The sequence below is a fragment of the Rothia sp. 27098_8_29 genome (assembly GCF_041432785.1).
GTDB lineage: Bacteria > Actinomycetota > Actinomycetes > Actinomycetales > Micrococcaceae > Rothia > Rothia mucilaginosa.
In genome coordinates, this window is record NZ_JAPWAI010000005.1 from 1 (window position 1) to 57,671 (window position 57,671).

At 57.3% G+C, this 57,671-nt stretch carries 54 protein-coding genes, 3 tRNA genes and 2 rRNA genes (1 of these 59 running past the window's edge); 30 read left to right on the plus strand and 29 right to left on the minus strand.

Features of this window, described 5'->3' with window-relative positions; all coding sequences use genetic code 11:
* Window positions 1-301: 301 nt before the first annotated feature.
* The 9 genes from dnaB to O3649_RS07255 all read right to left on the minus strand — a co-directional run bounded on the left by dnaB (window position 302) and on the right by O3649_RS07255 (window position 8,555).
* On the minus strand, window positions 302-1,657 hold the full coding sequence (gene dnaB / locus O3649_RS07215; RefSeq protein WP_049326737.1) for a replicative DNA helicase: 1,356 nt from the start codon (window positions 1,655-1,657) through the stop codon (window positions 302-304).
* A gap of 105 nt (window positions 1,658-1,762) precedes the next feature.
* On the minus strand, window positions 1,763-2,779 hold the full coding sequence (locus O3649_RS07220) for a nucleotide disphospho-sugar-binding domain-containing protein (protein ID WP_314608625.1): 1,017 nt from the start codon (window positions 2,777-2,779) through the stop codon (window positions 1,763-1,765).
* A gap of 336 nt (window positions 2,780-3,115) precedes the next feature.
* On the minus strand, window positions 3,116-3,922 hold the full coding sequence (locus O3649_RS07225) for a class I SAM-dependent methyltransferase (RefSeq protein ID WP_294603504.1): 807 nt from the start codon (window positions 3,920-3,922) through the stop codon (window positions 3,116-3,118).
* Window positions 3,923-4,566: 644 nt separating this feature from the next.
* A complete protein-coding gene (locus O3649_RS07230; RefSeq protein ID WP_044142258.1) occupies window positions 4,567-4,872 on the minus strand; it encodes a hypothetical protein in 306 nt (101 codons plus the stop codon).
* Window positions 4,873-5,113: 241 nt separating this feature from the next.
* Window positions 5,114-5,566, minus strand: coding sequence for a 50S ribosomal protein L9 (gene rplI, locus O3649_RS07235; protein ID WP_005504050.1), 453 nt, complete (start codon window positions 5,564-5,566; stop codon window positions 5,114-5,116).
* Window positions 5,567-5,586: 20 nt separating this feature from the next.
* Entirely contained in the window at window positions 5,587-5,823 is a 237-nt protein-coding gene (gene rpsR / locus O3649_RS07240; RefSeq protein WP_004005948.1) for a 30S ribosomal protein S18, read from the minus strand.
* Window positions 5,824-5,906: 83 nt separating this feature from the next.
* Complete coding sequence (locus O3649_RS07245) at window positions 5,907-6,539, minus strand: single-stranded DNA-binding protein (RefSeq protein ID WP_371573528.1); 633 nt, start codon at window positions 6,537-6,539, stop codon at window positions 5,907-5,909.
* A gap of 95 nt (window positions 6,540-6,634) precedes the next feature.
* Window positions 6,635-6,940: a 30S ribosomal protein S6 gene (gene rpsF / locus O3649_RS07250; RefSeq protein ID WP_005504056.1), complete on the minus strand. Its 306-nt coding sequence runs from the start codon at window positions 6,938-6,940 to the stop codon at window positions 6,635-6,637.
* A gap of 190 nt (window positions 6,941-7,130) precedes the next feature.
* Complete coding sequence (locus tag O3649_RS07255) at window positions 7,131-8,555, minus strand: CCA tRNA nucleotidyltransferase (protein WP_070507509.1); 1,425 nt, start codon at window positions 8,553-8,555, stop codon at window positions 7,131-7,133.
* A gap of 126 nt (window positions 8,556-8,681) precedes the next feature.
* On the opposite strand from O3649_RS07255, the gene O3649_RS07260 reads away from it, so the two are divergent.
* The 5 genes from O3649_RS07260 to trxA all read left to right on the plus strand — a co-directional run bounded on the left by O3649_RS07260 (window position 8,682) and on the right by trxA (window position 13,962).
* On the plus strand, window positions 8,682-9,185 hold the full coding sequence (locus tag O3649_RS07260; RefSeq protein ID WP_070615706.1) for an NUDIX hydrolase: 504 nt from the start codon (window positions 8,682-8,684) through the stop codon (window positions 9,183-9,185).
* Between the two features lie 66 nt (window positions 9,186-9,251).
* Window positions 9,252-10,916, plus strand: coding sequence for a murein biosynthesis integral membrane protein MurJ (gene murJ / locus O3649_RS07265; protein WP_371573531.1), 1,665 nt, complete (start codon window positions 9,252-9,254; stop codon window positions 10,914-10,916).
* Between the two features lie 195 nt (window positions 10,917-11,111).
* Complete coding sequence (locus O3649_RS07270) at window positions 11,112-12,302, plus strand: serine/threonine protein kinase (RefSeq protein WP_371573533.1); 1,191 nt, start codon at window positions 11,112-11,114, stop codon at window positions 12,300-12,302.
* A 245-nt stretch (window positions 12,303-12,547) separates the two neighbouring features.
* Complete coding sequence (gene trxB, locus O3649_RS07275) at window positions 12,548-13,582, plus strand: thioredoxin-disulfide reductase (protein ID WP_049341938.1); 1,035 nt, start codon at window positions 12,548-12,550, stop codon at window positions 13,580-13,582.
* A 53-nt stretch (window positions 13,583-13,635) separates the two neighbouring features.
* Complete coding sequence (gene trxA, locus O3649_RS07280; protein WP_303958444.1) at window positions 13,636-13,962, plus strand: thioredoxin; 327 nt, start codon at window positions 13,636-13,638, stop codon at window positions 13,960-13,962.
* Between the two features lie 112 nt (window positions 13,963-14,074).
* On the opposite strand, the gene O3649_RS07285 is transcribed toward trxA, so the two are convergent.
* The 8 genes from O3649_RS07285 to rpmH all read right to left on the minus strand — a co-directional run bounded on the left by O3649_RS07285 (window position 14,075) and on the right by rpmH (window position 20,371).
* Window positions 14,075-15,373: a ParB/RepB/Spo0J family partition protein gene (locus tag O3649_RS07285; RefSeq protein WP_371573535.1), complete on the minus strand. Its 1,299-nt coding sequence runs from the start codon at window positions 15,371-15,373 to the stop codon at window positions 14,075-14,077.
* A gap of 236 nt (window positions 15,374-15,609) precedes the next feature.
* Window positions 15,610-16,452, minus strand: a complete 843-nt coding sequence (locus O3649_RS07290; RefSeq protein ID WP_371573537.1) for a ParA family protein — start codon at window positions 16,450-16,452, stop codon at window positions 15,610-15,612.
* A gap of 457 nt (window positions 16,453-16,909) precedes the next feature.
* On the minus strand, window positions 16,910-17,551 hold the full coding sequence (gene rsmG, locus O3649_RS07295) for a 16S rRNA (guanine(527)-N(7))-methyltransferase RsmG (protein WP_371573539.1): 642 nt from the start codon (window positions 17,549-17,551) through the stop codon (window positions 16,910-16,912).
* Between the two features lies 1 nt (window position 17,552).
* A complete protein-coding gene (locus O3649_RS07300; protein WP_314849805.1) occupies window positions 17,553-18,119 on the minus strand; it encodes a R3H domain-containing nucleic acid-binding protein in 567 nt (188 codons plus the stop codon).
* A 111-nt stretch (window positions 18,120-18,230) separates the two neighbouring features.
* Window positions 18,231-19,220 carry a membrane protein insertase YidC gene (gene yidC / locus O3649_RS07305; RefSeq protein WP_005504085.1) on the minus strand — a complete coding sequence of 330 codons (990 nt, stop codon included), beginning with the start codon at window positions 19,218-19,220 and terminating at the stop codon, window positions 18,231-18,233.
* A 51-nt stretch (window positions 19,221-19,271) separates the two neighbouring features.
* Window positions 19,272-19,745 (minus strand): membrane protein insertion efficiency factor YidD, encoded by a 474-nt coding sequence (yidD, locus tag O3649_RS07310; RefSeq protein WP_070687879.1) that lies wholly within the window; start codon window positions 19,743-19,745, stop codon window positions 19,272-19,274.
* Entirely contained in the window at window positions 19,742-20,107 is a 366-nt protein-coding gene (rnpA, locus tag O3649_RS07315) for a ribonuclease P protein component (protein ID WP_049341943.1), read from the minus strand. Before rnpA ends, yidD begins: the two co-directional genes overlap by 4 nt.
* 126 nt (window positions 20,108-20,233) lie before the next feature.
* Window positions 20,234-20,371, minus strand: a complete 138-nt coding sequence (gene rpmH, locus O3649_RS07320) for a 50S ribosomal protein L34 (protein ID WP_049332235.1) — start codon at window positions 20,369-20,371, stop codon at window positions 20,234-20,236.
* Window positions 20,372-20,941: 570 nt separating this feature from the next.
* On the opposite strand from rpmH, the gene dnaA reads away from it, so the two are divergent.
* The 16 genes from dnaA to rrf (O3649_RS07400) all read left to right on the plus strand — a co-directional run bounded on the left by dnaA (window position 20,942) and on the right by rrf (O3649_RS07400) (window position 37,407).
* Window positions 20,942-22,645, plus strand: a complete 1,704-nt coding sequence (gene dnaA, locus O3649_RS07325; RefSeq protein WP_070615724.1) for a chromosomal replication initiator protein DnaA — start codon at window positions 20,942-20,944, stop codon at window positions 22,643-22,645.
* Window positions 22,646-23,445: 800 nt separating this feature from the next.
* Window positions 23,446-24,570: a DNA polymerase III subunit beta gene (gene dnaN / locus O3649_RS07330; RefSeq protein ID WP_049341945.1), complete on the plus strand. Its 1,125-nt coding sequence runs from the start codon at window positions 23,446-23,448 to the stop codon at window positions 24,568-24,570.
* Between the two features lie 189 nt (window positions 24,571-24,759).
* Window positions 24,760-26,013, plus strand: a complete 1,254-nt coding sequence (recF, locus tag O3649_RS07335) for a DNA replication/repair protein RecF (protein WP_314849808.1) — start codon at window positions 24,760-24,762, stop codon at window positions 26,011-26,013.
* Window positions 26,006-26,701, plus strand: coding sequence for a DUF721 domain-containing protein (locus O3649_RS07340; protein WP_102033646.1), 696 nt, complete (start codon window positions 26,006-26,008; stop codon window positions 26,699-26,701). Before recF ends, O3649_RS07340 begins: the two co-directional genes overlap by 8 nt.
* 446 nt (window positions 26,702-27,147) lie before the next feature.
* Entirely contained in the window at window positions 27,148-29,184 is a 2,037-nt protein-coding gene (gyrB, locus tag O3649_RS07345) for a DNA topoisomerase (ATP-hydrolyzing) subunit B (protein ID WP_005508013.1), read from the plus strand.
* 79 nt (window positions 29,185-29,263) lie between these two features.
* On the plus strand, window positions 29,264-31,894 hold the full coding sequence (gene gyrA, locus O3649_RS07350; RefSeq protein WP_314738047.1) for a DNA gyrase subunit A: 2,631 nt from the start codon (window positions 29,264-29,266) through the stop codon (window positions 31,892-31,894).
* Window positions 31,894-32,490: a DUF3566 domain-containing protein gene (locus tag O3649_RS07355; RefSeq protein ID WP_005504108.1), complete on the plus strand. Its 597-nt coding sequence runs from the start codon at window positions 31,894-31,896 to the stop codon at window positions 32,488-32,490. The genes gyrA and O3649_RS07355 overlap by 1 nt, the downstream gene beginning before the upstream one ends.
* A gap of 185 nt (window positions 32,491-32,675) precedes the next feature.
* Window positions 32,676-32,749, plus strand: a tRNA-Ile gene (locus tag O3649_RS07360).
* 144 nt (window positions 32,750-32,893) lie between these two features.
* A tRNA-Ala gene (locus tag O3649_RS07365) sits at window positions 32,894-32,966 on the plus strand.
* 3 nt (window positions 32,967-32,969) lie between these two features.
* Window positions 32,970-33,086: ribosomal RNA gene (gene rrf / locus O3649_RS07370) — 5S ribosomal RNA — on the plus strand.
* Window positions 33,087-33,676: 590 nt separating this feature from the next.
* Window positions 33,677-34,906, plus strand: coding sequence for an inorganic phosphate transporter (locus O3649_RS07375; protein ID WP_005504110.1), 1,230 nt, complete (start codon window positions 33,677-33,679; stop codon window positions 34,904-34,906).
* Between the two features lie 2 nt (window positions 34,907-34,908).
* Window positions 34,909-35,214: a hypothetical protein gene (locus O3649_RS07380; RefSeq protein ID WP_005504112.1), complete on the plus strand. Its 306-nt coding sequence runs from the start codon at window positions 34,909-34,911 to the stop codon at window positions 35,212-35,214.
* Between the two features lie 50 nt (window positions 35,215-35,264).
* Complete coding sequence (locus O3649_RS07385) at window positions 35,265-35,717, plus strand: DUF3349 domain-containing protein (protein ID WP_049337595.1); 453 nt, start codon at window positions 35,265-35,267, stop codon at window positions 35,715-35,717.
* Window positions 35,718-35,923: 206 nt separating this feature from the next.
* Window positions 35,924-37,123 (plus strand): acetamidase, encoded by a 1,200-nt coding sequence (locus O3649_RS07390; protein ID WP_371573544.1) that lies wholly within the window; start codon window positions 35,924-35,926, stop codon window positions 37,121-37,123.
* 91 nt (window positions 37,124-37,214) lie between these two features.
* A tRNA-Ala gene (locus O3649_RS07395) sits at window positions 37,215-37,287 on the plus strand.
* Window positions 37,288-37,290: 3 nt separating this feature from the next.
* Window positions 37,291-37,407: ribosomal RNA gene (gene rrf, locus O3649_RS07400) — 5S ribosomal RNA — on the plus strand.
* 290 nt (window positions 37,408-37,697) lie between these two features.
* Here rrf (O3649_RS07400) and O3649_RS07405 read toward each other — a convergent pair.
* The gene (locus O3649_RS07405; RefSeq protein WP_049345994.1) at window positions 37,698-38,033 is read right to left on the minus strand and encodes a hypothetical protein; all 336 of its coding nucleotides are present in this window, start codon (window positions 38,031-38,033) and stop codon (window positions 37,698-37,700) included.
* A 173-nt stretch (window positions 38,034-38,206) separates the two neighbouring features.
* On the opposite strand from O3649_RS07405, the gene O3649_RS07410 reads away from it, so the two are divergent.
* The 3 genes from O3649_RS07410 (at window position 38,207) to O3649_RS07420 (ending at window position 40,599) form a co-directional block, all read left to right on the plus strand.
* Window positions 38,207-38,734 carry a peptidylprolyl isomerase gene (locus O3649_RS07410; RefSeq protein ID WP_219100311.1) on the plus strand — a complete coding sequence of 176 codons (528 nt, stop codon included), beginning with the start codon at window positions 38,207-38,209 and terminating at the stop codon, window positions 38,732-38,734.
* A 172-nt stretch (window positions 38,735-38,906) separates the two neighbouring features.
* The gene (locus tag O3649_RS07415) at window positions 38,907-39,728 is read left to right on the plus strand and encodes a rhomboid family intramembrane serine protease (protein ID WP_371573546.1); all 822 of its coding nucleotides are present in this window, start codon (window positions 38,907-38,909) and stop codon (window positions 39,726-39,728) included.
* A 58-nt stretch (window positions 39,729-39,786) separates the two neighbouring features.
* Window positions 39,787-40,599, plus strand: a complete 813-nt coding sequence (locus O3649_RS07420) for a rhomboid family intramembrane serine protease (protein WP_371573549.1) — start codon at window positions 39,787-39,789, stop codon at window positions 40,597-40,599.
* A gap of 343 nt (window positions 40,600-40,942) precedes the next feature.
* Here O3649_RS07420 and O3649_RS07425 read toward each other — a convergent pair whose 3' ends face one another.
* The 5 genes from O3649_RS07425 to O3649_RS07445 form a co-directional block, all read right to left on the minus strand.
* Window positions 40,943-41,761 carry a shikimate 5-dehydrogenase gene (locus tag O3649_RS07425; protein ID WP_005504124.1) on the minus strand — a complete coding sequence of 273 codons (819 nt, stop codon included), beginning with the start codon at window positions 41,759-41,761 and terminating at the stop codon, window positions 40,943-40,945.
* Between the two features lies 1 nt (window position 41,762).
* Complete coding sequence (locus tag O3649_RS07430; protein WP_060824126.1) at window positions 41,763-42,083, minus strand: glutaredoxin domain-containing protein; 321 nt, start codon at window positions 42,081-42,083, stop codon at window positions 41,763-41,765.
* Window positions 42,084-42,594: 511 nt separating this feature from the next.
* Entirely contained in the window at window positions 42,595-42,759 is a 165-nt protein-coding gene (locus tag O3649_RS07435; RefSeq protein WP_005504128.1) for a hypothetical protein, read from the minus strand.
* A 435-nt stretch (window positions 42,760-43,194) separates the two neighbouring features.
* Window positions 43,195-44,592: a galactokinase gene (locus tag O3649_RS07440; RefSeq protein WP_371573553.1), complete on the minus strand. Its 1,398-nt coding sequence runs from the start codon at window positions 44,590-44,592 to the stop codon at window positions 43,195-43,197.
* A 257-nt stretch (window positions 44,593-44,849) separates the two neighbouring features.
* Window positions 44,850-45,452, minus strand: a complete 603-nt coding sequence (locus O3649_RS07445; RefSeq protein ID WP_070633559.1) for a TetR/AcrR family transcriptional regulator — start codon at window positions 45,450-45,452, stop codon at window positions 44,850-44,852.
* Window positions 45,453-45,743: 291 nt separating this feature from the next.
* On the opposite strand from O3649_RS07445, the gene O3649_RS07450 reads away from it, so the two are divergent.
* From O3649_RS07450 to O3649_RS07465, 4 genes are all read left to right on the plus strand, one after another.
* Window positions 45,744-46,694: a biotin synthase gene (locus tag O3649_RS07450; protein WP_070633562.1), complete on the plus strand. Its 951-nt coding sequence runs from the start codon at window positions 45,744-45,746 to the stop codon at window positions 46,692-46,694.
* 249 nt (window positions 46,695-46,943) lie between these two features.
* Entirely contained in the window at window positions 46,944-48,686 is a 1,743-nt protein-coding gene (locus O3649_RS07455) for a cation:proton antiporter (protein ID WP_371573556.1), read from the plus strand.
* Between the two features lie 198 nt (window positions 48,687-48,884).
* Window positions 48,885-49,397, plus strand: coding sequence for a hypothetical protein (locus O3649_RS07460; protein ID WP_070737406.1), 513 nt, complete (start codon window positions 48,885-48,887; stop codon window positions 49,395-49,397).
* Window positions 49,398-49,408: 11 nt separating this feature from the next.
* Entirely contained in the window at window positions 49,409-49,756 is a 348-nt protein-coding gene (locus O3649_RS07465) for an ATPase (protein ID WP_371573559.1), read from the plus strand.
* 156 nt (window positions 49,757-49,912) lie between these two features.
* Here O3649_RS07465 and O3649_RS07470 read toward each other — a convergent pair whose 3' ends face one another.
* From O3649_RS07470 to O3649_RS07495, 6 genes are all read right to left on the minus strand, one after another.
* On the minus strand, window positions 49,913-50,407 hold the full coding sequence (locus O3649_RS07470) for a hypothetical protein (RefSeq protein WP_371573561.1): 495 nt from the start codon (window positions 50,405-50,407) through the stop codon (window positions 49,913-49,915).
* A gap of 169 nt (window positions 50,408-50,576) precedes the next feature.
* Window positions 50,577-51,350 carry an HAD hydrolase family protein gene (locus O3649_RS07475; RefSeq protein WP_371573563.1) on the minus strand — a complete coding sequence of 258 codons (774 nt, stop codon included), beginning with the start codon at window positions 51,348-51,350 and terminating at the stop codon, window positions 50,577-50,579.
* Between the two features lie 184 nt (window positions 51,351-51,534).
* Window positions 51,535-52,389, minus strand: coding sequence for a PTS system mannose/fructose/sorbose family transporter subunit IID (locus O3649_RS07480; protein WP_049344527.1), 855 nt, complete (start codon window positions 52,387-52,389; stop codon window positions 51,535-51,537).
* A gap of 11 nt (window positions 52,390-52,400) precedes the next feature.
* Entirely contained in the window at window positions 52,401-53,270 is an 870-nt protein-coding gene (locus O3649_RS07485; RefSeq protein WP_049326833.1) for a PTS mannose/fructose/sorbose transporter subunit IIC, read from the minus strand.
* Entirely contained in the window at window positions 53,267-54,247 is a 981-nt protein-coding gene (locus O3649_RS07490) for a mannose/fructose/sorbose PTS transporter subunit IIA (RefSeq protein ID WP_049326832.1), read from the minus strand. Before O3649_RS07490 ends, O3649_RS07485 begins: the two co-directional genes overlap by 4 nt.
* Window positions 54,248-54,967: 720 nt before the next feature.
* A complete protein-coding gene (locus O3649_RS07495; RefSeq protein WP_371573565.1) occupies window positions 54,968-55,837 on the minus strand; it encodes a PRD domain-containing protein in 870 nt (289 codons plus the stop codon).
* A 259-nt stretch (window positions 55,838-56,096) separates the two neighbouring features.
* Between O3649_RS07495 and O3649_RS07500 the strand changes: the two genes are divergently transcribed.
* Together O3649_RS07500 and O3649_RS07505 are read left to right on the plus strand one after the other, a co-directional pair.
* Window positions 56,097-56,840 carry a response regulator transcription factor gene (locus O3649_RS07500; RefSeq protein WP_049345979.1) on the plus strand — a complete coding sequence of 248 codons (744 nt, stop codon included), beginning with the start codon at window positions 56,097-56,099 and terminating at the stop codon, window positions 56,838-56,840.
* A gap of 93 nt (window positions 56,841-56,933) precedes the next feature.
* Window positions 56,934-57,671 carry the beginning of a cell wall metabolism sensor histidine kinase WalK gene (locus O3649_RS07505; protein WP_303970027.1) on the plus strand. It continues 927 nt past the right edge of the window, so 738 of the gene's 1,665 nt are visible here — the first part of the coding sequence; it begins with the start codon at window positions 56,934-56,936; its stop codon lies beyond the right edge, outside the window.

Sequence of the window (57,671 nt, forward strand, 5' to 3'; positions counted from 1 at the left end):
GGACACAAACAGGGCCTCGAAAGGGTCTCAAACACCCTCACAAACACTAAACTACCTAGTCAGCGCGTTTTGCGGGTGCTAAAAAATCTTTAAAAAACTTCCAAAAAACCTTATAAACGCAGAAGAAACCACTCAAACCCTCACAGAATGCCCTCTAGAGCCTCCTCCGCAGCCCCTATTCCCATGCCCTACGCCTGGGCGCCCATACCTATAGGTACAAAAAGCCCCTCCCCTTCCGTTCGGCAAGGAATAGAAGAAGAGGGGCACAGCTACAGAGTGCTGAAGCTTAGTACTGAGCTGGTTAGTACTGGGGAGGCGCCTCATTCGCCATATTGTTGAAGCGCGAGTACTTACCGCTAAACGCCAACGGGATAGTACGAGTCGGACCGCCACGGTGCTTAGCAATAATCATGTCCGCCTCACCCACGCGCTCACTATCCGGGTTATACATATCCTCACGATGCAGCAGAATCACCATATCCGCATCTTGCTCAATAGAACCCGACTCACGCAGATCCGAAACCATCGGACGCTTATCAGTACGCTGCTCCGAACCACGATTCAACTGAGACAGCGCAATCACCGGAACATCCAGCTCCTTAGCCAACAGCTTCAGGCTACGAGAGAACTCCGAAACCTCCTGCTGACGCGACTCAACCTTCTTACCCGAACTCATCAGCTGCAGGTAGTCCAGCACCACAAGCTTCAAATCATTACGCTGCTTGAGGCGACGGCACTTCGCGCGAATCTCCATCAGAGTCATATTCGGCGAATCATCAATAAAGAGAGGCGCAGAATCAATACGACCCTGCAGAGTCGCCAGGTTCGTCCAGCCCTCAGTATCCAGGTCGCCCTTCTTCAAACGACCCATCGAAATCTTGCCCTCCGCAGAGAGAATACGCATCGCCAACTCAGTACGACTCATCTCCAGCGAGAAAAACACAGTCGTCATCTGATGATGAATAGACGCAGAACGAGCAATATCAAGAGCCAGAGTCGACTTACCCACACCCGGACGAGCCGCAATAACAATCATCTGGCCACCGTGCAGACCACCAGTCAGCTCATCAAACTCAATAAAGTCAGTCGGCACACCGTACACGCCATCGGGGCGGTTCGAGTTCGCATCAATCTCATTGATGGTCTCCTCCAACGCCTCAGAGAAAGACACATAATCTTCCTTCGCGTTACCATCAGTCACCGCATAAATCTCAGCCTGCGCCTGATCGACCAAAGTATCGACCTCAGTCTCATTGGCGTAACCCAGCTGAGCAATCTTCGTACCCGCCTCAATCAGGCGGCGCATAATCGCGTGCTCCTTAACAATCTCAGCGTAATACTGAGCGTTAGCAGCAGTCGGAACCGACGCAATCAGCGTATGAATATAGGCCGCGCCGCCCACACGAGTCAGCTCGCCGCGCTTCTTCAGCTCATCAGCAACCGTAATCGCATCCGCAGGGCTACCGTGACCGTAAAGAGAAAGAATCGCCTCATAAATCGTCTCGTGCGCAGGCTTATAGAAATCAGACGCACGCAGGCTCTCAACCACATCCGCAATAGCGTCCTTTGACAGGAGCATGCCACCGAGCACCGACTGCTCAGCCACATCATCATGAGGCATAGTGCGGGAACCATAATCAATGGCAGTTTCAGACATGCTTATCCTCGCGTTTCAATCCGATATCTACGACGTTCCAGAAACAATTTCTGCAGAACTCCTATGCTAGTTTCTCACGAAGGCACACGCGAAACACATACACGCCTAACGGGGAGCGCGCAGATAATCCTCAATCTTCTCAACGGCGAGCGCCGCGCCATCCATAGTGCGCATTGCTTCACCCAGCTGCCGCGCCCTAGCACGCAGACCCTCATCGCTGAGCAGACGGTCCAGAATATCGCGCACATTGCCGCGGCGCACATCATTTTTCGTAAAGCGCAGGGCGTTACCGTAGCGCACGCACTCCTCAATATTCCAGCTCTGCTCCGCCTGCATCGCAATACCGGCAAACGGCACACCCGCCAGGCACGCCGTCTGTACCGTCCCCTCACCGCCATGGGTTATCGAGGCATCAATATGGCCGGCGAGCAGATGCGCCGGAACAGTCCCGGCGAAATGGATATTGCTGCCCAGCAGTCTGGTATCCGAGAGCTGCACCCCGCCGCCGACCAGCACATCCACCGGAGCGGCTGACAACTGTTGCAGCACCTGCGCCAAAATATCTGCAGAGCCAGATGAGCCCATTCCCACGTAAATCAGGGGTCGTTCTCTGGGCTCGCGAACAATCTGCGGCAACTCACCGGGCGCACGGTAATAAATAGGACCCACACCAACATCAGGCTCTACCAAAGAATCCCCGCGCAGCTGCGTAAACAGAGAACAGATAAGATTCACATCGGCGCTGAGCATATCCACGGTACGGCGAGGAAGCCTCAGCCCATACTCACGTGCCACACGGGTAAAAGAAGCCGGCTTATACGACAACACCCGCGCCACCGCCCGCAACCACCCCGGTGCCGCGAGCTCGCCGCCTACAGGCTTCTTCGAAAAGTACGTCGACGAGTAAGCGTACGGGCGCGCATAGAAAATAGGGACACCCGCAATACGCGCAGACAGCAGCATCGTCAGGTTAGAACCAATCACCACAGCGTCCGCGCTAAAGTCACGAATAGCCGCGAGCTCAGCATTGACCCGCCGACGCACCATATCGGTCGTGAAAGGATGCCGGACTCCCCTGCCCTGATCCAGCGCCATAATCTGCTCCGCCTCAGCATCGCTCATGATTGGCTCGCGAAGATGCACAGGAAGCCCCGCATTTTCCAGCAGTCCCAAGTACTTAGGGGAATACACATGGAACAAGACCGTATGACCTCGCTCCCGAGCCACACGCGCTATCTCAATACAGCGCGTGGTTTCACCCATATTGAAGCTTTCGGGAGAGAAAAGAATACGGCTCATAACAAACTCCGGCAGGCGCACACGTGACTGAGCCGGTTCTGCGGCTCATACACCGCGGCTCATACACCGCGGCTCATACACCTCAGTGTAAAACGGAGCCCCAGTATTCCCTCGGATAGAGAGGAATACTGGGGCTCTGTTTCGCTGTATAAGCTTCTTCTACTTCTTACGCAGAATCATGCCGATAGCGCCAATATGGTCCGCGTGACGGCGGAACACACCGCGCATACCCAGCACACGCTCACGAATCTGCGGCTTACGAGCCAGGTTGAACGCAATCTTCGCAACGCCAGCGGGGCCCTCATCAGCCAGCAGACGCTTCGGCTCCAGCAGAGCCATATCGGTCTGGTACACATCCAGCACCTCAAAGCCAGCCTCTTCCGCCAGAGCAGTCCACTCGGCAACAGTCAGCGGGCGAGCATTCACACGGATAGTACGCGCCAAATCCTTCTGAATCTCTTCCTTCAGCTCGGGGCGCAGGTAATCGGGAACCAGCGACATCTCGTGAATAGCGTAGTAGCCGCCCGGACGCAGCAGACGAGCCGCCTCACGCATAATCTCCAGCTTGTGCTTATCGGTCTGCATGGTCAGCATCGCCTCGCCCACCACGGCGTCGTAGTTTTCCGAGGGCAGACCGGTCTCCTGAGCGCTAGCGTTCACCACACGGTAGTTCGGCTTAGTCGATGCGCCGATACGCTCGGTCACGATTTCAGCAGCCTTGGGGTCAAGATCCACACCGGTGTAGCTCTTGGGGGAACGCTTCACAATCTCCAGGGCGGTAATACCCAGGCCCGGCGCAAACTCCACGACATCAATGTCGCCGCCCAGGGCACGAGCCAGCAGCCAGTTAGTGGTCTCTCGGCCGCCGGGGCGCAGAACCTTCTTGCCCAGCTGAGCCAGCAGCCAGTGACCCGCCGCCTTGTCGGCGGGGCGGTCGGTACCGGGAACGGAAGGGGTCTTAGACACGGAAGACAACTCCTCAATACTTGTATTTAATATGCAAAATTTATCTTTCCCAATTCTAGACCCGCCACCCCAAGAAAGGAAATATGACGTTATATAGAAGTATGGTTGCCCTTTATTACAGAATGCCGCAACACCACTACAGCCGCCCTTACGGCACACCCTAGAGATTAAACAGAAACTGGAGCTGAACCTCTCGGTCCAACCCCAGTCTCATCACACACACATACATACGAAAATCAGAGCCACTTCCGCAAGGAAAGTCCAACTTTCTGATGGCCCTTTCGAACCATCTATATAAAGTATTACGCGTAAACCTTTATTCCCTGTAGGTTAAAGCTGTAAGAAAGCTGGGAATAGATTTTTCTTCAAAATCGGGGTGCAGTACCCCGGATTTCACGCGGAAACTACACGTCGCGTTAAAAGAAGAAAGGCAAGGCGCTTTTGCCTTGCCATCCTTCTTTCGCTAGCGGGCGACCCCGCTACACGAAACACACACATTCACATCGCAGTCCTCTCGAACCAACACTTATAGTAAACACCCCCAACCTTATGGGAGGATTGAATTTCGCTGGAAACAAGCTGGGAGAAAACCAACAGAACCCTGAGAGCTTTGATATTGTGCAGTTTGCGGACTCTAAACCGGGCTAATAAGCCGCCATATACAGCCCCAGCAGCACCAACGGGTTAGCCACTACAGAAATAACCGCCAAGCAAATATTAGCCACGCGGTACTGACGGAACTTCACCAGACCCACCAGCGCGCACACCAGCGCAACACTGGATGCAAGGCCGCCAACCACCAGCAAAAGAAGCAGAAGAGCAGTAGCGACATTAGCGTCCGCAAATGGGATAACCGCTAGAGCGCACAGCAGCAAATTGACGCACTCCAACACCACACCCGTGGACAGAAGCTGCGCGCTAGAAGACAAACGTGAAAAAGATCGAGCCATGTCTACCAGTCTACGGGGTCAATTGGCGTACTTCGCAGTCGCAACCGCTCTAGCCACCAATCCTTCTACTGCCCTACCCCTATTCTCAACCTCTCAAAAACAATGTTTCACGTGAAACATGCACCGGAGCGGGCACAGCTATGGATACAACAAACGGGGTGCCCCTCACGAAGAGGGACACCCCGTCCGACACTCAACGCCGCAGCATCAAAGCACCAGCGTCGAATATCTAAAAATCTACTTACGCAGCAGCAACGACGTCCAGGACAACGTTAGCAACAACGTCAGCGTGCAGGCGGACAGTCACCTTGTACTCACCGGTGCGCTTGATAGCGGAACCCAGGTGGATGGTGCGCTTGTCAACGGAGCCAATGCCAGCAGCCTCAATAGCCTCAGCAATAGCCTCAGCCTTGACGGTACCGAACAGGCGGCCGTCAGCGCCAGCCTTGTGTGCAACGACAACCGGCTTAGCAGCCAGGGACGCAGCAATTGCCTGAGCCTCTTCCAGAGAAGCCTTAGCACGAGCCGCACGAGCGGCGCGGATGGACTCAACCTGCTTCTCGCCACCCTGGGTCCAGGTCACGGCGAAGCCGCGGGGCAGCAGGTAGTTACGTGCGTAACCGTCCTTAACGGTGACAACATCGCCAGCTGCACCGAGGCCGGAAACTTCCTGAGTCAGAATGATCTTAGCCATGTTACTGTCTCTCCTTCTCTTTAGCGGCCAGCGCCGGAGTAGGGCAGCAGTGCAACTTCGCGGGCGTTCTTAATAGCCTGAGCGATCTTGCGCTGCTCCTGAACGGTCACGCCAGTCACGCGGCGAGCGCGGATCTTGCCGCGGTCGGAGATGAACTTGCGCAGAAGTGCGACGTCCTTGTAGTCGATAACGGTGACGTCAGCAGCCTTGAGGGGGTTCTGCTTGGGTTTGGGCTTACGGATTTCAGCCTTAGCCATCGTGGTGCTCCTTAGAGTTGGGAGCCCGCGGCGGATAACCGCGGGATGGATTGATAAATTACTATTCGGAAAACGAAACCGGCTTAGAACGGAGGTTCGTCGTCGGCGCCGCTACCCCAGTCATAGTTACCACCAGACTGAGAACTCCACGGATCAGCAGCAGGAGCTGCGGGGACCGCCGGAGCAGCCGGAGCGGAGTAGCCAGACTGGCCAGAGTAACCATTACCCTGAGCAGCAGCAAAATTGTTCTGCTGAGGAGCGGAGAAACCGCCCTGAGCAGCAGCGTTGTACCCAGCGCCACCGCCAAAGCCACCCTGCGCACCGCCACCGAAGTTATTACCTCCGGCAGAACGCTGTGCGCGAGTCACCTGAGCAGTAGCAAAACGCAGAGTCGGGCCGATCTCCTCGACCTCAAGCTCAAACGAAGTACGACGCTCGCCTTCCTTGGTCTCGTACGAGCGAGACTTCAGACGGCCCTGCGCGATAACCTGAGTACCCTTCTTCAGAGTCTCTGCAACATTCTCAGCGTAACCACGCCACACCGACGCACGCAGGAACAGGGTCTCCCCATCCTCCCACTGGTTAGTCTGGCGGTTAAAAGTACGCGGAGTCGATGCGATCGTGAAATTAGCAACCGCCGCACCCGCAGGGGTGTAACGAAGCTCCGGATCGCCAGTCAGATTACCAATAACGGTAATAACGGTATCGCCTGCCATTTGATGCCTCCTCGATAAGAGTTACAAGTATGTTGAATCCAGTACAGCGCAACCCCCTGACATTTTTAGGGGGTCAGCCGACCGGAAAGAAACAACTACTTGCTGGAGATCTTCTGATCCTCCGGGCGGATGATCTTGGTACGCATGACGGACTCGTTCAGGTTCAGAACACGATCGAGCTCAGCTGCGGTCTCGGGGGTAGAGGTGAAGTTCACCACTGCGTAGATACCCTCAGACTTCTTCTGGATCTCGTATGCCAGGCGACGACGGCCCCAGATGTCGACGTTGTCGACGGAACCACCCTCGTTGGTCACGATCTCGAGGAACTTGGACAGCGACGGCTCAACCGCACGGTCCTCAACCTCGGGGCTGAGGATAACCATCAGTTCATATGCACGCATGATTAAACCCCTCCTTTGGGCTAAACGGCTATGGGATTTCCATAGCAGGAGATTCATTGTGCTCTACACGTGAAGCACACCGGGTGGGGAACACGCATAGATTTCTTAACAATACACGAGAAAAAGCAGATAGAACAGTACCGCACCGCGTGACCTCAACCATGCGATGCGGTACCGAAAACCGCAGAAGCTACGCTTTCTGACGCTGCTCCCACCACTGCACCAGACGAGCCTTCGCCTCCTCCTCAGGAAGCGAACCCTCATCCAGACGCAAATTCAACAAGAACTTATACGCCTCACCCACCACCGGGCCCGGCGCAATACCAAGAATCTGCATAATCTGACCGCCATCCAGATCCGGACGGATCGAATCCAGCTCCTCCTGAGCAGCCAACTCAGCAATACGACGCTCCAAATCGTCATACGCCTCAGCCAGCGAGCGCGACAGACGACGATTACGAGTCGTCACATCAGAACGCGACACACGATGCAGACGCTCCAACTGATCGCCCGCATCACGCACATAACGGCGCACCGCAGAATCAGTCCAACCCGACTCACGGTAACCATAGAACCGCATATGCAGCTCCACCAGACGAGCCACAGCCTTAATCGTGTCATTATCAAAACGCAGCGCACGCATACGCTTCTTCACCATCTTCGCGCCCACCACCTCATGGTGCAGGAACGAGACGGAGCCGTCCTTCTCAAACTTACGAGTCTTCGGCTTACCAATATCGTGCATCAACGCCGCAAAACGCAGAATAAAATCAGGAGCCGGGCACGGGCCGTCCTCGTCCGTCTCCTTCTCCATCGCCTGCTCCATCACCTTCAACGAATGCGCATACACATCCTTATGGTGATGCGCCGGATCCATCTCCATACGCAACGCAGGAAGCTCCGGCAACACATAATCCGCCAGACCCGTATCCACCAGCAGGTTCAAACCCACCCGCGGATAATCCGACTCAATCAGCTTCACCAGCTCATCACGCACACGCTCAGCCGAAATAATCTCAATACGGCCAGCCATCTCACGCATCGCCTCGAAAACCTCCGGGGCAACCTCAAGATTAAAACGCGCAGCAAAACGAGCCGCACGCATCATACGCAGCGGATCCTCAGAAAAAGACTCCTCCGGCGAGCGCGGAGTACGCAAAACACCCGCACGCAAATCCTCAACGCCACCAAACAAGTCAACAACCTCACCACTGGGCAAAGCCGCCGCCATCGCATTAATCGTGAAATCACGACGCACCAAATCGGCGCTCAAATCCGTGCCAAACTCAACCGTCGGCTTACGCGAATCCGAAACATACACCTCAGCACGGTACGTGGTCACCTCATACACCACGCCATTCTTCCGCGCACTAATCGTGCCGTACTCCTTGCCGATATCCCACGTGTGTTCACCCCACGCACGCAGAATCTGCTCACTCTGCTCCGGAGTAGCATCCGTCGTCAAATCAAAATCAGTGAAATGGCCGCCATCATCCAGCAGATTGTCGCGGACAATACCGCCCACCAAGTACAGCTCAAAACCCGCCGCACGGTACAGTTCTCCCAGCTCGGCGGCATCCGGGTACTTCGACACAACATCAATAATCAGCGACATAATCCTTTAATCGTGCCAGAAAAACCACCCACGCGCCCACCCCACACCCACAACACCCCACCAAAGACAGCTATCTCACCCCAAACCGAGGCACCAAAACCTCAGCCTATCGGTTAAGGTAGAACCATGAGCATTCCCGTACCCCGCGCCCCCAAAACGCGCTTCACCGCGCCCGCGCGAGCGGTACCCGCCCCCGAAGAAGTCTCCGCAGGCGGGCTCATCATCGACTTCGACCGACCCGAACAGCTACCCGTAGCCATCATCGCCCGCATCAACCGCAACGGACAACGCGAATGGTGCCTGCCCAAAGGCCACATCGAACACGGCGAAACCACCGTCGAAGCCGCACAACGCGAAATCGGCGAAGAAACCGGAATCACCGGCTACCCCGTAGCCTCCCTCGGCACCATCGCCTACTGGTTCACCTCCAACGGCACGCGCATCCACAAAACCGTGCATCACTACCTCTTCGCAGCAACCGGCGGCGAACTCAGCATCGACAACGACCCCGACCACGAAGCAATCGACGTCGCATGGGTCCCCCTCGAAGAGCTCCCCACCCGCCTCTCATTCGCCAACGAACAACACATAGCCCGCAGTGCGCGCGAATACATCACCACCCAGCTCTAAACACCCGTTAAATAGAGCCCCAAAAACTAAAAGAAGCAATCACCCGCCGAAACAGGAGAGACATACGTGGCACGTAACGACGCCCGCTCAAGCGCAATCATGGCAGCAGGCACCCTCGTCTCGCGCATCCTCGGATTCGTCAAGACCATCCTGCTCACCGTAGCCATCGGCTCACTCTCAACCGTCGGCGACGTCTTCGAAACCGCCAACACCCTACCCAACCTCATCTACGTCCTCGTAGCAGGCGGCGTGTTCAACGCAGTCCTCGTACCGCAAATCATCAAGGCAGCCAAAGCACAAGACGGCGGCGCACGATACATCTCCAAACTCGTCACCCTTACCGTCACCGCAATCGGCCTCATCACCATCATCACCGTCGCCTGCGCCTGGCCCATCATCAGCATCATGGGCTCAGGATGGAGCCCCGAACAACGACAGCTCGGCTTCATCTTCTCCCTCTGGTGCCTACCTCAAATCTTCTTCTACGGCCTCTACACCGTCATCGGACAGGTCCTCAACGCCAAAGACGCATTCGGTGCCTACATGTGGTCGCCCGTACTCAACAACGTCATCACCATCCTGTCGCTGATCCTGTTCATCTTCCTCTTCGGCGCACAAACCCCCAACCCCAACCCGATTCACACCGTAGACAGCTGGACCAACGCACAGACCCTCGTGCTCGCCGGCTCCTCCACCTTCGGCGTCATCATGCAGGCACTCGTCCTGTTCATCCCCCTACGCAAGCTCGGCCTGCGCCTCAAGCCCGACTTCGCGTGGCGAGGCATCGGCCTGCGCGCAGCCTCCAAGCTCGCCGCCTGGACCCTCGCCTCCGGCATCATCTCCAACCTCGCGTTCCTCTACATGACCAAGGTCGCCGCAGGCATCGTCGGCCAGCGCGAACACTACGCCGCCCTCGGCATCCAAATCCCCGGCCTGCAGGCACTCAACTACGCCTCCATGCTGTACATGCTCCCGCACGGCGTCATCGGCATCTCCATCGCCACCGTGCTCTTCAACCGCATGAGCGCCTCCGCCATCGCCGACGACAGCGACAGCGTCATCTACGCACTCTCCCACGGCCTGCGCAACGCGGCCGTAGCCACCGTCTTCTGCATGGTCGCGCTCATGGTACTCGCAGGCCCCGTCGCCGTACTCTTCAGCGGCGGCGACCCCATCGCAGCAACCATCATCGCCAAGCTCATCGTCATCACCGCGCTCGGCACCCCCACCCTCACCATCAACTACCTCTACAGCCGCGTGCTCTACGCCCGCGAAGACGCACGCACCCCCTTCCGAATCCAGGTGTACTCCGCCATCATCATGGTCATCATGAGCTTCGCAGCATCCCTGCTCGACGCCCAGTACACCGTGTACATGCTCGCCTTCATCTACCCGGTGCACAACATCCTGATCATGTTCATCAGCCACCACATGGTCCGCCGCCGCCTCGGCTACTACGGCCAGCGCGGCATCGTCAGCACCTACGCCCGCACCACCCTCGCGTCCCTCTTCGCCGGCGGAATCGCAGCCATCGCACTCTGGCTGCTCGGCGGCTACCAGCTCGACGGATTCGCCTGGGCATCCAAGCTCACCGCAATCATCACCCTCGCCGTATGCGGCACCGTCATGGGCCTGGCATACCTCGCCGGCATACAGATCTTCCGCGTCAAGGAAGCCAACGCACTACTGGCGCCCCTCACCTCCAAACTTGAGCGTTTTGCCCGCCGCTAAAGCAGCACACAACGCCCAAACCGGGTAGCTGCCGTGCCCCCATCGCACCCCACACCGGGGCCCGCAGAAGGCACAGGCAACCACCCGGACGCCACAAACTATCACTCAACCCCAGCATCCTTCAATGCCGGGTAGAATCTAATAGTCAGGGCCCGCCACACGGCAGGCACTATGAAACCACCTCGGGAGAACACGTTGTCGCAACAGATTCCGGTCGGATCGGTCCTCGGAGGCCGCTACGAGATCACCGCACACATCATCATTACGGCAGAATCCGACATGGTGCTTGAAGGCACCGACCAGATTCTCAACCGTAAGGTCTCGGTCGTCGTCGCATCGCCCAGCCGCAGCGCACTGCTGGAAGCAAACTCCCGCGCGCTCGCAACCAACGCACGCGGCAACATCCAAATCCTCGACCTGGGCATCACCCCCGAAGGTAGCCGCTACCTCGTCACCTCCCACACCCGCCCCGACACCCTGCTGGACACCCTGCTGGTCGAAAACCACGCACTCTCCAACGCAGAAGACGCGCTGGGCACCGAAATCTTCGGCGACTCCGAAAGCGGCAGCTCCCCCAACACCTACGAGAAGGTCTCCACCTCCACCGCCAACCAGGAGAGCATCACCGCCGCCAAGAACTGGAACGCATCCGACGGCACCGCCGTCACCGCGTACTCCGAACCCACCAGCATCTACGAAGATGACGAAGACGAAGAAGACGGCAGCCGCGGCACCTGGGCCGTCGCCCTGGCAGCAGTCCTGCTGCTCGTCATCGTCGCAGGCGGTATCCTCACCTCCCTGGGCGCAATCGGCTCCAACCAGGCAGCCGCACCGCACACCCCCAAGTCCTCTATGTCCGCCTCCGAATCGGCTGCGGCAAACGCCAGCGCATCGGCATCCCCGACCGCTAAGGCATCGAACGCACCGGCGAAGATCGCGTCCGTGGCTCGCTTCGTGCCCTCGAACCCCACGTTCATGAACGACATGGACACCCTCATCCCGAACCTGACCGACGGTAACGCCAACACCGCATGGATCAGCTACGGCTTCGGCACCGCCAACTACGCCGGCACCATCAAGGAATTCGGCCTGGCACTGAAGTTGCAGACCCCCACCGTCGTCTCCAAGCTGACCATCCAGCAGAACACCGGCACCGGCGGCTCCTTCACCGTCTACACCAACAGCTCCGCATCCCTGAACGGTGCGGTTGAGGTCGGCAAGGGCACCTTCGAAGGCAAGGACGCGGTCGTCACCCTGGACACCTCCAAGCAGAGCGCAGAAAAGGGTGCCTACGTGATCATCGTGGTCAACGAGCTGCCCCGCCTCTCCCTGCCGATTGGAAATTGGAGTTACGGTCTGCGCATCAACGAAATCAAGGTGGACTAATCAACCCATAACGTAACGCCGACAGGGCGCTCACACCCCAGACACAAGGGCGGGGCTTCTGAACTCAACAGTTCGGAAGCCCCGCCCTTTTGATGTCTATTTATGACTCTTTATGGCAGGGTAGCTACTCAAAGATTCACAGTGGGCGGAGTATCTAGATAAGGGTCCCCAAAAAATGGAATAATCGAGGATAAAGCCCTGTTATAGGGGCAGAACGAAAGACCTACAACGGAAAGATATATCCGATGACTGAGAATCTGGGAGGCCTCTTCGGAGGCTCCGCCCTGGGCAACCTGAACCTCGCGTCCGCACCCGCCACCAAAGCCGCACCGGCTGCCGAGGTTGAGGCCGACGCAACCGTCCACAACGTCATTATTGTGGGCTCCGGTCCCGCCGGCTACACCGCCGCAATCTACGCGGCACGCGCCGAGCTGAAGCCCGTCCTCTTCGCCAGCTCCCTGGCACCCGGAGGCTCCCTCATGAACACCACCGAGGTGGAGAACTTCCCCGGCTTCATTCAGGGCATCCAGGGCCCCGAGCTGATGGAAAACATCGGCCAGCAGGCTGAGCGTTTCGGTACGGACATCCGCTACCAGGACGTAGAAAAGGTCGAACTCACCGGCGACGTGAAGAAGGTCTACACCGCAGACGGCGCCGTTCACCTGGCGAAGACCGTCATCATGACCACCGGTTCTCAGGTCCGTAAGCTCAACATCGAGGGCGAAGACCGACTCTCCGGTTACGGCGTATCCTGGTGCGCAACCTGCGATGGCTTCTTCTTCAAGGACAAGGAAATTGCAGTGGTCGGCGGTGGCGACTCCGCACTGGAGGAGGCACTGTTCCTGACGACCTTCGCGTCCAAGGTGTACCTGGTGCACCGCCGCGACTCTTTCCGTGCTTCGGAAATCATGCAGACCCGCGTGTTCAACAACCCGAAGATTGAGGTTGTCTGGGACTCGGCTGTCACCGCCGTTCACGGCGAGAGCAACCTCGAGTCGATCACCCTGACCAACACCAAGGACGGTTCTGAGCGCCAGCTGGCTGTTCAGGGTCTGTTCATCGCTATTGGCTCCGATCCTCGCGTGGAACTGGTACGTGACCAGCTGGAGATTACCGAGAACCACACCATCGCGGTTCAGGGTCGTTCCTCGAAGACTTCCGTTCCCGGCGTTTTCGCTGCCGGTGACGTGATTGACCCGACCTACCGCCAGGCAATTATTGCTGCCGGTTCCGGTGCTGTTGCTGCTCTGGACGCGCAGCACTACCTCGAAAACCTCTAAACTATTCGTATTACTCGCAGGGGAATCCACCCCGTGTCAGAAAGGAGCACTCCATGAGCAGTGCACAGCAGGCAACTGATGCCACTTTTGACGAACTGGTTCTGAAGAATGACAAGCCCGTTATCGTGGACTTCTGGGCTGAATGGTGCGGCCCCTGCCGCATGGTTGGTCCCGTGATTGACGAGATCGCTGGCGAGTACGCCGGTCAGGTCGACGTGGTCAAGGTGGATGTTGAGGCGAATGGCGATACCGCTATGAAGTACGGCATTACCTCTATTCCCGCCATCTACCTTTTCAAGGATGGCGAGGTCGTCAAGAAGACCGTAGGTGCTAAGACGAAGCCTGCTCTACTGGCCGAGTTCTCCGAGCACCTGGGCTAATCTTTCGAGCAGCTAGAGAAAAACCCTCGGTGATGTTTCACGTGAAACATTACCGAGGGTTTTTTGTATATACAACTGATTTCAGTTGCTAAATATTGTTTTACGCGAAAATTTAGCCCGAGAAATCAGAATCCAAAACGCGGATGATGCGGTTCAGATCCTCAACATTCGCAAATTCGATGGTCATCTTACCCTTGCGAGCACCCAGCGAAATCTTCACCGAAGTATCGAGCTTGTCAGCAAAAGCCTCCGCAATATAGTCCAGGCGCTCACGGTGCTTCTGAGGCTGAGGAGCCTTACGCTCCTTCACCTCCGCAGTGCCGGATGCGTGGTTCACCAGCTCCTCAGTTGCGCGAACCGACAGCCCCTCATTCACAATCTTCTGCGCGAGAGTCTCAATCTGAGCCTGGTCCGTCAGAGCCAGCAGGGCACGCGCGTGACCCGCGGAGAGGATACCCGCCGCAACGCGACGCTGCACCAGAGCCGGCAGCTTCAGCAGACGAATCGTGTTCGAAATCTGGGGGCGAGAACGACCAATACGCTTAGCCAACTGCTCCTGAGTAGTGTCGAACTCCTCCATGAGCTGCTGGTATGCCGCCGCTTCTTCAATGGGGTTCAGCTGGCTGCGGTGCAGGTTCTCCAGCAGGGCGTCACGGAGCAGGTCGCCGTCTTCAGTCTCACGAACAATCGCCGGGATGGTGCTCAGGCCAGCCGCCTGGGTTGCACGCCAGCGACGCTCACCCATGACCAGCTCATACTTTTCGGCACCATTTTCACGCGAGGGACGCACAACAATCGGTTGCAGAACACCAATCTCACGCACCGAGTGGATGAGCTCTTCCATATCCTGCTCATCAAAATCGGTTCGGGGCTGCTTGCGGTTCGGGTGGATATCGCGAACATTCAGCTCAGCAAACTGGGCACCGGGAACCGGAACCAGACCGCTCTGTTCCTCAGAGGCGGACTGCGGGGTGGAGACATCTTCACCAAAGAAGAAGTCCACCGGGCGGCGAGTCAGGGTGGTGTTGCGCAGTGCCGCACCCATATCCACGCGAGGCTTCTTCTTCGATGTTTCACGTGAAACATCCTGCGAGGAGGCGGGAGCTTCAACCTTCTCCTCTACCTTTTCAGCTTCAGCAGTCTTTTCCTGAGCGGGTGCAACTTCAGCAGGCTTAGTCTCTACAGACTCAGCTTTAGTGCTCTTACGCTGCTTCTCCGGCTTAGCCTCGTGAGCCATTTCAAAGAGACCGTCAGTCATGGGCTCTTCAATCGGAGTAGACACCTTCTTGGGTGCAGTCTTTACTGCCGCAGTCTTTTCGGATGCCTTCGCCTCAGCATTACCAGAATTCTTCGTACTCTGAGGGATCAGCGCCCCCAGGCCACGACCCAAGCCGCGTCGCTTTTCAGCCATCGTTACTCCTTAGGACTCCCGGACGAGCCCGCTCATTTTTACTTCTTCATCTAGTGTAAACGAAATAAGCACCCAAAAGCAGGAGTAAAAAATGCACGGCACATAATCCAAATTATTCCTAATAATTAATTCTCTCAGGCTGTTTTCTCGGGTTTCACCCAGGAAATACCGCACGCAATGAGCCCTTTTGAATCATCAATAGACAATCCAAAAGGGCTCATTTCAAAAGATTTAGATTATGCGGATCGGCGCGAGAGCTCCTGTGCCGCCTCACGGTAGGCGCGAGCGCCAGTCGACGAAGAATCGTAGGTGATGACGGTCTGCTGATAGCTGGGAGCTTCAGAGATACGAACCGAGCGAGGAATCTTGACCCCCAGAGTCTCCTCCGGGAAGTGTTCACGCACCTCCTCTGCCACCTGGAATGCCAGGTTGGTGCGGGCATCGTACATGGTCAGCAGGATTGTGCTGATGCGCAGCTTGGAGTTCAGATGCTTCTGAATCATCTGAATATTCTTCAGCAGCTGGCTCAGACCTTCCAGAGCGTAGTACTCGCACTGGATCGGAATCAGAATCTCTTCTGCCGCAACGAAGGCGTTGACGGTCAGCAGGCCGAGGCTCGGCGGGCAGTCGATGAAGACATAGTCCAGGCGTTCCATGCCCTGCTTCTCGCGCCACTCGGTGTAGTCCATCAGGGCATTCTTGAGGCGAGTCTCGCGTGCCACCAGGGAGACCAGTTCGATCTCCGCGCCCGCAAGGTCGATATTGGCGGGGGCGCAGAACAGGTCGGGCATATCGGGGCATTCCTGAACAATTTCAGAAAGCGGCTTATCCTCAATCAGGACGTTGTAGACACTGGGAACATCCACGCCGTGCTCAATGCCCAGTGCGGTCGAAGCGTTACCCTGCGGGTCGTTATCGATAACCAGGACGTTCAGTCCAGCCTCCGCGAGCGCAGCTGCGAGGTTCACGGCGGTACTGGTTTTACCCACGCCACCCTTCTGGTTCGACACGGTGAAGACACGCGTATGCACAGGCTTGGGGAGCAAATCTGCAACAGATTTCTGAGCTTGAGGAGTCATCGGGTGCCTTCCATATTCCGGGTGGTGTGTCTACGGTGATGCTTCGTCTGATGCCTCGCGCGTGGCAATACTCTGCGGTATTCGTGCGCGAGGAGGATTTAGTTCCCCACTCCCCTACCGTTACCTATTCCCAGCATGTTTCACGTGAAACATGCTCCGCGAGGTGATGAAGTCTGCAATGTTTCACGTGAAACATTGGTGCTGCCCGAATGGTTCTGAAGGGCTCGGTACCCCTTACTGAATCATCAGGCTTTGATATAGAAGAGTCTAAGGTTTCAATCCTTCCTTAAGGGTACCCGGCATCAGGTCAATACTCCACGCGAGAGGTCATTCTATGTACTCTATGGATGCAAACACTCAACACACCCTGTAAAAGCAGTGCACAAAAATGGGCGGTACCGCGTAAGCCAGCATATTCACTAGCTCATTGCGGCACCGCCCATTCGGGACGAAACCTTTAGAGGCGAACTCGAACCACCGTCGTCGGCTCTTCCAGCAGGTCACCGCCGGCGGTGAGAATCTCAGTCTCACGCGCACCGTAGCGGTTCAGCTTCTTCTTCGCCTTAGTAATCTCCTCCGCGGCGCTACGACCCTTCAGAGCCAGCAGCTCACCGGTGCCACGCAGAATCGGCAGAGTAATGTCCAACAGGCCCACCAGAGCCGACACAGCACGCGCAGTCACCACATCAGCCTCAACAGCACCCACAGCCTGCTCAGCACGCGAGCGCAGCACGGTCACGTTCTCCAGGCCCAGATCCTCGACAACCTCATTCAGCCAGATGACACGGCGTTCCAGAGGCTCAATCAGAGTCAGCTTCAAATCCGGGCGAGCAATCGCCAAGCATAGACCGGGCAGGCCAGCACCAGAGCCAACATCAGCCACCGAAGTATTCGGAGCAATATACTCCTGCACCACAGCACAGTTCAGCACGTGACGAGCCCACAGGCGCGGCACCTCACGCGGACCAATCAGACCACGCTCAATGCCGGTCGTCGCCAGGTGCTGCACGTAGCGCTCCGCCAGGGGCAGACGCTCACCGAACACAGCCTCCGCGGCGGCGCGCTCACTCTCGCTGAGAGTAACCATCGAAGTCTCCATACTAGGCTCCTACCTCGGGAAGAGAAATCACCACGTGACGGCGAGGACCCTCGCCCTCCGACTCGCTGTACAGACCAGCGGCAGCCACCACATCGTGCACAACCTTGCGCTCGTACGGGCTCAGCGGCTTCAGGTGCTCATCACGACCGGTAGCACGCACCTTCTCAATCGCATCAGCGGCAATCTTCTCCAGCTGCTCACGACGCTCTGCACGGTAGCCGGCAACATCCAGAATCAGGCGGGAACGGGTACCATTACCAGCCAGGACGGAGAGGCGCACCAGCTCCTGCAGAGCCTCCAGCACCTCACCGTGGCGGCCAACTAGGTGGCGCAGTTCCTCATTGTCATCGTCGTCATTGAAGACCGAAAGATAGATGCGGTTATTGCGCACCTCAATATCGATATCGCCGTCCATATCGACAATATCGAGGAGTTCTTCGAGGTAGTCAGCGGCGATATCGCCTTCCTCGTCGATGTCCTCAAAATCGTCTTCTTCGCCCTCAATGGGCTCCTCTACCAGCTGCTCCTCAACGAGCTGCTCGTCCTCATATTCCATAGCTTCAGTCACAATAATCCTCGGGGTATTCGGAGGGGTGTCCTAGGGGTAAAAAGTATCTCATACACGGCGCCGGGCCCGCGCCACACATGGCGAGAACCCGGCCCGAATCACGGAAGAAAACTACTTCTTTCCGTTCTGCTTATTGCGTTGCTGCTTCTGGCGCTTCTTACCAACCGGCTGCTGACGCTGACCCGCAGCGGCACGCTCACGAGCCTCCTGCAGATCCTTCTCGTGCTGCTCACGGGTCTTACCAATCGGAGGCAGGCCCTTAGCAGCACGGCGAGCGTTCAGCTCACGCTCCGCCTGAGAACCGGGGGTCGGGTTATTGCGGATAACCCACCACTGCTGACCCAGCGACCACAGGTTCGAAACGGTCCAGTAGTACATAACACCCAGCGGGAAGTTAATACCGGAAACAGCGAAGATGATCGGGAAGATGTACATGATCATCTGCTGCTGACGGAACATCGGAGAGTTCAGAGCCGCCTCCGACATGTTCTTCACGCTCAGCTGCTTCTGAATGTAGAACTGGGTCGCACTCATCAGAACAATCATGATGACCGCCTGAACAACGGTCGCGGTGGTGTCACCAGCGCCCGGGTGCAGCATGGTCGCGAACAGCTGAGCACCAAAAATCTGCGAGTCGTTGAACTGGTGCACCAGATCAGCCGGCAGCATGAGCACGCTCTCGTTACTCTGCGCCGCGGTGGGAACGCCCATCAGCACCTGGTACAGACCGAAGAAGATCGGCATCTGAGCCAGAATCGGCAGGCAGGATGCGAAGGGGTTCGTACCGTGCTTACGGTACATTTCCATCTGCTCCTGAGCCATAGCCTGGCGGGAGAGCTGGTCCTTCTTGCCCTTGTACTTCTCCTGCAGCTTCGCCATATCGCCCTGCATCGCGGTCATACCGCGCATAGCCTTAATCTGCTTGACGAACAGCGGAATGGTCAGGGTACGCATCACCAGGGTCAGGAAGATAATGCACAGAACCCAAGTCAGGCCGGACGCCGGGTCCATACCCAGCGAAGTGAAAAGAGTGTGGAACAGCCACAGGACCACGGAGACGATCCATTTAAACGGCCAAAGAATCAAATCAAAAATATTCACGCGGGAATACTCCTTAAGGACTCGGCTAAGTCATTGTGTGGGAGGCGCCGCCTACTCAGGGCGGGCGTCACCACCGGTGTGAGGGGTGTAAAGATGGGGGTGGTTGAGCAGAATAATTTTCGGTTCTGCTCCGGGAGCGAAAGTACGCTTCCCCTCCGGGACTGGGTCGATACCTCCGGTTGCCCAGGGAACACACCGCAGAATACGGCGCACCGTCAGGGAAAGCCCGCCCATCGCACCGTGGGTGGTCAGCGCCTCCAGGGCGTAGGCTGAGCAGGTCGGGTAGTAGCGGCACACATCCCCGTAGAGGGGGGATACGACCTTGCGGTAGGCCTTCATGCACGCGATCAGCAGGTTCTGCGGTAGAACGTAGAGAGCCTGCAGGAAAGTTTCCGGCCGCACGAATTCGTTAGGCGCTAGTGCCAGCAGCTCGTCGGGGCCCAGAGTCTCGGCAGATGCGCTATAGGTGCCACTGTGATGCGCGTGGAAGCGTTCTTCACAGCGGTCATGCTGGGAACGACTCACGGCTTCTCCTTGCTCTGAGGCAGGTCGAGCTTAGCGAAAGCAGCCTCGAGTGCCGATTCGTAGTCGCGGCGCAACTGATCCCAGCTGGCGCTCGCGGAGGCGGGAAGCGCTCGCACAGCAATGGCGTAGCCTTCCGGATGCGCGGCGCAGGTGAGCGCGGCAAGTTCACGCAACCGGCGCTTGACCAGATTGCGTGTGACTGCGTTGCCCACCGCCTTCGACACAATGAAACCTACCTGGGTTGTTTTTCCAGGATTTTTCGCCGTAGATACAACGATGTTCCGACGTCCTGTACGGATGCCGGAACGGAAGGCGTGGGAGAATTCTGCGCTGGTGCGCATACGGTGCCGTTGAGGCAGCACGTGTTCCCCTTTACGTAGTGTGGGAGATTCGGCTCATGTGGTGAGCTGACCTCCGCGTGTATTTCACGCTTAATGATAGTTCGCCCGCCGATGCGTGTGCATCGGCGGGCGAACTATATGCCGTGATTAGGCCGAGAGCTTTGCGCGGCCCTTACCGCGGCGGTTCGACAGAATCGCGCGGCCTGCACGGGTACGCATACGCAGACGGAAGCCGTGCTTCTTAGCGCGACGGCGGTTGTTCGGCTGGAAAGTACGCTTGCTCATACTTTGTCTCCTTGATTTTTGCGGTTCGTGCCCTCACAGGGTATCGGAACCGTACGCTTCTTGGTGCACGGAGGTACCGCGACTATTCGCAGTAGGCGGTGCACACACAACAGCACAACTTTAGAAGAGTGGAGGGCGTAAATCAAGTTCTTGGGGTGTTTTTCCGCGTGATTCCGGGCTCGTTTGTGGCGTGGAGGCGGTGATTGCGGCGGGTGTACAGGCTGTGGAGACGCTACATGCTCTTGGGGCGTAAACCTGGGGATATTTATGGCAGCAGGATATCCACCATGGTGCATATCCCACCCAAACCCCCTACTATCGGTGAGTTATCCACATCCTTGAGCTTTTGGAGTTTTCCGCTAAATATCAGGGAAGAAGACCTGTTATGCACTTAAATCCACCGCTTATCCACCCCTGTAATTACAAGTTTTCCACCGTGTGGAAAACTCTTGTGGATAACTTTCTCCCTCTGTGTATTAAGCGGGTAGAATCTTAATGACCTCGCGGTGGTTTCCGGCATGATTTCTTTACTGCACCACCGCTTCACATCGAGTGAAAGTAAAGAATTCCATGACCGACTCCCTTCAGGCGCGCTGGGCGCATCTGCTCTCCATTCTTGCCGCCGATCCGGCGGTGACGGCACGTCAGCGCGGTTTCGTGAATCTTGCGCAGCCTCAGGGATTGATGGGTTCTTCTCGCCTCATCATTGAGGTTCCGAATAAGCTCACCCGTGCGGTCTTTGAGGAGCAGATTAGCGCTTCGTTCCGTGCGGCTCTGCACGAGGTGTTTGGCCCGTCGACCACCGCGCTTTTCGATGTGAATGAGTCGATGATTCCGGTTGAACCTGCAAGTCAGGACGTTTTCCATGGTGAGCGCGAGGTTCCTGTCGAGCACCAGCCCGCCCCTTCGGTAGCGGCGGCTTCTGCGCATCCTGAGGCGCCCGCCGGTTCGCGCGCTTTTGAGTACTACACCGAGCCACATCCGGGCCCCGATCACTACGAGGTTCCTGCCGATGAGCAGGTCACCCGCCCCTCCCTGCAGGCTCTGGAGGCGGAGCGTGCCGGTTTCCCCTCCGCTCAGCAGCCCGCTCCGGCGGCTCCTGCCGCAGGTGCGCCTCGCGAATATCCGGCGCCCCTGCCCACTTTCGTTCCGGAGGCCCCGGCGGTACCGGAGTCTCAGCAGGTGCATCCGCATGAAGACCCGGAAAACGCACCGACGTGGGATAGCTCTGCCCGACTGAACCCGAACTATACCTTCGATACCTTCGTGATTGGCCAGTCCAACCGCTTTGCGCACGCGAGCGCTTTCGCGGTGGCTGAGCAGCCCGGCATTGTCTACAACCCGCTCTTCATCTACGGCGGTTCGGGTCTGGGCAAGACTCACCTGTTGCACGCAATCGGCCACTACACCAAGTACCTGTACCCGAACCTACGCGTGCGCTACGTGAATTCTGAGGAGTTCACGAATGACTTCATTAACTCGATTCGTGACGATGAGGGTTCGTCGTTCAAGCAGATTTACCGCAATGTCGACGTTCTGCTGATTGACGATATCCAGTTCTTGGCGGGTAAAGAGGCGACGATGGAGGAGTTCTTCCATACCTTCAACGCCCTGTACAACCACCAGAAGCAGATCGTGATTACCTCTGATTTGCCGCCGAAGCAGCTGACCGGTTTCGCTGAGCGTATGCGTTCGCGTTTCGGTTCGGGCCTGAACGTGGATGTGCAGCCTCCGGAGCTGGAGACCCGTATCGCGATTCTGCGGAAGAAAGCTCAGAACGAGATTCTGCCGGTGCGCGATGACGTCATGGAATACATTGCTTCCCATGTCACGGCGAATATTCGCGAGTTGGAGGGTGCTCTGATTCGTGCGAGCGCTGCCGCCTCGATGAAGAAGCCGCCGGAGCCCATTACCCTGGCTGAGGCTGAGACCTATCTGAAGGATTTGCTCTCTGATACCGGTGGTGCGGAGATTACGTCGGCGCTGGTTTTGGCGACGGTGGCGAAGTATTTTGATGTGTCCATTGAGGATATGCAGTCGAAGTCTCGCACCCGTACGCTCACGAATGCGCGTCAGGTGGCGATGTATCTTCTGCGTGAGCTGACCGAGATGTCCCTGCCGCGTATTGGTAACGACTTGGGCGGCCGCGACCACACGACGGTGATGCACGCGGTGCGTAAGGTGAGCGCGCAGATGGCGGAGCGTCAGACGATTTTTAATCAGGTTACTGAGCTAACGAATTTGATTCGCCAGGAGCAGCGCGCCGCCGGCTAGATGTGTTTTTGTCCCTGTCCCGTAGCTTATTTTGTGCCTCGACTAGGTGTTTTATAGGCTTCGGGGCAGGGTTTCACGCTGGATCCAAGATTTTAGCGACTCTGAAAGCTAGATTTTTGGGGTGTGGATAAGCTGTGCTTTAACTCATGCGTTCGTGTGGACGTTAAGTGCATGAATATTCAAAAGGTGTGGAATCGAGGAAATGTATAAATATCCATACACAATGCATCCTCAGCGTTGAGTGGTTTCTTCCACTTAATGTCCACAGGCTACTTCCGCGTCATTGCAGGCAAGGAAGGGGTTTTCCACCGTTTCCACAAGCGTTAACAATACTACTGTACTTAAAGAAAAAATCCTCCCCATAACAAGTAGTTCTGCTCGACCAACCGGGCTGTTTCAGGTTTTTCTGTGCACCCTTACTGAAAACGTAGATTTTCGCGGATTTGGATCGATAGCTGCACTCTATCTTTTGGGTTGGATTTGAAGGTTGGGTTTGAAGAAGAAACCAACACCGAACCATCACCTAATTCGAACCTGTTTTCGACTGGATTTGATGCACCTTCCGCCTATCTTTGTAATTACAAAAATACAGCAGTCCTACATGCCTCATCTCACCCGATTTTTCGCTGCAGGAGCGACCTCTGTGTCTCTGTGTAATTACAAAATCCGGTAGGATGGATAGACGCGCGCGCGGGAAGATGTACTGCGCACCAGAGCACGCGATATTTCCGGCTCTTTCGCCCATAAGCTTTACGTGCGCCCCAAAATGACTCTCCAATTCCGTGAAAGGCGCCTTCTCGATGAAATTCACCGTTGAACGCGATGTCCTTGCCGAAGCAGTCGGCTGGACGGCACGCTCACTTCCGCTGCGTCCCACCTCCCCCGTACTCAACGGTCTGCTGATTACCGCCTCCGCAGGTGAGGTCAGCATCGCAAGCTTCGATCACGAGACCAGCGCCCGCCAGGTCATTGCAGCCGATGTTGAAGCAGAAGGCGTGTGCCTGGTTCCCGGCAAGATCCTGGCAGAAATTTGCCGCTCCCTACCGAACGCACCCGTCGAGTTCACCGCAGATGAGTCCGTGATTCGTATTCACTGCCGTTCCGCTAACTTCCAGCTCGCTGGCATGCCGGTCGTGGACTACCCCGAGCTTCCCGAGCTTCCCGAAATTTCCGGTACCGTGGACGGCGCCGAATTCGCTGAAGCCGTCAAGCAGGTTCAGATTGCGGTGTCCAAGGATGAGACCCTGCCGCTGCTGACCGGTATCCGCGTCGAAATCAACGGCGACACCATGACCCTGCTCGCCACCGACCGCTACCGCCTGGCAATGCGCGAAATCAAGTGGAACCCGGTCAACCCTGACGTTCAGGCGGCTGTGCTGCTGAAGGCTAAGACCGTCTCTGAGGTCGGTAGCACCCTCTCCGGTTCCGGCGATCTGTCTATCGCCCTGCCCGCAGCGGGCGAGCTGATCGGCTTCGCAGCGGGTACCCGCCGCACCACCAGCGTTCTGATGGACGGCGACTACCCCAACATCCGTGCGCTGTTCCCCGAGCAGACCCCGATTCACGCGGTGGTTCGCACCTCCGACCTGGCTGAGGCTGCTCGCCGTATCTCCCTCGTGGCGGAGCGCAACACTCCCCTGCGTCTGAAGTTCACTCAGGGTTCGGTTGCTATTGATGCCGGCCGCGGTGATGAGGCTCAGGCTTCCGAGACTCTGCAGGCTCACCTGTCCGGTGATGACATCACCGTTGCGTACAACCCCGCCTACCTCTCGGATGGTTTGAAGGTTTTCGGTACTGAGTTCGTTCGTTTCTCCTTTACCGATGCGCCGAAGCCCGCCGTGATTTCCGGTCAGGATGAGCCTCTGGCTGAGGATGACCGTAACTACCGTTACCTGCTGATGCCGGTTCGCCTGCCGTCGAACTAGTTTCAGCGTCGCTACCCCGCACGTCTTTCGGTGCCCTATGCATCGTGGGTATGTGCGGGGTTGCGCTGTTTTTTCTGTGCTCATCCGTGCGGAAAACCACAGTATTTTGGCCTGCGCGCTGTGCCCGCCAGCTGGCGCTGTGAACCCCTGCGACCCCGTATGTGAAACCCCGTGAAAGGAGCTGCTCCGGTGTATATTGACCATATTTCGTTGTTGGATTACCGTACCTACGCCCTGCTGAGCCTGCCTCTTTCGGCGGGAGTTACGGTGTTTCTGGGCTCTAACGGTGTGGGTAAAACCAATATTGTTGAGGCGATCGACTATGCGGCGTCGCTGTCTTCGCACCGTGTGAGCCATGACGGGCCGCTGGTGCGGGCGGGTGCTTCGCGCGCCTATATCCGTACCCGTACGGTGCGCGGTTCGCAGCAGACGGTGACCGAGTTTGAGATTGCTCCGGGGCAGAGTAACCGGGTGCGCATTAATCGTGCCGCGCCGGTACGTGCCAAGGAGGCGCTGGGTATTGCCCGCACGGTGCTGTTCTCCCCGGAGGATCTGCAACTGGTGAAGGGTGAGCCCGCCGGTCGTCGTCGTTTTGTGGATGATTTGGCGAGCTCTTTGCGTCCGGTGGTCTCCGGGTACCGTAGCGAGTATGAGCGGATTTTGCGGCAACGTAATTCGTTGCTGAAATCCATGCAGCGTAAGGCGCGGGACGAGAACGCTTTGAGTACCCTGTCGGTCTGGGATGAGCAGCTGTCGACCCTGGGCGCTCAGCTGCTTTCTGCGCGTTTTCGTCTGTTGCAGCGTTTTTTGCCGCAGCTTCGCCGCGCCTACGCAGGGCTGACAGACGGATCTAAAGAGGTCGGTTTCAACTATGAGTCGACTGTTTTTTCGAGCATGGGCGAGCGCTCGATCGAGCATGCGGCGCTGATGCGCATTGAGGACCTCAAGGAGGCTTTGATGCGCGGTTTTGCGGAGCGTCGGCGCGATGAGATTGAGCGTGGCGTGACCCTGGTGGGTCCGCACCGTGAGGATATTACCCTGCTGCTCGGTGGTATGCCGGTGAAGCATTTTGCCTCGCACGGCGAGAGCTGGTCTTTTGCGCTGGCGCTGAAACTGGCGTCCTGGTTTGTGCATGTTGAGGATGATTCCTCGGCGGGTTCTTCGCCGATTCTGATTCTTGATGATGTGTTTGCGGAGCTTGATTCTGCGCGCCGTCACCGCCTGGGTGCGATGGTTGCCGACGCGGAGCAGGTGTTGATTACCTGCGCGGTGCTCAGCGATATTCCGGAGGAGCTGGGCGACTACCGCCTGGTGTCGGTGACGGCGGGGCACGCCGAGTATGTGCAGCCTGCCGCTGGTCCTGCCACCGACTCTGTCACTGACTCTGCGGGGCAGTCGAACTCGACCATTTCTGCGCTCGCGGAAGGTGGCGGCGATGAGTAACCCCGTCTACCCTCAAAACCATGTTTCACGTGAAACATTCGGTGAATTCGCGGAACCGCAGTTTGCGGAGCATCAAAACCCGCGCGAGGTTGACGGCGTGGGTGAGTTCTACCGTGACGAGGTGGATGCCCCCTCCGCCCTGCTGACCCGCATGCGAGTGGCGGCTCAAGAGCGCGGCGAGGCGCCCCTCAATGCCTTCTCTGCGAACAAAATCATGCGTGACTTCGGTGCGGTCATGTCTGGAACCGCCTCGAAGAAGAAATCATGGCGAGCGCAGGGCTGGGACCCCCGCGTGATGGGCGGCTATAGCGGCCCCGGAGAGAGTTCTCGTGATCCCAAACCCCTTGGCGGCATCGTCAGCGCTCTGATCCGTTCTCGCGGCTGGAAAGAGCCCGTGGCGGTCTCTAGCGTGCTGGCTCGCTGGGCTGAGCTCGTGGGCCCTGAAATTGCGGCGCACACCCGCCCCATCAGCTTCGAAAATTCCATTGTTGAAGTCCAGTGCGACTCTACCGCCTGGACGACTCAGTTGCGCCTGATGCACGGGCACCTCATCGAACTTTTCCGCCGTGAACTGGGTGATGGTGTCGTGGCTCAGGTTCGCGTGCTGGGTCCGAACAACGGACGCTGGAATCAGCGAGGCTATCGGCGTGCCACCGGTATGCGCGGGGTACGCGACACCTACGGGTAGGCGTATCATGTTACCGCTTTGCAGCACCTTTGACGGGAAAACTGAGATTTTGGGGCACGTTGCATAAAACGTGCCCCTTTTCTGCTCCTCATGATTTTCTGCACGCTATGAAAGCTTTAGAATCGCCGGCAATCCCCACGAAGTGGTGAACCGTATCCCCTACCTCAAAAGGGGGTTGAGGCACTCTAAACCGCCTTAGCGGGCTTTTGAGCGGGTGGTAGTGCCCAAAAAAGCTCAATATGTGACGCTTGTAGATGGTTTTATGCTCTCTTGCTCGGTAAAATAAAAGAGACAATGCGTAAAGTGTGCCCACCTATGGGTACCACCGGCACCGCGGGTTGTGCAGGCACTTTCTTGTGCCCTCTGTGAGGTGTTCTAGGCTCCGCTCTTGGCTGCCCGTAGCTTTCCTTCGCCGGTTGCATCATCTACTCAAGGAGTTCTGCCTCGTGGCATCTGAACAGAATGCATCTGAACAGCAGCATGAATACGGTGCATCCGATATTACCGTGCTGGAAGGTCTGGAAGCGGTTCGTAAGCGCCCCGGCATGTACATTGGCTCGACCACTGAGCGCGGTCTGCACCACCTGGTCTACGAGGTTGTAGATAACTCGGTCGACGAAGCGCTCGCCGGCTACGCCTCCAAAATTGACGTGACCATCCAGGCTGATGGTGCTGTTCGCGTAGAGGATGACGGCCGCGGTATTCCCGTGGATGAGCACCCCACCGAGCACAAGTCCACCGTTGAGGTTGTCATGACCGTGCTGCACGCTGGCGGTAAGTTCGGCGGTGGCGGCTACTCCGTTTCCGGTGGTCTGCACGGTGTGGGTATCTCCGTGGTGAACGCGCTGTCTACCCGTGTGATTACTGAGGTGCACCGCCAGGGCTACGCATGGCATATTTCCTTCTCCAACGGTGGTGTGCCGGATGGTCCCCTGCGCAAGGGTGAACCGTCCGATAAGACCGGTACCATTCAGACTTTCTACCCGGACCCAGAGATTTTCGAGACCGTCGAGTTCGACTTTGAGACTCTGCGCGCCCGTTTCCAGCAGATGGCGTTCCTGAACAAGGGCCTGACCATCACCCTGACCGATGAGCGCGAGAAGTTCGTCGGTGACGAGGTTGCTGAAGAGAGCGAGAAGAAGGAAAACATCCTCAACCGCGTGCGCGCGAACGCTGATGGTTTCATGACCGTCACCTACCGTTACGACAACGGTCTGTTCGACTACGTACACTTCCTCAACGCAGGCGCGAAGACCATTGTGAACGAGGAGATTGTCTCCTTCGAAGCCGAAGACACTGAGCGCAATATGAGCCTGGAAGTGGCGATGCAGTGGACCGGCGCCTACAAGGAATCCGTCTACTCGTACGCGAACACGATTAACACCCACGAGGGCGGTACTCACGAAGAGGGTTTCCGTGCCGCTCTGACCTCGTTGGTGAACCGTTACGCGCGTGAGAACAAGCTGCTACGCGATAAGGACGATAACCTCACCGGTGAAGACGTGCGTGAGGGCCTGACCGCGGTGATTTCGATTAAGATTTCTGAGCCGCAGTTCGAGGGTCAGACCAAGACTAAGCTGGGTAACTCGGAGGCTAAGTCCTTCACCCAGCGTGAGGTGAACGATCACCTCGGCGACTGGTTCGGGCGTAACCCCGCGGTGGCGAAGGATATTGTTCGCCGCGCGATTACCGCCGCTCAGGCGCGTATTGCAGCCCGTAAGGCACGCGAGACGACCCGCCGTAAGGGCCTGCTGGAGACCAGCTCCATGCCCGGTAAGCTCAAGGACTGCTCCTCGAAGGACCCGTCGATCTCTGAGATTTACCTGGTGGAGGGTGACTCTGCGGGTGGTTCGGCTGTTCAGGGTCGCAACCCGAACACTCAGGCTATTCTGCCGCTGCGCGGTAAGATCCTGAACGTTGAGCGCGCTCGCCTGGACCGTGCCCTGTCCAACGCTGAAATTCAGGCGATGATTACCGCTTTCGGTACCGGCATTGGTGACGACTTCGATATTGAGAAGGCACGCTACCACAAAATCGTTCTGATGGCGGATGCGGACGTTGACGGTCAGCACATTACGACTCTGTTGCTGACTCTGCTCTTCCGCTTCATGCGTCCGCTGATTGAGGCTGGCTACGTGTATCTGGCTCAGCCGCCGCTGTACCGCATCAAGTGGTCGAACGCCCCGCACGACTACGTGTACTCGGACGCTGAGCGTGATGAGGCTCTGGCTCGTGGTGCTGCGAAGAACCTGCGCCTGCCCAAGGATAACGGTATTCAGCGTTACAAGGGTCTGGGCGAGATGGACTACACCGAGCTGTGGGACACCACCATGGATCCGGCTCGTCGTACCCTGCTTCAGGTGAAGATGGAGGATGCAGCTGCTGCTGACCAGATCTTCTCTGTTCTGATGGGTGAGGACGTTGAGGCTCGTCGTGAGTTTATCCAGCAGAACGCAAAGGACATTCGATTCCTCGATATCTAGCCCGAATCAATATATACCCTACGGGCAATATACCAGTCGGGGTATATATTGATTGAGCTATTAATTTAATGAGAAAGTTATGAGCGAAGAACACCAGAATGAGACTACCAAAGCTGACGTTGTCAGCAATGGTGGCGCTGAAAGCGTAGACCACCACGGTCACATTGAACAGGTGGACCTGCAGACCGAAATGCAGCGTTCCTACCTGGACTACGCAATGGCGGTTATTATTGGCCGCGCCCTGCCGGATGTGCGTGACGGCCTCAAGCCCGTGCACCGCCGCGTGATCTACGCGATGTACGACGGCGGCTACCGCCCGGACCGATCCTTCAATAAGTGCGCCCGCGTGGTCGGCGACGTGATGGGTCAGTTCCACCCCCACGGCGATAGCGCTATCTACGACACTCTGGTGCGTCTGATTCAGAGCTGGATTATGCGTTACCCGCTGGCTCTGGGTCAGGGTAACTTCGGCTCCCCCGGTAACGACGGTGCTGCAGCGCCTCGATACACCGAGACCAAGATGGCTCCCATTGCTCTTGAGATGGTGCGTGACATCAACGAAGACACCGTTGATTTCCAGCCCAACTATGACGGCAAGTCCCTGGAGCCTACCGTTCTACCCGCGCGCATCCCGAACCTGCTGGTCAACGGTTCTTCGGGTATTGCTGTGGGTATGGCGACCAATATTCCGCCGCATAACCTGCGTGAGGTTGCCGAGGGTGTGGAGTGGTTCCTGAAGAACCCGCACGCCACCAACGAGGAGCTGCTAAACGCTCTGATGGCGCGCATTAAGGGCCCCGATTTCCCGACCGGTGCGCAGATTCTGGGCACCAAGGGCATTGAGGATGCGTACCGTACTGGCCGCGGCTCTATCACCATGCGCGCGGTGGTCAACGTGGAGGAAATCCACGGTCGTACCTGCCTGGTGGTTACCGAGCTGCCGTACCAGGCGAACCCGGATAACCTGGCGATTAAGATTGCTGAGCTCATCAAGGACGGTAAGGTCACCGGCATCGCGGATCTGCGCGATGAGACTTCGGGCCGTACCGGTCAGCGTCTGGTGATTGTGCTCAAGCGTGATGCTTCCCCGAAGGTTGTGCTGAACAACCTGTACAAGCACACCCAGTTGCAGGAGAACTTCTCCGCGAATATGCTCGCCATTGTGGATGGCGTGCCGCGTACCCTGTCCCTGGATGCGTTTGTGCGTCACTGGGTGGATCACCAGATGGACGTTATCGTTCGTCGTACCCGTTACCGTCTGCGTCAGGCGGAGGAAGAGGCGCACATCCTGCGTGGCCTGCTGAAGGCTCTGGATGCTCTGGATGAGGTTATTGCCCTGATTCGCCGCTCCCCCACTGCTGATGAGGCGCGTAGCGGCCTGATGGAGTTCCTGCAGATTGATGAGGCTCAGGCTCAGGCAATTCTGAACATGCAGCTGCGTCGTTTGGCTGCTTTGGAGCGTCAGAAGATTCAGGATCGTCACGATGAGCTGATGCGCATGATCGCTGAGTACAACGCGATTATTGCTTCGGAGACTCGCCAGCGCGAGATTATCTCTGAGGAGCTGGGCGAGATTGTGAACCGCTACGGCGATGAGCGTCGCACCCAGATTATGTACGGCTACAACGGCGACATGTCCATGGAAGACCTCATCCCCGAGGAAGAGGTCGTGGTTACGATTACTCGCGGCGGCTACATTAAGCGCACCCGCAGTGATCAGTACCGTAGCCAGCACCGCGGCGGTAAGGGCATTAAGGGTGCCTCGCTGCGCGGTGATGACGTGGTGGAGCACTTCTTTGTGACCACTACGCACAGCTGGATTCTGTTCTTCACGAACCTGGGTCGCGTGTACCGTGCGAAGGGTTACGAGCTGCAGGAAGCCGGTCGTGACGCGAAGGGTCAGCACATTGCGAACCTGCTGGAGTTCCAGGGCGGTGAGCATATTGCTCAGGTCATGGAGCTGAAGAGCTACGAGGATGCTGAGTACCTGGTGCTTGCTACTCGCGGTGGCATGGTGAAGAAGAGCCGTCTGAGCGATTACGATACGAACCGTACTGCCGGCCTGATTGCGATTAACCTGCGTGAGGGCGATGAGGTTGTTTCGGCGTTCACCGTTTCGGATAAGGACGATATTCTGCTGGTGTCGCGTAACGGTATGTCGCTGCGCTTCCACGCTGATGATGCGTCGTTGCGCCCGATGGGTCGTTCGACCTCGGGTGTGACCGGTATGAAGTTCCGTGAGGGCGATGAGCTGATTTCTGCGAACGTGGTTACTGAGGGCTCCTTCGTCTTCGTGGTCACTGAGGGTGGTTACGCGAAGCGTACGAGCGTGGATGAGTACCGCGTGCAGGGCCGTAACGGTTTCGGCATTAAGGTTGCTAAGCTAGTTGAGGATCGCGGCGCCCTGGTGAGTGGCCTCATCGTGGACGAAGAGGACGAGGTGCTGGTGGTTATGGCCAGCGGCAAGGTCGTTCGTTCGAATGTGAATGAGGTTCCTGCGAAGGGACGCGATACTATGGGTGTTATCTTTGCAAAGCCCGGTAAGGGCGATTCTATTATTGGTGTTGCACGCAACCAGGATCGTCAGCTGGATGATAGCGACGATGAAACCACTGAGAACACCGAGGCTTCGGAGTCTTCTGAGGCGCCCGGTACGGACAACGAGGGTGAAGCGGCGGCTGCCGATCTCACCGCTACTGGAGGTAACTAATGAGCAGCACTCCCGCGAGCTCCTCTCCTGCGTCGGCACAGCGTTCGGCGTCGGCTGGCGCATCTAAGTCTTCGGGCGCGGCTAAGGCTGGCGCGCGTCGCCCGGCTCAGTCGCGTTCGGGCCAGGCTCGTCCTGGCGGTACCGCTAAGCGTCCTGCCGGCAAGCGCCCTGTAAACGCTAAGCGTCCGACCGGTTCACGCCGTCAGTTGGTGCGTCCGGCGCCGCGTTCGAAGATTCGTCGCGCGCGTCTGGTGGTTCAGAAGGTTGATACGTGGTCGGTTGCTAAGCTAATCTTCCTGCTGTCTATTGCCTTGGGTATCGTGACCGTCGTGGCTTCGGTGATTCTCTGGCTGTTCCTGCAGGCTTCTGGCGCGTTTACCGGTGTGAACCAGCTGATTAGCTCTCTGGGTACCGGTTCGACCACTGTGGATATTTCGCAGATGATTTCGCTGGGTCAGGTTGCTTTGGTGACTACTATTTTTGCCGTGGTCAACACTGTGGTCTTTACTCTGCTGGGTATGATTGGCGCGATTCTGTACAACCTGGCTGCGAAGCTGGTTGGTGGCGTGACCTTGACTCTGAGCGATGAGTCCTAGTTTGTAGCTTTTTGAGCTTTGTGTGCGGGCGGTGCCCCTCTGGATGGAGGTGGTACCGCCCGCTCTGTATGCTTGGGAACCCCCAATATTAAAGTGTGATGCAGAACATGCTTTTTCGATTTGGTGTTACCTGCAAACACCTGTATAGTTATATCTCGTTCTACGGAAGAAATTCCGCAGAGGGAGGGCGTATAGCTCAGACGGTTAGAGCGCTTCGCTGATAACGAAGAGGTCCCAAGTTCGATTCTTGGTACGCCCACTCCACACTATGAAAGGCAATAATGAAGAAATTATTGATTCTTGCTGTTCTTTCGTGTGTCACTGTGATGGTTCTGAAAAAGTATCAGAGCAATGAAGTCGTAAAGGCTTGGAAAAATAACTAAACAGTGGTTTCCGCTGAGACGGGGGCGTGGCGCAATTGGTAGCGCATCTGCTTTGCAAGCAGAGGGTTAGGGGTTCGAGTCCCCTCGCCTCCACTTTCCGGTGATTATAGCAAGAGGGAAACGCCTGGTTCCATTCCGAACCCAGAAGCTAAGACTCTTCGCGCCGATGGTACTGCACTTTTGTGGGTGTGGGAGAGTAGGTCATCGCCGGTTTATTTTTGAAAAAGACCCCGTATCGAAAGATACGGGGTCTTTTGTTGTATTCGCCAAAGTTGTTGTATCTGCTGATGTGATGCGGGGGAATAGGTGCGAATACCTCGCGAAGCTGATGTGCTGCGTGCGCCGCGGGTATAGATTCAATTCTTCGTGATATTCGAATGCGCACGGCTGTAGGAAACCCCTACTGTGGAGAATGTGCTCCGCAGAAAGCCCCGCGCCGTAAAACCCACAGGGGTGTCCCGTGTGGGTAGCTCGGCAACCTAAATGAGGTCTGAATAATAAAGGTGTGTCACAAAAAGAAAGCTGGGAGGTTCCTGAAAGTGAACACTTGGTGAACACACTTTAGCCTCTTGATGGATATAATCACCCCTCGCCCCCGCACTCTCGTATAAGCCACATAAACCAACTTAAACATTCCAATAGGTGCACCCTTTTTTCCGCGGAATATCGGGAGAGTTTCCCCTGGAATATGGGCTCTATAGTAAAACCCTCACGGAAACCCGCTCAATACTGTGGGTTTATCTGTTATTTCGTGTTAATTCGGAATACTTTAGATTTCGCGAAAACCGACAGATAATTTTCTTGTGACTACAGAACTCATTATTCTCGTGATCGTGGTGCTGACCGCGCTCGCCTTCGACTTTACGAATGGCTTCCACGACACTGGCAACGCGATGGCAACCTCCATCGCCACCGGTGCGCTGAAGCCTAAGACCGCCGTGGCGCTGTCTGCGTCCCTGAACCTCGTTGGCGCGTTCCTCTCTGTTGAGGTGGCACGCTCGGTTGGTAGCGGCATCGTGAACCTGGACCGTATCGATGTAACAACGGACGGTCCGGCATTGATGCTCATCGTCTTTACCGGTCTGGTGGGCGGTATCCTCTGGAATGTTTTGACCTGGCTTCTGGGTCTTCCCTCATCCTCGTCGCACGCTCTGTTTGGTGGCCTGATTGGTTCGGCTATTGTCGCGATCGGCTTTGACGGCGTGCAGTGGATGGGCGTTCTGTCCAAGATTATTGTTCCCGCGGTCCTCTCCCCCGTCATTGCGGCTATTGTGGCGGCAACCGGCACTTGGCTGGTCTACCGTATTGCTGCCCCGGTGGCTGATGATCGCAAGCACGGCGGCTTCCGTAAGGGACAGGTCGCGACCGCATCCCTGATGTCTCTGGCGCACGGCACTAACGATGCGCAGAAGACCATGGGCGTAATCTTCCTGGCTCTGGTTGCTTCGGGTACCCTGAGCAACGATGACGCGATTCCCTTCTGGGTGAAGGCTTCCTGCGCGCTTGCTATTGCGCTGGGTACTTACCTGGGTGGTTGGCGTATTATCCGCACCCTCGGTAAGGGCATCGTTGAGGTTGACACCCCGCAGGGCGTTGCCGCTGACGGTGCATCCGCTGCGATTATTCTGACTTCCTCCCACTTCGGTATGGCACTGTCCACCACTCACGTGGCGTCCGGCTCGATTCTGGGTAGTGGCCTGGGCCGTAAGGGTGCTGAGGTGCGCTGGTCTGTTGCTGGCCGCATGGTGGTTGCTTGGCTGATTACTCTGCCGGCTGCCGCGATTGTGGGTGCTCTGACCTGGCTGATTGGTCATGGCCTGAATGCTCTGACCGGTACCCAGTTCATTGGCGAAATGACCGTGTTCGCTTTGCTGGTAGTCTTCTGCTTCCTGATGTGGCGTCATTCCCAGAAGGACAACATTGACGCTTCGAACGTGACTGGCGACTGGGATGAAAAGGAAGGCGCTGCAGTCACCAGCGCTGAGGCATCCGCAGAAGCCCAGACCCTTGCTACAGAGAAGGCAGGTTCGTAGTCGTGGAATATCTGATTGACATTGTGAACAAGGTTATTCCGGTGCTGATTGCCGGTTTGTTCTTTGGTGCGGGCCTTCCGGCGCTCTATGCGCTGGGTCTGCGTATGCTGGCTGGTCGTACCGAGTACACCGCGGACGGCAAGCTGGTTGAAATTGAGCCTCCGGGAACGGCGGCGAAGATTGCTGCGTTCTGCATTTTTGCTATTATCGTAGCAATCGTAATCATCGGTATTCTCTGGGTCGCTAAGGACTTTATCGACCACACTTTCGGCTGGAATATCTTCGGCGTAACCGGTGGAGGCCACTAATCCCGTGAACACTAAATTGCATATAATGACTGCTTCGAAGGAGGGGCTCGATGCCTGATAAGAGCATGATCTCTCGAGTAATCGACTGGCTGAGCGTCGGGTATCCCAAGGATGTTCCGGTGCAGGACCGCGCGGCAGTGATGGCTATTTTGAAGATGCGTCTGACCGATGAGCAGCTGCAGGAAGTTGTTCGCCAGCTCATGCAGTCTCGTGCTGCTCGTGGCGAGGCGTACGTGAGCGACCAGCGCATTAACGAGTACATTCGTCGAGTGGTGGATCATACCCCGACCCCGCAGGATATTGACCGCGTCGCTAAGATTCTGGGTGCGCACGGCTTCCTGATTGCGGAGAACCACGTGAACGAGGACGCTGAGCCTACGGCTGGCGGTACCGAGTACGTGACCTACGATGATCCGACGACCGGCGAGATCCGTATTGCTGAGTTGGCTGCTGAATCGGCTAATATTCCGGCTCCGAACGCTACGGCTGCGCAGGATAACTAAATAGCCTGCGGTGAGAGTTGAGAGCTCTCATGAAGTTTGTGACCTATGGGGTGGACTGAGTCCACCCCATAGGTTTTCTTTATGCCCTTCGAATGATGCGCAGCGGGTTGTCGGCATGCGCATAGGTGCGGGCGGTATTCTAGAGGGACTTCACTCCCCTCAAACCGTTGGTGGGCTTTGCGCTCGCCCTGCATCATGGAGATTCTGTGTCTTCTTCCCCTTCTTTGGAACCCGAGAACTCTCACATTCCCGATACTTCTACCCGGGGAGCCTCTCAGGGCTCTTCTGAGGCGGCATCCGTTGCCGCTGGGGACTCTGTGGCTAAGACCCCTTCTACCCGCGTCGATGCCGCTAAAGAGGCTATTGCTGGGCAGGCGCGCCGCCTCGTGGTGCCCCGCCGTTCCCTGCTTCTGACCGGCGGCGTGGTTGCTGCCGCCGGGGTGCTTGCGGCGATGCCGCAGATTGCCGCCACCGGTGTGTTGGGTGAGGATGCGGCGGCGGTGGTTTCAAACGAGAAGCTGCTGGCACGCCGTGAGCGTCTGGTTCGCGAGAATATTGATACCCGCTACCTGAAGATTGAGTCGCTGGGGCGTATCTATGTGGGTAAGGGGCGTAGTGAACAGGACCTGCGTCTGGTGGGTTCTTTCTCCCTCACGGAGGCGGCACAGGCCGATTTGGTGGCGGCAGCTACGGCTCTGACGAACCTGTCTGTCTACGGTTCTTTGCACCGGCTGAGCGTTACCTACGGTGGCGTGGATCCTGCGAATGACCCACAGAACGTTGCGAATACTGCTACGGATGCTCCGGTGAGCCCGCTGCGCGTCAATGATTCAGCGACCCTGAAGGAAGAGCAGTGGCTGAAGGTGCTGGCTGCCAACGCGGCATTGGGGACTAATGCGAGCTACGCTCAGGTAGGTCTGCTGGCGGATGAGCTGCGCCTGAATGCTGTGGTGATTGATGAGAACTATGATTCCCTGATGAAGCGTTTCCGTGCGCTGGCTGAGCTGGATTTGAAGAATGAGCGGGTGCAGCAGATTCACCTGAATATTCAGTTGGCTCCGGAGAAGACACTGAGCCTGCCCTCGGGGGCGCACTCGAAGATTTCGGTGAGTGTTGCAGAGTCTTCGCGTGTGGCAACGGTGGCTGATGTGCTATCGAAGGCCGCCACGAGGAAGGAGCTGAATACCCTGGCATCGTTCTCGCTGGTGTGGAATGCCCGTGAAAAGTACCCCTCAGCGAGCCAGTGGGATGCTTTCAAGTTGGGCTTCAAGGGACCGGAGTCGAAGGAGGAGTCCGCGAAGGAGGCGCAACGCACTGCGGTTCGTAAATATCTGCAGGAAGTGAGTGGCCCCCTGCAGGCTCTAACGAAGCGGGAGGCGACAGTGCCGGGTGAGGTGATTACCTAAGCCCTTCAGGGGTGTGATGGGTCTAACTAAAAAAATACGCCTGAGGATTTGGCGAAGCCGCAAAAGGTGTTATAGACTAGTAGAGCACCACGGGGGCGTGGCGCAATTGGTAGCGCATCTGCTTTGCAAGCAGAGGGTTAGGGGTTCGAGTCCCCTCGCCTCCACTTTCCGGTGATTATAGCAAGAGGGAAACGCCTGGTTCCATTCCGAACCCAGAAGCTAAGACTCTTCGCGCCGATGGTACTGCACTTTTGTGGGTGTGGGAGAGTAGGTCATCGCCGGTTTATTTTTGAACCGAGAACCCCATGTCGAAAGACATGGGGTTCTTTGTATATCCGGGTATGTCAGAAAAATACCGCAGGGTGCACCCGGGGAGATTCAGCACTCTATCTGTAGCATCTGTAGCGCCTCCTCTCTCCTTTTTCCTCCCCCAAAAAAAGAACAAACAATAGCCGCCCGCCAGAGTAAAACTCTAGCGGGCGGCTATCTCTCATAAAGCACTCCCTCACGCCGCTAGCGGCGCCTCAGAAAGCTATCTTTAGAATGCCTCAGAGAAGGAAGGATACGGGAACGCTTATGCGTTCTTCCAGGGGTCCTCCACGGGACGAGCTGCGTTGTAGGCTGCGGCGCCTGCAACACCCAGAGCAACCAGCAGGCCCAGGAATGCCAGGCCCTTACGGGGGCGCTTGCCGCCGTTACGCTCAATACGAGCCAGTTCCTTCTCAGCGGCGCGAACGGTCTTCGCGGTAGCCTTACGAGCCTTCTTCAGAGCCTTCTTGTTGCCGGTCAGCTTCTCAGCGAACATCTCAGCGGTCTTGCCTTCCAGCGCGGACTCAACAGCAGCCAGGGAAGAGACAACAGCCTGAGCCTTAGCAGCCTTGCGTGCCTTGCGCTTCTTGCAGCAGAACATGGGGTGACCTCCATCGGTTGAAATGCGCCAGCGGCCAGAAAACGCCGCAGCGCGCGTAGTGTTCACCTCTCAGGATATTCAATTCCCGCCCAAAAAGCCCGCCCAACGGTGCGCCCGGGGCGAAAAAACATGTTAGATGGCGAATGAGCGCCGCCCCGTGCCACAATAGAGCCATGACTAATGCAACTGCTAAGGCAACTATCCACACCAACTACGGTGACATCGTCGTCGATCTCTTCGGCAACCACGCACCGCTGACTGTTGAGAACTTCATCGGCCTGGCTGACGGCTCCCGTCAGTGGAAGCACCCCCGCACCGGTGAAATCATGAACACCCCTCTGTACAAGGACGTCGTGTTCCACCGCATCATCAAGGACTTCATGATTCAGGGCGGCGACCCCCTGGGCATGGGCGTTGGTGGCCCCGGCTACCAGTTCAAGGACGAGATTCACCCCGAGCTCTCCTTCTCCAAGCCCTACCTGCTGGCAATGGCTAACGCAGGCCCCGGCACCAACGGTTCTCAGTTCTTCATCACCACCGTTGAGACCCCCTGGCTGAACGGTCGCCACACCATCTTCGGTGAGGTTACCGACGAGGCATCCAAGAAGGTTGTTGACGCTATTGAGAGCGTTGAGACCGGCTTCCAGGACCGCCCGGTCAAGGACGTTGTCATCTCCTCGATCGACATCGAAAAGCTCTAATAAACCCCATCGGAAGGCTCATACGAGCATTCTGCTGAAGGTGTTGAGAAAACACGTATAGTTCAGGGGCCCGCCAGGATTCTTCCGGTGGGTCCCTGCGCTTATATGCCCACGCGCGCCATCCCCCGCACACCACCTTCGGATAATCCTGTACACAACCCCTGGAGGTTCAGTGGAGAACTTTCCCAACTACGCAGGCTACGGGCAGACTCCCACCGTCTGCGTCAACCACCCCAACCGCGTTAGCTACGCCCAGTGCAAGCGCTGCAACCGCACCGTCTGCGGCGAATGCCAGGTAGCTCTGGATGTGGGCATGGTCTGCCCCGATTGCTACCGCGACCTCACCGGTGGTAGCTCGAAAGCACAGGGTTCGAAGGCAAAAGGCTCGTTCCTGGCGCGCCACTGGCACATTACGTACACGCTCATTCTGATTAACGTCGCGATGTACGGTCTGCAGCAGATTATCCCGAATAGGTGGATGGTCAACCACGGCATGATGTGGTGGCCCTATGTTCAGCACGGTGAATATTACCGCCTCATCAGCTACGGTTTTCTGCACTCACAAAACGACCCGATGCACCTGGTGTGGAACATGATTTACCTCTTCATCTTCGGTGTATCTCTCGAACGTATGATGGGGCGCTGGAAGTTCCTTGTGGTGTACCTGGGCTCAATCGTCTTTGGTGCCTTCGGCGTGCACGTGCTGACTCCTTCAACGAGCGTGGCGGGCGCATCAGGCGGCGTGTACGGCCTCTACGGTGCCTTCCTCGTGATCCTGCTTCTTAGGAAGCAAAAGGACACGGCGCGCCTCTTTATGCTGCTTATCGGCATTGGTGTGGTTCAGAGCTTCTTCAACCCGAATATTTCCCACGCATGCCATGCGGGTGGTTTTGTCGGTGGTGTGCTGTTGACACTGCTGTTTGTCCCGCTTGTGGATAAGCCCGAGCCTCCTCAGCAGCAGAGCCCGCAGCAATGGCAAAACGGCAGGTACTAAGCCTGAAAATCCGCAGAAAATCTTCGGAAAATCCGGCACAAAAATCTTTGGAGGGTCAGTGGAGAACTTTCCCAACTACATGAACTACGGGCAGAGCCCAACGGTCTGCGTCAACCACCCCGACCGCGTTAGCTACGCCCAGTGCGGGCGCTGCAACCGCACCGTCTGCGGCGAATGCCAGACGGCACAGGATGCGGGTGTAGTCTGCCCCGAATGCTACCGTGACCTCAATGGAGGCGCCTCGAGCCCGAAGCGTTCCTTCATCGCCCGTCACTGGCATATTACGTACACGCTCATTCTGATTAACGTCGTGGTGTACGGTCTGCAACTAATCATCCCATTCCGTTGGATGTACAACCTCGGCATGATGTCGGGTCCCCGTGTTCACCATGGTGAGTACTACCGCTTGATCACGCACGGGTTTGTGCACTCGCAGAATGACCCGATGCATATGGTGTGGAACATGATTTACCTCTTCATCTTCGGTGTATCTCTCGAACGCATGATGGGGCGCTGGAAGTTCCTCTTCGTATATATGGCCGCTACCTTGGGTGCTGGCCTCAGTGTGTACCTCTTCGACTACTCTCGTGGTGCCGTGGGCGCCTCAGGTGGTGTGTACGGCCTCTACGGTGCCTTCTTCGTAATCCTGCTTCTCAGGAGGCAGAAGGACACAGCGCGCCTCTTTATTCTGCTCATTGGCATTGGTGTGGTGCAGAGCCTCTTCCACCCGAATATTTCCCACGCGGGACACTTTGGCGGTCTTGTCAGTGGCGCACTAGCAACCCTGCTGATTATCCCGTTCGTGAAGAAGCCTGAGTCCTCTCAGCCGCCGCAGCAAAGCCCGCAGCAGTGGCTCAGTGGAAGGTATTGAACCCGAAAACCCGCGGAAATCCGCCGCAGAAAAGGGTTATCCACAGAGGTTTTCCACACTGTGCATAACTACATTCGTGTAATTCCACGATTGTGAGTACATGTTAAAAACCTGTGGATACAGGCTAAAACAACCGAATTACATAGGGTGAATTACATGGGTGTAAGAGTTTTCCCCAGATTTCTCCACAGATGTGGAAAACCTTAAATACCAGGGTGTGTGTAATTACAAAAAATTCCGGTGCTATGTACCGGAGAAAATAAAAAGTGCCCGGAAGGATCAACCTTCCGGGCACTTTCACGTATCGAGCCCCTCACGGGGCGAAGAAGCAGCGGGCGCGAAACTAGTTCGCCTGAGCCTCCGCCTCCTCAACCTCCTCGGGGGTGAGCTCCACGCCGGTGTACAGGCGGAACTGCTCAGCAGCCTGCAGAGCAATCACCTCACCGCCGTGAATAACTTCCTTACCCGCCGCGCGAGCCGCACGAACCAGCGGAGTCTCAACGGGCATCGCCACCACGTCAAAGACTACCTGCGCCTCAGCAATAGCCTCCTGCGGGTAGGACAGCTCCTCGCTCTCCTCACCGCCAGCCATGCCAATCGGGGTCACGTTCACCAGAATCGGCGCTCGCAGGTTGCCCACCTCCGGCGCCCAGGCATACTCGTAACGCTCAGCCAGCGCACGGCCAGTCTCCTCGTTACGGGCAATAATCATGCCCTGAGAGAAGCCCGCATCAAAGAACGCACCAGCCACAGCCGCAGCCATACCGCCCGAACCGCGCAGCAGGAACGGCAGAGACGGATCCACATTATGCGAACGCAGCAGGGAAGCCACCGCAATCACATCCGTGTTGTACGCCTTCAAGAAGCCGTCAGTGTTCACAATCGTGTTCACTGCGCCAATAACCGCAGCCGAGTGGTCCATATCGTCCATCAGCGGGATAACAGCCTGCTTAAACGGCATAGACACCGAGCAGCCACGAATACCCAGAGCACGCACGCCGGCGATAGCACCCTCAATATCGGTGGTGGTCATCGCCTTGTACAGGTAATCCAGACCGTGCTTCTCGTACAGGTAATTGTGGAACTTAATACCGTGATTCGACGGGCGACCAGACAAAGAAATGCAGACCGTCGTATCGCGGTTCAGCGCCGGGCGAGCCATCTTAAGCCTCGCCGCCAGCGTCGAGAGTGTTCTCAATCAGCTTCTTCACCTTGTTTCGGCTCACCAGGTCAGCGACCACAAAGTGGGTGTCGCCGGTGTCCACGGTGGGGACGGTCGCGTTGCCGTCGTTGAGGGACTTCACGTGCGCCTCAGCCTGCGGATCCTCCCAAATGTTCACCCAGGTAGCGTGGTCGCCCAGCTCGCCCAGCTTAGAATCCAGAGCCTCGCAGTAGGGGCAGCCGGGGCGCCAATAAATGACGACGCCGCCATCCTTCATGACCTCGCGTGCCTTCTGCTGATCGGACTGCTGACGTTCAAACATAGTTCCTCCATAGACGGGGTGCTCCGCGGTCTTCAGGAGGCGCTGAAACCTGCCTGAGGGCGCAAGCTCAATAAGTTGACATATCAAGCATAGCTGAGCGTGCAGGGGCGGGGGAGAGGTCCTCATAGGGCGAACGCCCGCGCCGCACTCCCACAACCCGTGCAGCACTCCCGCAGAAGCCTTCACCCTGCGCATTAACGGCATACGCCCCACACCAAGGTTGCCGGACCAATGATGCGGGGCGTATACAGTTCGCGAGAAAGCGCGAGTACTTGTGCTGAGTAAGAGTAAAAGAAGAGTGAAAACAGGCTACCATGCGGTAACCGAAGCTGAGCAATATGCCGAGTGAGTCGGTGAATGAAAGAACCCAGGCGGGGCAGAACGCCCCATTATTTGAGAGAGATGTTGAGTGAAAGCCGTTGAGTGAAAGTCTGTAATGCAAACCCAGGGAAATGGCGCCCTACCCCACGAGGAGGCGAGGCAGGGCGCCAATCCAAAGGAGGCTGTCGCCTTACTTGCCGAACTTCTCGGTCAGCTTGGAGACGTTCTCGGTCACGACCTCTTCAACCTTGGCAACGTGCTCGTCGGTGACGACCTCCTTGCCAGCCTTCTCGTTGATGACTTCCTGAGCCTTGTCGAGGCCCTGCTCAACGGTACCCTTGATATCGAAGCCCACGGGGGCCTCCTTTCTGCGCTTTCGCGCTCTAAAGCCTCACTCTTGGTGAGGGGTGATTCGCCCGTACGGGCGAAATCGGAGTGTGATGCTTTGGCGGACGAAACCTGCAAGCTGGGCTTGTATGTGACGGTCGAACCCAGTGTAGATGCTATCCATATGCCGGACTATGCGCATCGAAACTTTACAGCTCACGGATTGCGTCCGTCGATAAGTGTACATACCCGCGAAGGCAAGAAAAACCACCCTCAGAAAACGTGGCGCCACTTTTGACCAACGACCAAAAAATTATGGCTTATCAGCGCGTTATTACGGGGGATGAGCGGAGGAAAATTGCAGAAACTCGCAGGAAACTTCCAGCTAAGAATATTGTTCAAACCCCTGAAAAAACACCCCTATGACACCCCGCCGATTTATGACAGACCTCAGCGCCCAACCCTACAACACCGGAATATCCGTAGGAGCAGCGCCCGCAGCCCAATCATGAGACGCCGCAAAACCAGCAACCATTGGCAAAAAACGAGGCGCCGCATAGCCGCGCACAGCATACGCAGTCGCCACCGCATCCGCGGCAGCCTCCAGGCGAGAGGTCGGAATCAGCGCCATCACCGCGCCACCAAAACCACCACCCACAATACGGGCACCCAACGCGCCCCGATCCAGGCACACCTGCACCGCATCATCAATCTCAGGGCGAGAAACACGCAACTCATCACGCATCGACACAAACGACTCCGTGAAAATGCGGCCCGTCTCCTCAAACGCCGCGCAACCCAACTCATCAGCGTGCTGCAGCAAATAGCTCGCACGACCCACCAGAGTCATATCGTGGAACGCATGACGCACCCAACCGCGCGGGAACGAACACGGACGACCCGCATCCTCCAGAGCATCCAAGGCACGATTCACCGAAGAATCCACCAAATCAGCACGCCACGCCTTTGCCGCACGCGCATCCATACCCGCACACGACAAATCCTCCGGTAGGGCATCACGCAAAAAACGCAGACCCAAAGCATCAGCGCACGCCTCAGACGCCGCACGACGAGCCGCAAAACCACCATCCGTCAGCTCATGCGGAGTGTTCGTATCAATCACCAAAAAACTCAAGCCATGCTGAGCAATATCCACCGCAACCGGCTCAATCGAAAAATCACGGAAATCAACCACCAGAGCCTGCTCCGGATACGAACGCAACGACGCCGTCTGATCCAGGCCACCCGTATGCGCGCCAGCCATCTTATTCTCAGCCGTAATACACACCTGAGCCAGACGCGCACGCAACGCATCACTATCAGCCGGGGTAGCATCCGCCTCCGGGCACTCCTCACGCACCGGACACGAGAGCTCCAACAACGCCAACGCCGTAGAACACTCCAAAGCCGCCGAAGACGACAAACCGCCACCCACCGGAACACGAGAATTAATCAGCAGGTCAGCGCCAAACTCATCGGGCAGCATAATATCCCTGCCACCCTCCTGATTCATCGCCCACGCAACACCCGCCACATAGGTGAACCAGCCCTTTAAATGACCCGGCTGGATATCGCGAATCACGACCGTGCGCTCGTCGCCGGGCATCTGCAAAGAAGCCGCGCGCAACACACCATCACGACGCAACGCACCCGCCACATAGGTGCGGTACGGCAACGGCATCGGCAGGCACGAGCCACCCAAAAAATCAATGTACTCGCCCAAAAGATTCAGGCGCCCAGGCGCAGACCACACACCATCCGGCTCGTAACCATACGCAGTAATAAACTCCTCACGCACACGCGCAAACTCTGCGCTATGGTCCGGAAGAGCCGCCCACTGGGCGGTAGCGGTCATCGACATGGAACACCTCTGATAAAGCCCAACAGGGCGCTAAAACATAAACGACACCCTTCGCGCACCCGATACACTCCGGGTACAAGCATGTGTCACCTCTAGACTAAAGCAGAAAACCAGCGAACATCGACTCAGCCGCCAAACCGCACCGGTATCAGAGCGCGGCAGAGAAGCCAGCACCAACGCACGCAAAAGCCCCGCACCCCCACAAGGGGGCACGGGGCACCATACATAACTAATAAACCAAAAGAAGGGCTAAGCGATTACGCATCCTGCGTATAAGGCTCCTGCACCACCATCATCGTGTCAATGGCAGAAAGCAGATCCTGGCGGTAACGGTTAAACGCATTCTCAATCAGAGGAACATCGCCACTCGCCACAGCCTCCTGAGGCGAAATCAGCGGCAGAGTCTGATACTCCTCCACCAGGCTCAACGCAATATGGGTCAACAAACGAGCACGACGTAGCGCCTCCGCATGACCCAAACCAAGAGCCTGGAACTCATGAGCCATAGCCACCACAGGCTTCAACTCACGCGGGTGCAGAGCCAAACTCAAACGCACCACCTCAGGGCACTCACGAATCGGGTACAGCAGGGAGAACAACGTATCGCCGCGGCGAATCATCGAAGCACGAATAGCCTCCGGATTCGCCTCAGCCTCCTCAGACATCGACTTCGGGGCACGAGCCAGAATGTAATCCGCCAACAGAATCAGAAGCTGCTGCTTATTCTTCACGTGGTAGTACAGGGCGCCGGGAGCCACGTGAAGCTCCTGAGCGAGTCGGCGCATGGAAAGGTCCGCCAAACCGTAGGTCGCCAAGACCTCGTAGGCGGTATCTAGAATCTTTTCACGGGAAAGTACCACCCTTTCATTTTAGGGTGTTCAAATCTGTAACGTGAGCAAGATGCACCCCACGGCAAACAAAAACCCCACAAATACGCGGCACAAACCCAAAAAGCAATGTTGATTCTCACTCACCCGGAGCGAACGGTTCGCGTTTCACGAGCACTTTTGCCACCAAAACCACTCCAGCACGCACAGAACAGGTAGCCGCCCACGCTCTCGGCATAAAATCACGTCTTAAACCGCCCAAAACCGCCAAGACAGGTAAACCTCGCGGGCGCACGCCCCAAAATCAGGTGTTTAATATTCGGTATGAGCAATGCATTTTCTGAACTAATCGAGCGCGCCACCGCAGGCGAAGGCCTCAACCGCGAAGAAATCCACACCCTCCTCGTGGATGGTGAAGGCCAGGACTTCGCCCTCATCGAGGCAGCCTCCGTCGTGCGCCGCAACGAATTCCGCAACATGATTGCGATCCACACCGAAGATGAAGCACTCGCCGACGCCCTCGGTACCCGCTCCATCGCCGTGGACTCCTACGAAGTACTGGATATCTCCCGCGATATCGATTCCGAAGAACTCGCGGCAACCATCGAACGTATTGCTGAATCCTCCGCCATCGGCGTGACCGTACTACTGCCCGAAAATGCAGTACCCATGATGCTGATGCGCGTGCTGTCCATCCTGCGCCTGGCAGCACCCGCCAAGGTCATTCACCTGCCCGAAGGCTACGAACAGTCCCTGCGCTCGCTGACTTCCCTCGCAATGCACGTGGTCAGCGCCATTACCATTACCGACGACATTGAGCAGTGGCCGATGGTTAACGAGGTGCTCAAGGCACTGCGCCACGGTGGTATCGTCATCTCCGGCACCGGTGGACGCGACGCCCTCGCAGGCTACCTGCGTTACCTCTCCGACCTGGGTGTGGATCTCATGGGTCACCGCGATGCACGCGGCTCCGCCTGCGGCTCGGTCGACGGTGGCGGCTGTGGCTGTGGCTCGGGTGGCTGCGGTAGCCACGAGGAGCCGGCACATTCCGCCGGTGGTTGCGGTTGCGGCTCGGGCGGATGCGGTTCTTCCGCTGAAGCTCCCGGTGAGCCTCACGGCCACTCCCACGGTGGTGGCGGTTGCTGCGGCGGCCACGACGAGCCGAAGGAAGAAAAGGGTGGCTGCTGCGGTGGTCACGACGAGCCTGAACCGGTTGTCGAGGAAGCCTCCGCTGGCGGTTGTGGCTGTGGTGCTGGTGGATGCGGCTCTAAGTAATCCGCTAGAGGTAACTACCCCAAGCAATATATTCCAAATATAGAATTTTCCCCTGGATAACCTGCTGAAAAGCAAGGATATTCAGGGGAAAACTCTATATGCCACATAAAGCATTAGGCTCAGAGGTAAACAACACCACAATAAACGGTGCAGAACCCCCATATCCAAAAAGCGGAATGAGACCCTCCGGTAGAGTAGAAAGACGTAGCCGACTAACCCTAGCCGCGCGAAAGGAACAACACCGGACCAATGCTTTACCTCTCCGTTATTGTCATCATCCTGATTGCGACCGTGTTCATGGTCAGCGTCGGTGACCGACTCAACCTCCCCTGGCCGGTCATGATGACCCTGCTCGGCGCCGCCGCGCTCTTCATCCCCAACCGACCGGACATCACCATCGACAGTGACATCATCCTGCCGATCTTCCTTCCGCCGCTGCTGTGGGCCATCGGTGTTAAATTCTCCTGGGGTACCCTGCGCCGCCGCTGGAAATCGGTACTGCTCTACTCGGTTCTGCTCACCACCGTCTCCGCCCTGGCGATTGCCGGCGCAACCATGTGGTGGGTCCCCGGCATGACCATCGCCGTCGCCCTTGCCGTCGGTGCCGCCGTCTCCCCGCCCGACCCCGTCGCCGTGGAAGCAGTCGCTGAGCCCGTCGGTATTCCCCGCCGCCTCATCGGTACTCTGCAGACTGAAGGTAGCTTCAACGACGCTATCGCAATCGTTCTCTTCCACGCCGCAATCCACTCCATGACCAGCGGCCACCACATCGAGCCGCTCTCGGTCGCCAAAGACTTCGTGCTCGGCTCAATCCTGGCAGTCATTATTGGTTACATCTTCGGCTGGCTCGGCGGCTACGTTCGCCAGCGCGCCCACGACGTGGTCACCAGCAACGCTGTGACCCTCGTGATTCCCTTCGGCGCCTACCTGGCAGCTGAAAGCGTGCACGCCTCCGGTGTTATTGCCGTGGTGATTGGCGCTATCCAGTTCACCAGCACCAAATACATGGCGGCACTCGAAGCGGAAGAACGCCTCTCCTCCACCTCCTTCTGGCAGATCATTGAGCTGCTCATGACCGGTGTCGCCTTCGGCCTCATCGGCCTGCAGGCAAGTAGCATCATCGCCACCGCCGACCCCTCCCGTACCGCAGGCCTCTTTGTTGACGGTGCACTGGTCGCACTGGTCGCCATCCTGGTGCGCCTCATCTGGTTCACCATCGTCTGGCTGGCAGGACGCAAGAACCCCATCCACGAGGGTGCCCCCGAAAGCTTCGCCGAAGTTATCATCATGACCTGGTCCGGCATGCGAGGCCTCGTGACCCTGATTCTTGCCCTGTCCATCCCCGTGGTCAACGGCACCGAACAGGTCCGCCAGGACGCCATCGTCATGATGCTCTCCGTGCTCTTCTTCACCCTCGTGCTACCCGGCCTGACCCTGCCCATGCTCGTGAAGGTCCTTGGCGTGCGGGCTAACCATGAAGAAGAAACCGCCGTACCCGAACTGCTCAAGATTGCGCAGGTCGCAGCCCTCGAGGCGCTGCAGGCTGAAGCGAAGGCAACCACCGACCCTGAGACCTACGCCCGCGTGAAGGAAATGTGCTCCGCCATTACCCGCCGCGACGAAATCAGCGAGGCACTGCCCGAAGAATACAAGCAGCACATGGAGAAGCTTAAGGACAAGAGGAACGACTTCGTGCGCCTGCGCGATGCCGCCCTCGTCGCCGCGCAGAACGAGGTTATTTCTGCTCAGGACCGCTACGACTCCCACGACGTGACCCGCGTGGTGCGTAAGCTGGACATCCTGGCGCAGGCAGAAAGCATCCGCTCCTCCGGCATGTTCATTCTTCCCGCCATGACAGCCGGCGCGGTCGCCATGGAACGCTACAACCTCTGGAAGAAACACCAGGGCACCCTGAGCACCCGCGCAATCCCCGTGGTGGAAAACGCGCCCGCCTCACCCCTGGTCACCAACGAGGTAACCCCCACGTCCTAGCCGGTACCTGCACCGCGTGCATGAACGTTACGTTTCTGCCCCTGCCTACGCCACCGAGATAAGCCCGTTGGTCTTTAGCTCACAGGCGATAGACAAGGGCAGAAGCAGATTAAGCCTCAACTATCACCTAAAATAAGACAGGAAACGTAGTGACCGTACGTTAGCTCTCTCAAACTCACGAACACATTGAAAGTAGACATGGATTTCAAGACTCTCTCGCCTGCGTACCTGACCTCCCTCGGCGTGATTTTTTGCGGCGCACTCTTGATCGGAACCTCCAACCCCTGGCTCCTGTGGCTCGGCTGGATCCTTCTGATTCTTGCGTTGGGTCTGAACGTCCTTGCCTTTGTGCTGTCCGTGGGTAAGGCGAAGGGTGACCCGATCCCCGCACTGGTGACCAACCTGGACGGTCTTGAGTCCTCCGTTGAGAACCGCATCCGCGAGCGCTCGGAGCACCGCCGTGAAGAGCGTGAAGCTGCTGAGCATGAGGCAGTTGAGCACGAAGCTGCGGCGCAGGCTAACCAGGAAGTAGCTCCCGCTGAGGCTGCTGAAACCGTTGAGGCGACCGAGCCCGCTGAAACTGCAGAGGTCCGCGAGGAAGAGCCCACCGAATCTCAGCCGATTGTTGATCGTGCCCCCGGCCGTATGAGCGTTCTGCCCTCGCGTCCCCGTTCGGGTCGTGCCCCCAAGCCCCGCTCCAACGCACGCTAGGTAGGTCGGTAGTGAATACGAAGTTTTTGCTTTCCCCGGCGTACCTGGTTTCTGTTGCCCTGATGCTTTCCGGTGCGGTGCTTTCCGGTGGTCGGTTCATGCTGATCGGCTGGATTCTGTGCATTGTGGGTGTCTGCTTGAACGCCATGACCCTGGTGGTACTGACGAACCGTGAGCAGCTGTACACCATGGAGGCGAAGGCTGCCCGAGGCACCCGCCGCGGCTTTGATGACCGCCCCGCTGTGGTGCAGCGATTGGACGCGGCTCTGGCTACTGACAGTGCAGACGAAGGATCTGCGGAGTCCGTCGAGGAAGTCGCAGAAGAGCCTGCTGAAGCACCCGCACAGAAGACTAACTAGGGGTGTAACCCCTAAGACGTAAAAGACCCCCGCAGAGATTATCTGACGTGAATAAAAGACCGTAACCGCCCCCCCGTACAGGGGAGTGGTTACGGTCTTTTGTTGTGCCTGAACGCTCACCTCGATCTTGAATATTTGGGGTGGCGAGCGGGGTCTTTAGCGCTGAGCACCCAGCTTCTGCGCCGCGAAATCCGCGTACTCCTGCACATGCGCGCGAGCCTGCTTGGTCAGCGCCTTATTCTCATCCAGGATACGCGCCGACTGCGCCGCCATCAGCTTCAGGTACTGGCGGTCGCGGGTCTTCTTCCATGCGGTGCGTGCCGCCTCCAGCTCGGCGAAATCGTTGAGAGCCTGACGCTGCATCGTGTACCGCACCCACATGAGCACCAGAATCAGCACCAGCGGAATGAGGCACGCCCAGCTCTGCCACAGCCCGTACAGCGCCGCCGCAATGGCGCCCAAAACAATCAGCACCGGGGAAATGGAGACGATGGGGGACTCGGGACGGTTCTTCTGGTTCTTCACGAGCGATTCACGCGCCATAGCGCGGAAGGTGTCAGAGAAGCTGGACGGGTCGTAGGACTGGGCAGAATCGGCCTGCGGGCTCTTCTGGGACTGGTTTTTACGGGGTCGAGAAGCGGAAGGACACATAGAAACCTTACGGGGGTAATGGGGAGTAACGGGAAAGCGGACGTTTCACGTGAAACGGGGGAGTAGGCGGCGAGTACGCGAGAGAAGCGGCGAGTTGCGCGGAGGCGGGCGGCAGGCTCAGCGCTCGCCGTACCTATACGCCGCCTCGACAGCTTCTACAGGGAAGCTTCTACAGGGAAGCCTCAATAAACTCGTACGCCTTATCCACACAATCGGTGGTGACAGCCTTAACCTCATCGGGGGAGTAGCCGAAAGACGCCGAACGGTCAGCGTAGCGGTGCATGTCGATATCGTTCCACGAATCTCCAATCGTATGCACCTCATAGGAGCTACCCGGATGCTCCGACTGCAGGTACTCCACCAGATGCTGCAGACCGGTGCCCTTTGTGCAGGCGGGCGGCACAATATCCAGGAAATCCTGGTTCTTGTGGCAGTCCACCGAATCACCAAAACGCTCCAGAATCCAGGTGTACGCCGCCTCGCGAACCTGAGCATCCGGAATCCACAGGGGTACACCCACGTACTCGTGGTTCTGCAGGTCATCAGCCGGCAGGGGAGTGAACTCCGGCAGAATATTCGTCGAGGAGCCCACCCGGTCGCAGAGGCTGTAATCGTTATCCAGAGTCGTCGCGAACAGAGCCACGCCGTCCACGGTGCTGAAATGCTCGTAGCACGCCAGCACAACACTCACCGGAAGAGGCTGATGGTAAATCACCCGGTACTCCCGGTCGGTAATCACCGCACCCGTGTACAGCACGTGGTAGTCAAAGCGGATGGCGGTCGGGTTCAACGCCAGCTGAGTGGCAAAAATGCTCTTGCCCGTGCACGAGACCGCCAGGTTACCCTCCGCCTGCCAGCGGGCAATCGCCTGCTCATTGGCAGGCTCCACGGCACGGTTAAACAGGATCGTGCCGTCCAGGTCGAAAGCCATCAACTTGGTCATAGAAACTCCTTCGCGGGAGGGCTGCATTGCCGCGAATTGTGCGCCGCAACCGATAGAAAACGCCCATGAAAAACGGGGGTGCCGCCGGTACTTTTAAGTGTACCGACCACACCCCCACCACTTGAGACAAGCCCCTGAATCTCACGCCTTCACTGAAGGGTGAAAGGGCTCATCCCTCAGATTTTTAGAGAGCCAGGAAGCCCAGGTACGAACCGAGGATACCCACGGCAAACAGAGCGAAAATCAACCAGATAGCGTTGACCTTCTTCTTCAGCAGCCACATGCACAGGAAGCACAGACCCAGCGACGCAAGGCCCGGTAGCAGATCGTTCAGCACCGACTGAACGGTCACATCCACCATCGCGCCAGCCTGGTTCTTGTAGCTGGTTAGCGGCAACGGAATGTTCACGCTCGTCCAGCGGTACACCAGCGCACCCATCACGAACAGACCCATCACGGACGCACCCTGAGTGATCTTCTGCAGGGTGTTACCGCCCGCCTCAGTCACAATCTGGGTACCCTTCTCGTAACCGTACTTGAAGCCGTACCAGCGGGTTGCCCAACGAATTGCGGTCATGCCGAAGAAGAACAGCAGCGGGCCCAGAATATTGCCGGTCACCGCCAGGGATGCGCCCAGAGCCGCCAGCACGATACGTGCGGTACCCCAGAAAATCGGGTCGCCCACGCCGGCCAGTGGGCCCATCAGGCCCACCTTAACGTTGGTGATGGCGGCTTCGTCAATGTCCTTACCGGCTGCCTTCTCACGCTCCATCGCAGCGGTCACGCCCATAATCGAGGATGCAACCCACGGCTGGGTGTTGAAGAACTCCAGGTGGCGGGTCAGCGCCTCCGCCTGGTCTTCTTTCTTTGTGTAGAAGCGCTTAATCGCCGGAATCATAGAAACCGCGAAACCGATGGACTGCATACGCTCAAAGTTGAACGAACCAAGCAGGAAGGTGGAGCGGATGTAGGTGTCGACCTTATCGCGCTGGGTGAGCTCGGGAACTTCAACGAGCTCGACGTTCTTGTTTTCAGTCATGGTGATGCTCCTTATTCGAGCTCGTTGTCGAGGTCATTGGCGGCGGCTGCCGGTGCTACGGCGGGTGCCTCACTCTTATGGAAGAGCGGGTTCAGCTGCGTGTACAGCAGACCCAGGCAGGCGCCCACAATACCGATAGCAACCAGGTTGAACTGTGCCTGACCGGACAGGGTTGCGACAAGGTCCTTCGCGCCCTCGGTGCCAGCAATCGAAATCGACTGGGTTGCCGGGATAGCGGCAGCGGCAATAAAACCGAGGAAGAAGAAGGGCATGAGAGCCTTCGAACGCATCATGTTGATGACCATTGCGAAACCGACCACGGTAATCATGCCACCGGCGATACGCAGACCAACGGTCACCTCGGTGGGGATCATGTTCAGCAGGCGGGTCAGCTCTTCGGAGCTAATCAGTGCCACAATAGCGGTCGGGATAGCCACACGCAGACCCTGCAGAGCCATACCGCTAATGTGCATCAACTCAATACCGCGGAAGTTCGCGGTCTTCGCGAAATTATCAGCCTGATGCTGGAAGAACACCGTAATGGTACGAACGAAAATGGTCAGAACCTGACCTGCCGCAGCCAGCGGCACAGCAATAGCAATACCGGTGGTGATGTCCTGGTGACCCTGAATCACAACAACAGCGGAGATGGTGGATGCCAGAGCCGAGTCGGGAGCCATTGCCGCACCGACGTTCATCCAGCCCAGGGCGATGAGCTCCAGTGCGCCACCGAGCATAATGCCGGTAGTCGGGTCACCCAGCGCAAAACCCATCAGGGTACAAGCGACAAGGGGGCGGTGGAACTGACGCTCGTCCACCACGGATGCGACGCCCGCAATGAACGCCACGAGAACAACGAGAATAAACGTCAGGGCGCTCATGCGTCCAGGCCTTTCTGCTTGAGGATCTTTTCCAAATCAACCGGGGAATGGTTGGGCAGCTGCTGCACCGTCAGCTTCACACCGCGCTTAATGAGTTCGCGGTAGGCTTCCAGGTGCTCCTCGGAGGCGTACACTGCGTCCGAGAGCTGAACCATGCCGGTCTTGAAGGTGACGCCACCAACGTTCACTTCGTTGATCTTGACGCCTTCGTCGAGCAGTCGCACCACGTCAACGGGGGATTCTACGACGAACATGGTCTTCATGCCGGTGTACTTGGGGTTGTTGTACACGCGGCCAGCCTTAGCGATGTCCAGGACGTTGGTCTTCACGCTGGTCGGCGCGACCTGCAGCAGCAGGGACTTGCGCAGCTGATCGTGTGCCGCATTATCGGATGCCGCGATGAAGGTCTGCGGTGCGATATGCGGAACCCAGGTGCCTGCCACCTGACCGTGAATCAGGCGGGAGTCGATGCGGGTGAAGATAGCGTCCATGGTGCCGCCGGGAACCTGCTGAGCAGCCGGAACCTCGACCGCCTTGGTCTCTGCGGGCTTCGCCTCGGCGGGCTTGGCGGCTGCGGGCTGGTTCGCCTCCTGGAAGGAGCGAATACCCTTAGTACCAGCCTTGTGCGCCTTGGCAACCAGGGACTTGAGGGTTGCGTTCTTACGGCCTGCGCCGGAGATGACCTCAATAAGCATCGGTACGTTGACACCGGAGACGACGTCGACGCCCTCGCGGGTGGCTGCGAACTGCGCACCGGCGTTGTAGGGGCTACCGCCGAAGAGGTCGACCAGCAGCAGGGTTTCTTCTGCTTCAGACGCCTCAACGATGCGGGTGTACTCTTCGACGAGATCTTCGGGGCCCTGACCCGGCAGGAAGGTGACCGGGTGGACGTTTTCGAAGTTACCGAGGATCATGCCGGCGGTCTTCAGCAGAGCCGGAGCCGACTCGCCGTGTGCCGCCACAATGATAGTGACCATAGTGGTCCTCTCGTGTTCGTGACATGGTGTGTAGTGGCCCCGTGAGGGGCCTCATAATTCTCAGATAGTAACACGTTGTTTTTGTGTTTTGTGGGTTTTATCTAACTTTGCACACTTTAGGTTCTTGTGACATTTTTTCACGTGTTGGAATATGGGTTTTTGATGTCAAAACACGTATTTATTGCCAGGGTGTAAAAAATTTAAACAGAACACCGAAAAAAGGTTGCCGAAGTGGAGGATAAAGCGTTATTTTTGTGAAATTTCAGGAATGACGGCATCTTGTACGCGGGCTGACGAGGTGCTTGTTGCAGGATATTTTGACTGCGATGATGCAAGAAAATGATTTACAAAGAAAATACCGAACAAAAAATGGGTATGCGAGTCAAAAGATGTGGGATTTATAAAAAACCAACATTTTCCTGCGGTCTGTCCACAGAATGGTATTTCTGGAATACGCCGTTATAAACCGTCATTTCAAAATTTAAATCGACGCGCTAACGCGCGAAGGAAAACCCGGGAAAACGACATTTTAGTGACAGGTTGTATATATAAATAGCAACCCACCTTTAATGGCCACGTTCCGCCCGGCAGCACCCCTCTAGAATCCTCACTCCCAGATTCCACCACCCGAACCCCTCACTGGGGTTCCGGGACACAGAAAAGCTAAGGTATAGAAAAAGCGACCGGGAACCCTCCCGGTCGCTTTCTATCGAACATGCGCTACGCGTTAATGCCCCACATATCCCGCGCCAGACGCGCAATATGAATCGTCAAATACGTCAACTCATCACGAGTCAGGCTCTGCTTCAGCTGCATCTGCAGCACCAGCAAAACCTTCTGTGCACACGCGTAGGCACGCGGTACATCCGCACGAAGAGCCGCCAACAAACTCGGCTGCGACACCTCATCAATATCCTCCGCATGATTCGCGGAGGCGCGGCTCGCCCGCACAAACAGGTACCGCAGGTGCGTCACAAAACGTGCCGCACTCATTGAATCCGGGTCAATCTTCCGCTCGTAGCTTGCCTCAATAATTTCAAAAACCTGCGCGAAAACCTCGGTCATGCGGAATGCCTGAGACATATCCGCTGTTGCAAATTGCGCGTTGACCAGGTGCAACGCCAAAGGAATAGCCTCGTTCGGGTCCAGCTCAACATTCAGGCGCTCGCGAACCATCGCCAACACTGCGCGGCCGTACTCCACCTCGCGCGGGTAGAGGACAGTCACCTCCGGGGCGAGCGGATACTGCACCCGCACCCCGTCACGCGCACGAACCACCGCATAGTGCAGGTGATCAGCCAGCGGAAGAATAAACGAGTTCGACAGTTCCAGCGCACCCTCGGCGCGCACCTTCGACTCCAAAAGCGTGGCAATCGACAGAATCTCCGCCGGAATCTCAGACAGAGTCATGCTCAAACGCTCACCCGACATGCCCTGCTCCGGCACAAACGTCTGCTCCACCGCAGACGGGTCAATCAGCTGACCCTTACGCTTACCAAAAGCAATGCCGCGACCAATCATCACGGACTCCTTGCCGTAATGATCCACCGTGAGGACAACATTGTTGTTATAAATACGGCTAATGCGCATGTGTCCTCCTCTGCGGGTGTCGGGGCGCCTGTGTCGGGGTGGCACACTGAAACAATAAAAGGCGATTGAGTATCACCTAAGCTACTACAAATTTTACCGAAAGATTGAACCCGTATAGAAGGGGTAACGCGCGTGGTTGGGATAATGGGCGGCGCGAAACTGTGCCCCAGCTGTGATGCGGGCAAGCATTCCATAAGTTTGCGGCTGAAAACCGGCTCCCGCCTCACCGCGAACCCTAAATCGCGATACTCTTAACCACATGAGCAGCAAAGCAACCGAAATCGCAAAGAACCTTCCCGCGCTAGAGCACCCGGACGGTAGCCCCATCCGCGCCCTCGTCGTTGACGATGAGGAAATGCTCAAAGAACTCGTCAGCATGGGTCTGAAAATGATCGGCTGGGATGTGCAGTCCGCCGGCGACGGCCCCTCCGCGCTCGCGATTGCCCGCGATTGGCGCCCCGACGTGCTCGTGCTGGACATTATGATGCCCGGCTTTGACGGACTGGAGCTGCTCTCCCGCATCCGTAAGTTCTACCCCGAGGTTCCCTGCCTCTTTCTGACCGCGAAGGATTCGGTCGATAACCGTATCGAGGGCCTTGCCGCAGGCGCGGATGACTACGTGACTAAGCCCTTCTCTATGGAAGAGGTCATGATTCGTTTGCACCGCCTGGTGCAGCGCTCCGGTGTTGCCGCCATTGACGATGCTGAGCTGGTGGTCGGTGACCTGGTGCTGAACCAGGACACCCGTGAGGTCACCCGCGGTGGCGAGCAGATTAATCTCACCGCAACCCAGTTCGACCTGTTGCGCTACCTCATGGAGAACGCGAAGCGCGTGGTCTCCAAGAGTCAGATTCTTGATAATGTCTGGAACTACGATTTTGGTGGCCAGGCAAATATTGTGGAGCTGTACATCTCCTATCTGCGTAAGAAGATTGACGTGGGTCGCGAACCGATGATTCACACCGTGCGCGGTGCCGGTTACGTGCTGCGTCCCGCTGTCTAAGTTTATTCTCTGCTCTTCATATGGCGCGGTATAACACCCGGTTATACCGCGCCATATCAGTTATATTCCGTATTTCGAATATAGAAAGAAAGGATGCTCGTGGGCTCCTACTCACCCGGTGACCCCGCCTCCCCGGATAACGAAGCAACCCGCCCCCTGCGCGCGGGTGCCCCCGCACGAGACGGTGCCGCACCCTCCCAGGGGAACTTCTTCGTGCGCCTACGTGCCGCCTGGAAGAGCATGAGGAACCCCGAGGCGTCCCCCGAAGAACTCGGGTACGTACCTCACCTGCGTTCGCGCCTTATCGCCATCCTCGTGGCAGCCCTCGGCATTGCCTGCCTCATCATCGGCCTGTCCACCTACGTGACCCTGCAGAACTCCCTCTACCAGCAGGCGCAAAGCGACCTCAAAGAAACCAGCCACCGCGTAGTGCAACCGACCTCCCGAGACGGCAAGCGAGAAGAAGTGGACTGCAGTGACCTGCAGAGCAGTAAATCCCTCTTTGCGCCCGGTCAGGCGTCCGGAACCATCATTACCTGTGTCGAGTCCGAAGGTGCTGTGGAAGTCGCCAGCAAGCTCGGTAAGGACGGCACCGTACAAACCCTCTCCGCCAACGACCAGGTAACCCTCGGAACCATGGCGCTGAACGCCACCAAAGAAGAAGTCCGAGAGGTCAAACTGGAATCCGGCCTGTACCTCATCAAAATCACCCCGAAGGCTAATAGCAGCGCTGACGCCCAGGTGGTTGGTATTCCGCTCGCCAATGTACAGCAGACCCTCACCATCTTCGTGATTGTGGTAGCCCTCGGTTCCATCGCCGTGATGGTCGGC

Coding starts and splice junctions, on each gene's coding strand:
- dnaB (WP_049326737.1), bottom strand. CDS start 1,657: ATGTCTGAAACTGCCATTGATTATGGTTCCCGCACTATGCCTCATGAT.
- O3649_RS07220 (WP_314608625.1), bottom strand. CDS start 2,779: ATGAGCGATGCTGAGGCGGAGCAGATTATGGCGCTGGATCAGGGCAGG.
- O3649_RS07230 (WP_044142258.1), bottom strand. CDS start 4,872: ATGGCTCGATCTTTTTCACGTTTGTCTTCTAGCGCGCAGCTTCTGTCC.
- rplI (WP_005504050.1), bottom strand. CDS start 5,566: ATGGCTAAGATCATTCTGACTCAGGAAGTTTCCGGCCTCGGTGCAGCT.
- rpsR (WP_004005948.1), bottom strand. CDS start 5,823: ATGGCTAAGGCTGAAATCCGTAAGCCCAAACCCAAGCAGAACCCCCTC.
- O3649_RS07245 (WP_371573528.1), bottom strand. CDS start 6,539: ATGGCAGGCGATACCGTTATTACCGTTATTGGTAATCTGACTGGCGAT.
- rpsF (WP_005504056.1), bottom strand. CDS start 6,940: ATGCGTGCATATGAACTGATGGTTATCCTCAGCCCCGAGGTTGAGGAC.
- O3649_RS07255 (WP_070507509.1), bottom strand. CDS start 8,555: ATGTCGCTGATTATTGATGTTGTGTCGAAGTACCCGGATGCCGCCGAG.
- O3649_RS07260 (WP_070615706.1), top strand. CDS start 8,682: ATGAGCATTCCCGTACCCCGCGCCCCCAAAACGCGCTTCACCGCGCCC.
- trxB (WP_049341938.1), top strand. CDS start 12,548: ATGACTGAGAATCTGGGAGGCCTCTTCGGAGGCTCCGCCCTGGGCAAC.
- trxA (WP_303958444.1), top strand. CDS start 13,636: ATGAGCAGTGCACAGCAGGCAACTGATGCCACTTTTGACGAACTGGTT.
- O3649_RS07285 (WP_371573535.1), bottom strand. CDS start 15,373: ATGGCTGAAAAGCGACGCGGCTTGGGTCGTGGCCTGGGGGCGCTGATC.
- O3649_RS07290 (WP_371573537.1), bottom strand. CDS start 16,452: ATGACTCCTCAAGCTCAGAAATCTGTTGCAGATTTGCTCCCCAAGCCT.
- rsmG (WP_371573539.1), bottom strand. CDS start 17,551: ATGGAGACTTCGATGGTTACTCTCAGCGAGAGTGAGCGCGCCGCCGCG.
- rpmH (WP_049332235.1), bottom strand. CDS start 20,371: ATGAGCAAGCGTACTTTCCAGCCGAACAACCGCCGTCGCGCTAAGAAG.
- dnaA (WP_070615724.1), top strand. CDS start 20,942: ATGACCGACTCCCTTCAGGCGCGCTGGGCGCATCTGCTCTCCATTCTT.
- dnaN (WP_049341945.1), top strand. CDS start 23,446: ATGAAATTCACCGTTGAACGCGATGTCCTTGCCGAAGCAGTCGGCTGG.
- O3649_RS07340 (WP_102033646.1), top strand. CDS start 26,006: ATGAGTAACCCCGTCTACCCTCAAAACCATGTTTCACGTGAAACATTC.
- gyrA (WP_314738047.1), top strand. CDS start 29,264: ATGAGCGAAGAACACCAGAATGAGACTACCAAAGCTGACGTTGTCAGC.
- O3649_RS07355 (WP_005504108.1), top strand. CDS start 31,894: ATGAGCAGCACTCCCGCGAGCTCCTCTCCTGCGTCGGCACAGCGTTCG.
- O3649_RS07385 (WP_049337595.1), top strand. CDS start 35,265: ATGCCTGATAAGAGCATGATCTCTCGAGTAATCGACTGGCTGAGCGTC.
- O3649_RS07405 (WP_049345994.1), bottom strand. CDS start 38,033: ATGTTCTGCTGCAAGAAGCGCAAGGCACGCAAGGCTGCTAAGGCTCAG.
- O3649_RS07410 (WP_219100311.1), top strand. CDS start 38,207: ATGACTAATGCAACTGCTAAGGCAACTATCCACACCAACTACGGTGAC.
- O3649_RS07425 (WP_005504124.1), bottom strand. CDS start 41,761: ATGGCTCGCCCGGCGCTGAACCGCGATACGACGGTCTGCATTTCTTTG.
- O3649_RS07430 (WP_060824126.1), bottom strand. CDS start 42,083: ATGTTTGAACGTCAGCAGTCCGATCAGCAGAAGGCACGCGAGGTCATG.
- O3649_RS07440 (WP_371573553.1), bottom strand. CDS start 44,592: ATGTCGATGACCGCTACCGCCCAGTGGGCGGCTCTTCCGGACCATAGC.
- O3649_RS07450 (WP_070633562.1), top strand. CDS start 45,744: ATGAGCAATGCATTTTCTGAACTAATCGAGCGCGCCACCGCAGGCGAA.
- O3649_RS07455 (WP_371573556.1), top strand. CDS start 46,944: ATGCTTTACCTCTCCGTTATTGTCATCATCCTGATTGCGACCGTGTTC.
- O3649_RS07460 (WP_070737406.1), top strand. CDS start 48,885: ATGGATTTCAAGACTCTCTCGCCTGCGTACCTGACCTCCCTCGGCGTG.
- O3649_RS07470 (WP_371573561.1), bottom strand. CDS start 50,407: ATGTGTCCTTCCGCTTCTCGACCCCGTAAAAACCAGTCCCAGAAGAGC.
- O3649_RS07475 (WP_371573563.1), bottom strand. CDS start 51,350: ATGACCAAGTTGATGGCTTTCGACCTGGACGGCACGATCCTGTTTAAC.
- O3649_RS07480 (WP_049344527.1), bottom strand. CDS start 52,389: ATGACTGAAAACAAGAACGTCGAGCTCGTTGAAGTTCCCGAGCTCACC.
- O3649_RS07485 (WP_049326833.1), bottom strand. CDS start 53,270: ATGAGCGCCCTGACGTTTATTCTCGTTGTTCTCGTGGCGTTCATTGCG.
- O3649_RS07490 (WP_049326832.1), bottom strand. CDS start 54,247: ATGGTCACTATCATTGTGGCGGCACACGGCGAGTCGGCTCCGGCTCTG.
- O3649_RS07495 (WP_371573565.1), bottom strand. CDS start 55,837: ATGCGCATTAGCCGTATTTATAACAACAATGTTGTCCTCACGGTGGAT.
- O3649_RS07500 (WP_049345979.1), top strand. CDS start 56,097: ATGAGCAGCAAAGCAACCGAAATCGCAAAGAACCTTCCCGCGCTAGAG.